General features: G+C 72.5%; 43 protein-coding genes, 2 pseudogenes and 1 riboswitch (1 of these 46 running past the window's edge). Of the genes and pseudogenes, 34 read left to right on the top strand and 11 right to left on the bottom strand.

Going from position 1 to position 57,671, the window contains the following annotated elements; translation table 11 throughout:
• The 5 genes from ACIBEC_RS05295 to gcvT all read right to left on the bottom strand — a co-directional run.
• Nucleotides 1-392: the 5' portion of a hypothetical protein gene (locus ACIBEC_RS05295; protein ID WP_360498737.1), read on the bottom strand. 1,438 nt of this gene lie to the left of the window's left edge; 392 of the gene's 1,830 nt are visible here — the first part of the coding sequence; it begins with the start codon at nucleotides 390-392; the stop codon falls past the left edge of the window.
• Nucleotides 393-577: 185 nt separating this feature from the next.
• Nucleotides 578-1,945 carry an L-serine ammonia-lyase gene (locus tag ACIBEC_RS05290; RefSeq protein ID WP_360498739.1) on the bottom strand — a complete coding sequence of 456 codons (1,368 nt, stop codon included), beginning with the start codon at nucleotides 1,943-1,945 and terminating at the stop codon, nucleotides 578-580.
• A gap of 159 nt (nucleotides 1,946-2,104) precedes the next feature.
• Complete coding sequence (glyA, locus tag ACIBEC_RS05285) at nucleotides 2,105-3,373, bottom strand: serine hydroxymethyltransferase (RefSeq protein ID WP_360498741.1); 1,269 nt, start codon at nucleotides 3,371-3,373, stop codon at nucleotides 2,105-2,107.
• A gap of 84 nt (nucleotides 3,374-3,457) precedes the next feature.
• Nucleotides 3,458-3,835 carry a glycine cleavage system protein GcvH gene (gene gcvH / locus ACIBEC_RS05280; protein WP_360498743.1) on the bottom strand — a complete coding sequence of 126 codons (378 nt, stop codon included), beginning with the start codon at nucleotides 3,833-3,835 and terminating at the stop codon, nucleotides 3,458-3,460.
• A gap of 113 nt (nucleotides 3,836-3,948) precedes the next feature.
• A complete protein-coding gene (gene gcvT, locus ACIBEC_RS05275) occupies nucleotides 3,949-5,070 on the bottom strand; it encodes a glycine cleavage system aminomethyltransferase GcvT (RefSeq protein WP_360498823.1) in 1,122 nt (373 codons plus the stop codon).
• Between the two features lie 230 nt (nucleotides 5,071-5,300).
• Nucleotides 5,301-5,421, bottom strand: a riboswitch (glycine riboswitch).
• A gap of 254 nt (nucleotides 5,422-5,675) precedes the next feature.
• Between gcvT and ACIBEC_RS05270 the strand changes: the two genes are divergently transcribed.
• The 8 genes from ACIBEC_RS05270 to ACIBEC_RS05235 all read left to right on the top strand — a co-directional run bounded on the left by ACIBEC_RS05270 (nucleotide 5,676) and on the right by ACIBEC_RS05235 (nucleotide 14,966).
• On the top strand, nucleotides 5,676-6,479 hold the full coding sequence (locus tag ACIBEC_RS05270) for an enhanced serine sensitivity protein SseB C-terminal domain-containing protein (RefSeq protein WP_360498745.1): 804 nt from the start codon (nucleotides 5,676-5,678) through the stop codon (nucleotides 6,477-6,479).
• A 142-nt stretch (nucleotides 6,480-6,621) separates the two neighbouring features.
• The gene (locus ACIBEC_RS05265) at nucleotides 6,622-7,548 is read left to right on the top strand and encodes an enhanced serine sensitivity protein SseB C-terminal domain-containing protein (RefSeq protein ID WP_360498825.1); all 927 of its coding nucleotides are present in this window, start codon (nucleotides 6,622-6,624) and stop codon (nucleotides 7,546-7,548) included.
• 503 nt (nucleotides 7,549-8,051) lie between these two features.
• Nucleotides 8,052-9,041: an ABC transporter permease gene (locus ACIBEC_RS05260; protein ID WP_360498747.1), complete on the top strand. Its 990-nt coding sequence runs from the start codon at nucleotides 8,052-8,054 to the stop codon at nucleotides 9,039-9,041.
• A gap of 54 nt (nucleotides 9,042-9,095) precedes the next feature.
• Nucleotides 9,096-10,862, top strand: coding sequence for an ABC transporter substrate-binding protein (locus ACIBEC_RS05255; protein WP_360498749.1), 1,767 nt, complete (start codon nucleotides 9,096-9,098; stop codon nucleotides 10,860-10,862).
• A gap of 98 nt (nucleotides 10,863-10,960) precedes the next feature.
• Nucleotides 10,961-11,971 carry an ABC transporter permease gene (locus ACIBEC_RS05250; RefSeq protein ID WP_360498751.1) on the top strand — a complete coding sequence of 337 codons (1,011 nt, stop codon included), beginning with the start codon at nucleotides 10,961-10,963 and terminating at the stop codon, nucleotides 11,969-11,971.
• Complete coding sequence (locus ACIBEC_RS05245; protein ID WP_360498753.1) at nucleotides 11,968-13,038, top strand: ABC transporter ATP-binding protein; 1,071 nt, start codon at nucleotides 11,968-11,970, stop codon at nucleotides 13,036-13,038. Before ACIBEC_RS05250 ends, ACIBEC_RS05245 begins: the two co-directional genes overlap by 4 nt.
• 34 nt (nucleotides 13,039-13,072) lie before the next feature.
• Nucleotides 13,073-14,116 (top strand): dipeptide ABC transporter ATP-binding protein, encoded by a 1,044-nt coding sequence (locus tag ACIBEC_RS05240; RefSeq protein WP_360498755.1) that lies wholly within the window; start codon nucleotides 13,073-13,075, stop codon nucleotides 14,114-14,116.
• Between the two features lie 190 nt (nucleotides 14,117-14,306).
• Nucleotides 14,307-14,966, top strand: a complete 660-nt coding sequence (locus ACIBEC_RS05235; protein WP_360498757.1) for a trimeric intracellular cation channel family protein — start codon at nucleotides 14,307-14,309, stop codon at nucleotides 14,964-14,966.
• Here ACIBEC_RS05235 and ACIBEC_RS05230 read toward each other — a convergent pair.
• Entirely contained in the window at nucleotides 14,872-15,639 is a 768-nt protein-coding gene (locus ACIBEC_RS05230; protein ID WP_360498759.1) for an IclR family transcriptional regulator, read from the bottom strand. The two genes, ACIBEC_RS05235 and ACIBEC_RS05230, sit on opposite strands and share 95 nt — an antisense overlap.
• 233 nt (nucleotides 15,640-15,872) lie before the next feature.
• Between ACIBEC_RS05230 and ACIBEC_RS05225 the strand changes: the two genes are divergently transcribed.
• The 4 genes from ACIBEC_RS05225 (at nucleotide 15,873) to ACIBEC_RS05210 (ending at nucleotide 20,413) form a co-directional block, all read left to right on the top strand.
• Entirely contained in the window at nucleotides 15,873-17,054 is a 1,182-nt protein-coding gene (locus ACIBEC_RS05225) for a cysteine desulfurase family protein (protein WP_360498827.1), read from the top strand.
• Nucleotides 17,055-17,145: 91 nt separating this feature from the next.
• Nucleotides 17,146-18,282 carry a tRNA 2-thiouridine(34) synthase MnmA gene (gene mnmA, locus ACIBEC_RS05220; RefSeq protein WP_360498761.1) on the top strand — a complete coding sequence of 379 codons (1,137 nt, stop codon included), beginning with the start codon at nucleotides 17,146-17,148 and terminating at the stop codon, nucleotides 18,280-18,282.
• 178 nt (nucleotides 18,283-18,460) lie between these two features.
• The gene (locus ACIBEC_RS05215; RefSeq protein ID WP_360498763.1) at nucleotides 18,461-19,678 is read left to right on the top strand and encodes an alpha/beta hydrolase; all 1,218 of its coding nucleotides are present in this window, start codon (nucleotides 18,461-18,463) and stop codon (nucleotides 19,676-19,678) included.
• 177 nt (nucleotides 19,679-19,855) lie between these two features.
• Nucleotides 19,856-20,413, top strand: coding sequence for a Uma2 family endonuclease (locus ACIBEC_RS05210; RefSeq protein ID WP_360498764.1), 558 nt, complete (start codon nucleotides 19,856-19,858; stop codon nucleotides 20,411-20,413).
• Between the two features lie 16 nt (nucleotides 20,414-20,429).
• Here the strand turns inward: ACIBEC_RS05210 and ACIBEC_RS05205 are convergent, their stop codons facing one another.
• The gene (locus ACIBEC_RS05205) at nucleotides 20,430-20,666 is read right to left on the bottom strand and encodes a hypothetical protein (RefSeq protein ID WP_360498766.1); all 237 of its coding nucleotides are present in this window, start codon (nucleotides 20,664-20,666) and stop codon (nucleotides 20,430-20,432) included.
• A 255-nt stretch (nucleotides 20,667-20,921) separates the two neighbouring features.
• Between ACIBEC_RS05205 and ACIBEC_RS05200 the strand changes: the two genes are divergently transcribed.
• The 18 genes and pseudogenes from ACIBEC_RS05200 to ACIBEC_RS05115 all read left to right on the top strand — a co-directional run bounded on the left by ACIBEC_RS05200 (nucleotide 20,922) and on the right by ACIBEC_RS05115 (nucleotide 48,316).
• Nucleotides 20,922-21,446 carry a TIGR00730 family Rossman fold protein gene (locus tag ACIBEC_RS05200; RefSeq protein WP_360498768.1) on the top strand — a complete coding sequence of 175 codons (525 nt, stop codon included), beginning with the start codon at nucleotides 20,922-20,924 and terminating at the stop codon, nucleotides 21,444-21,446.
• A 13-nt stretch (nucleotides 21,447-21,459) separates the two neighbouring features.
• Complete coding sequence (locus ACIBEC_RS05195; protein ID WP_360498769.1) at nucleotides 21,460-22,149, top strand: SDR family oxidoreductase; 690 nt, start codon at nucleotides 21,460-21,462, stop codon at nucleotides 22,147-22,149.
• A 36-nt stretch (nucleotides 22,150-22,185) separates the two neighbouring features.
• Nucleotides 22,186-23,196, top strand: coding sequence for a methionine synthase (locus ACIBEC_RS05190; RefSeq protein ID WP_360498771.1), 1,011 nt, complete (start codon nucleotides 22,186-22,188; stop codon nucleotides 23,194-23,196).
• A gap of 19 nt (nucleotides 23,197-23,215) precedes the next feature.
• Nucleotides 23,216-25,501 carry an NAD-dependent DNA ligase LigA gene (gene ligA, locus ACIBEC_RS05185; protein WP_360498773.1) on the top strand — a complete coding sequence of 762 codons (2,286 nt, stop codon included), beginning with the start codon at nucleotides 23,216-23,218 and terminating at the stop codon, nucleotides 25,499-25,501.
• Between the two features lie 385 nt (nucleotides 25,502-25,886).
• Nucleotides 25,887-27,641, top strand: a pseudogene (locus tag ACIBEC_RS05180) (putative bifunctional diguanylate cyclase/phosphodiesterase); the annotation flags it as partial.
• Between the two features lie 199 nt (nucleotides 27,642-27,840).
• Nucleotides 27,841-28,137: an Asp-tRNA(Asn)/Glu-tRNA(Gln) amidotransferase subunit GatC gene (gene gatC, locus ACIBEC_RS05175; protein WP_030057414.1), complete on the top strand. Its 297-nt coding sequence runs from the start codon at nucleotides 27,841-27,843 to the stop codon at nucleotides 28,135-28,137.
• Nucleotides 28,138-28,142: 5 nt separating this feature from the next.
• Nucleotides 28,143-29,636 (top strand): Asp-tRNA(Asn)/Glu-tRNA(Gln) amidotransferase subunit GatA, encoded by a 1,494-nt coding sequence (gene gatA, locus ACIBEC_RS05170; protein WP_360498775.1) that lies wholly within the window; start codon nucleotides 28,143-28,145, stop codon nucleotides 29,634-29,636.
• Nucleotides 29,633-29,893, top strand: a complete 261-nt coding sequence (locus ACIBEC_RS05165) for a hypothetical protein (protein ID WP_360498777.1) — start codon at nucleotides 29,633-29,635, stop codon at nucleotides 29,891-29,893. Before gatA ends, ACIBEC_RS05165 begins: the two co-directional genes overlap by 4 nt.
• Nucleotides 29,894-29,980: 87 nt before the next feature.
• Entirely contained in the window at nucleotides 29,981-31,483 is a 1,503-nt protein-coding gene (gene gatB, locus ACIBEC_RS05160; protein ID WP_360498829.1) for an Asp-tRNA(Asn)/Glu-tRNA(Gln) amidotransferase subunit GatB, read from the top strand.
• Nucleotides 31,484-31,780: 297 nt separating this feature from the next.
• Nucleotides 31,781-31,939 carry a hypothetical protein gene (locus ACIBEC_RS05155; protein WP_360498779.1) on the top strand — a complete coding sequence of 53 codons (159 nt, stop codon included), beginning with the start codon at nucleotides 31,781-31,783 and terminating at the stop codon, nucleotides 31,937-31,939.
• Between the two features lie 134 nt (nucleotides 31,940-32,073).
• Complete coding sequence (locus tag ACIBEC_RS05150; protein ID WP_360498781.1) at nucleotides 32,074-35,121, top strand: AAA family ATPase; 3,048 nt, start codon at nucleotides 32,074-32,076, stop codon at nucleotides 35,119-35,121.
• A gap of 455 nt (nucleotides 35,122-35,576) precedes the next feature.
• Nucleotides 35,577-38,534 carry an EAL domain-containing protein gene (locus ACIBEC_RS05145; protein ID WP_360498831.1) on the top strand — a complete coding sequence of 986 codons (2,958 nt, stop codon included), beginning with the start codon at nucleotides 35,577-35,579 and terminating at the stop codon, nucleotides 38,532-38,534.
• 327 nt (nucleotides 38,535-38,861) lie between these two features.
• Complete coding sequence (locus tag ACIBEC_RS05140) at nucleotides 38,862-40,706, top strand: acetolactate synthase large subunit (RefSeq protein ID WP_360498782.1); 1,845 nt, start codon at nucleotides 38,862-38,864, stop codon at nucleotides 40,704-40,706.
• A gap of 32 nt (nucleotides 40,707-40,738) precedes the next feature.
• Nucleotides 40,739-41,263 carry an acetolactate synthase small subunit gene (gene ilvN / locus ACIBEC_RS05135; protein WP_238951331.1) on the top strand — a complete coding sequence of 175 codons (525 nt, stop codon included), beginning with the start codon at nucleotides 40,739-40,741 and terminating at the stop codon, nucleotides 41,261-41,263.
• A 152-nt stretch (nucleotides 41,264-41,415) separates the two neighbouring features.
• Nucleotides 41,416-42,414, top strand: coding sequence for a ketol-acid reductoisomerase (gene ilvC / locus ACIBEC_RS05130; RefSeq protein WP_360498784.1), 999 nt, complete (start codon nucleotides 41,416-41,418; stop codon nucleotides 42,412-42,414).
• Between the two features lie 242 nt (nucleotides 42,415-42,656).
• Nucleotides 42,657-44,243 carry a phosphoglycerate dehydrogenase gene (gene serA / locus ACIBEC_RS05125; RefSeq protein WP_396287769.1) on the top strand — a complete coding sequence of 529 codons (1,587 nt, stop codon included), beginning with the start codon at nucleotides 42,657-42,659 and terminating at the stop codon, nucleotides 44,241-44,243.
• Between the two features lie 336 nt (nucleotides 44,244-44,579).
• Complete coding sequence (locus tag ACIBEC_RS05120) at nucleotides 44,580-44,741, top strand: hypothetical protein (RefSeq protein WP_360498788.1); 162 nt, start codon at nucleotides 44,580-44,582, stop codon at nucleotides 44,739-44,741.
• Nucleotides 44,742-44,959: 218 nt separating this feature from the next.
• Nucleotides 44,960-48,316 carry a S8 family serine peptidase gene (locus ACIBEC_RS05115; protein WP_360498790.1) on the top strand — a complete coding sequence of 1,119 codons (3,357 nt, stop codon included), beginning with the start codon at nucleotides 44,960-44,962 and terminating at the stop codon, nucleotides 48,314-48,316.
• Between the two features lie 51 nt (nucleotides 48,317-48,367).
• On the opposite strand, the gene ACIBEC_RS05110 is transcribed toward ACIBEC_RS05115, so the two are convergent.
• Entirely contained in the window at nucleotides 48,368-50,869 is a 2,502-nt protein-coding gene (locus ACIBEC_RS05110; protein ID WP_360498792.1) for a YfhO family protein, read from the bottom strand.
• A gap of 145 nt (nucleotides 50,870-51,014) precedes the next feature.
• Between ACIBEC_RS05110 and ACIBEC_RS05105 the strand changes: the two genes are divergently transcribed.
• The 4 genes from ACIBEC_RS05105 to cimA all read left to right on the top strand — a co-directional run bounded on the left by ACIBEC_RS05105 (nucleotide 51,015) and on the right by cimA (nucleotide 56,116).
• Nucleotides 51,015-51,593, top strand: coding sequence for a Uma2 family endonuclease (locus tag ACIBEC_RS05105; protein ID WP_360498794.1), 579 nt, complete (start codon nucleotides 51,015-51,017; stop codon nucleotides 51,591-51,593).
• A 94-nt stretch (nucleotides 51,594-51,687) separates the two neighbouring features.
• Nucleotides 51,688-52,728, top strand: coding sequence for a 3-isopropylmalate dehydrogenase (locus tag ACIBEC_RS05100; RefSeq protein WP_360498796.1), 1,041 nt, complete (start codon nucleotides 51,688-51,690; stop codon nucleotides 52,726-52,728).
• A 246-nt stretch (nucleotides 52,729-52,974) separates the two neighbouring features.
• Nucleotides 52,975-54,087: a branched-chain amino acid aminotransferase gene (locus ACIBEC_RS05095; protein ID WP_360498798.1), complete on the top strand. Its 1,113-nt coding sequence runs from the start codon at nucleotides 52,975-52,977 to the stop codon at nucleotides 54,085-54,087.
• Between the two features lie 409 nt (nucleotides 54,088-54,496).
• Nucleotides 54,497-56,116, top strand: a complete 1,620-nt coding sequence (gene cimA / locus ACIBEC_RS05090; protein WP_360498800.1) for a citramalate synthase — start codon at nucleotides 54,497-54,499, stop codon at nucleotides 56,114-56,116.
• A gap of 76 nt (nucleotides 56,117-56,192) precedes the next feature.
• On the opposite strand, the gene ACIBEC_RS05085 is transcribed toward cimA, so the two are convergent.
• The 3 genes and pseudogenes from ACIBEC_RS05085 to ACIBEC_RS05075 form a co-directional block, all read right to left on the bottom strand.
• Nucleotides 56,193-56,777: an ATP/GTP-binding protein gene (locus ACIBEC_RS05085; protein ID WP_360498802.1), complete on the bottom strand. Its 585-nt coding sequence runs from the start codon at nucleotides 56,775-56,777 to the stop codon at nucleotides 56,193-56,195.
• The gene (locus ACIBEC_RS05080) at nucleotides 56,758-57,417 is read right to left on the bottom strand and encodes a DUF742 domain-containing protein (protein ID WP_360498804.1); all 660 of its coding nucleotides are present in this window, start codon (nucleotides 57,415-57,417) and stop codon (nucleotides 56,758-56,760) included. Before ACIBEC_RS05080 ends, ACIBEC_RS05085 begins: the two co-directional genes overlap by 20 nt.
• 160 nt (nucleotides 57,418-57,577) lie before the next feature.
• Nucleotides 57,578-57,671, bottom strand: a pseudogene (locus ACIBEC_RS05075) (roadblock/LC7 domain-containing protein); the annotation flags it as partial.

The following is a 57,671-nucleotide window of genomic DNA, read 5'->3' as shown; positions in this document are numbered from 1 at the left end:
CCGTAGGACTTCCAGTCGGCGGCGGACGGTGGGTGCTGGAGCAGCGGCCAGTACTCGGTGCAGAAGAAGCCCAACCAGACCAAGGCGAGCACCGCGCCCGTGCGAGCCTCCAGTGCCCGGGCCCGGAGGGCGTGCGCCAGTACCGTGACCAGGTCGAAGCCCAGGGACGGCGGGACGGAGCGCTCGTCGTGCTCGACCAGTTCGGTGATGACGCGCCGGCGGTAGTCCGGGTCGAGGTAGACCCCGGCGCAGAGCAGCCGGGTGGCCTCGGACCTCGCGTGCGGCGATCCCGGCGATCCCGGTGTTCCCGACGATGTCGGCGGTGGCGCCGGCGGTGGCGGTGGAACGGACGGCGGCTCGGCGGGCCGCACCGGCCCGGGCTGGAAGGTCATCCGCCTCCCCCTCTGGCGTGAACCAACTCGCCGAGATTATGGACCTACTGACGGTCCGTCGGCCAGTAAAAATGCGCAAGGGGAAGTGCGCGGTGAAACGCGCAGCGGGCATGCGAAGGCCCCCGGGTGGAGGGGGCTCCACCCGGGGGCCGGGGCGTCGTGACCGGCGCGCGGTCAGTGCCCGGTCAGCACTCGATGACGTTCACGGCGAGGCCGCCGCGCGAGGTCTCCTTGTACTTGATCTTCATGTCGGCCCCGGTCTCCTTCATCGTCTTGATCGCCTTGTCCAGCGAGACGTGGTGCCGGCCGTCGCCGCGCAGCGCCATCCGGGCCGCGGTGATGGCCTTGACCGACGCCATGCCGTTGCGCTCGATGCAGGGGATCTGGACCAGGCCGCCGACCGGGTCGCAGGTGAGGCCGAGGTTGTGCTCGATGCCGATCTCGGCGGCGTTCTCGACCTGCTCGGGGGTGCCGCCGAGGACCTCGGCGAGGCCGCCCGCGGCCATCGAGCAGGCGGAGCCGACCTCACCCTGGCAGCCGACCTCGGCGCCGGAGATGGAGGCGTTCTCCTTGAACAGCATGCCGATGGCGCCGGCCGCGAGGAGGAAGCGGACGATGCCGTCGTCGTCGGCGCCCGGGATGAAGTTCAGGAAGTAGTGCAGGACGGCCGGGATGATCCCCGCCGCGCCGTTGGTCGGCGCGGTGACCACCCGGCGGCCGGAGGCGTTCTCCTCGTTGACCGCCATCGCGTAGAGGGTCACCCACTCCATCGCGTTGGCCGGCCCGATGCCCTCGGCGCGCAGCGTGCGCGCGGCAGCGGCGGCCCGGCGGCGGACCTTGAGGCCGCCCGGCAGGATGCCCTCGCGGGTCATGCCGGCCCGCACGCAGTCCTGCATCACGGACCAGATCTCCAGCAGCCCGGTGCGGATCTCCTCCTCGCTGCGCCAGGCCTTCTCGTTCTCCAGCATCAGGCCGGAGATGGAGAGCCCCGTCTCCCGGCTGAGCCGCAGCAGCTCGTCACCGGTGCGGAAGGGGTACTTCAGCACGGTGTCGTCCGGCTTGACCCGGTCGGCGCCGATCGCGTCCTCGTCGACGACGAAGCCGCCGCCGACCGAGTAGTAGGTCTTCTCCAGCAGGGTCGAGCCGTCCGCCGCGAACGCCCAGAGGGTCATCCCGTTGGCGTGGTAGGGCAGCGAGCGGCGGCGGTGCAGCACGAGCTGGCTGTCGGGGTCGAAGTCGATGGTGTGCTCGCCGAGCAGGTGGAGCTTCTTCTCGGCGGTGATCCGCTCGACGTCCTTGTCGGCCTGGTCGACGTCGACGGTGCGGGGCGAGTTGTCCTCCAGGCCCAGCAGGACGGCCTTCGGGGTGCCGTGGCCGTGGCCGGTGGCACCCAGCGAGCCGTACAGCTCGGCACGCACGCCCGTCACCTGGGCCAGCAGGTCTTCGGAGCGCAGTCGGCGGGCGAACATCCGGGCGGCGCGCATCGGACCCACGGTGTGGGAGCTCGAGGGGCCGATGCCGATGGAGAAGAGGTCGAAGACGCTGATGGCCACGGGGGACGTCCTTGTCTGGTCTCGTGGAAGTACTTGCGGGCGGGGGGCCGACACGGCTCGGGGCACCGCGCGCACTTACCAGTGTGCGCGGTGCCCCGGAGCCCCAGGTGTCGCGGCGGGGTGAGGCCGGTCACCCGGCCCGGACGATCACCGAAGTGATCAGAGGTTCGGGTACAGCGGGTACTTCTCGGCCAGCGCGGTGACGCGGGCCTTCAGGGCGTCGGCGACGGTCTCGTCGAAGGCGGGCTTGAGCGCCTCGGCGATGATGTCGGCGACCTCGCGGAAGTCCTCGGCCTGGAAGCCGCGGGTGGCCAGGGCCGGGGTGCCGATACGCAGGCCCGAGGTGACCATCGGCGGGCGCGGGTCGTTCGGGATGGCGTTGCGGTTGACGGTGATGCCGACCTCGTGCAGGCGGTCCTCGGCCTGCTGGCCGTCGAGCTCGCTGTTGCGCAGGTCGACCAGGACCAGGTGCACGTCGGTGCCGCCGGACAGGACGGACGCGCCGGCCTCGGCGACGTCGGCCTGCAGCAGGCGCTCGGCCAGGATCCGGGCACCGTCCAGGGTGCGCTGCTGGCGCTCCTTGAACTCCTCCGAGGCCGCGACCTTGAAGGCGACCGCCTTGCCGGCGATCACGTGCTCGAGCGGGCCGCCCTGCTGGCCGGGGAAGACCGCGGAGTTGATCTTCTTCGCGTACTCGGCCTTGGACAGGATGACGCCGCCGCGCGGGCCGCCCAGGGTCTTGTGGGTGGTGGTGGTGACCACGTCCGCGTAGGGCACCGGGTTCGGGTGCAGCCCGGCGGCCACCAGGCCGGCGAAGTGCGCCATGTCCACCATGAGCAGCGCGCCGACCTCGTCGGCGACCCGGCGGAACTCGGCGAAGTCCAGCTGGCGCGGGTAGGCGGACCAGCCGGCGATGATCAGCTTCGGCTGGTGCTCCTTGGCGAGGCGCTCGACCTCGGCCATGTCGACCTGGCCGGTCTTCTCGTCGACGTGGTACGCGACCACGTTGTAGAGCTTGCCGGAGAAGTTGATCTTCATGCCGTGGGTCAGGTGACCGCCGTGGGCCAGGTTCAGACCCAGGATGGTGTCGCCCGGCTGGATCAGCGCGAACATCGCGGCGGCGTTGGCCTGCGCGCCCGAGTGCGGCTGCACGTTGGCGTGCTCGGCGCCGAACAGGGCCTTGATGCGGTCGATCGCGATCTGCTCGACCACGTCGACGTGCTCGCAGCCGCCGTAGTAGCGACGGCCGGGGTAGCCCTCGGCGTACTTGTTGGTGAGCACCGAGCCCTGGGCCTCCATGACCGCCACCGGGGCGAAGTTCTCGGAGGCGATCATCTCCAGGGTGGTCTGCTGGCGGTGCAGCTCGGCGTCGACCGCGGCGGCGATCTCCGGGTCGAGGGCGTGCAGGGACTGGTTGAGAACCGTCATGGTGTGGTCTTCCCGGGGAGGAGAGCGGAGGGACGGCGGGGGAGGGCGGGCCGCCGTGCTGCGGCCCGCCCGATCACGAGCGGGTCAGCTGCTGTGGGTGAGCGCGTCGTACTCGTCCGCGCTGAGCAGCTCGTCGGTGGACTCCACGCGCACCTTGAACAGCCAGCCACCCTCGAAGGGGGCGCTGTTGACCAGGCCGTTGTCGTCCAGGACGTCCTGGTTGACCTCGACGACCTCGCCGGTCACCGGGGAGTACAGGTCGCTGACCGACTTGGTGGACTCCAGCTCGCCACAGGTCTCGCCGGCGGTCACGGCGTCGCCGACGGCCGGCAGCTGCACGTAGACGATGTCACCGAGCGCGTCGGCGGCGTGCTTGGTGATGCCGATGGTGGAGACACCGTCCTCAGCGGCGGTGAGCCACTCGTGCTCCTTGGTGTACTGCAGGTGCTGGGGGTTGCTCATGGCGTCATTCTCCAGGATGGGAAGCGGGTACGGCGAAGCGGGCCGCCGCGTGGACGGCTTCGACGTGCGGGTATGGGGAAAGGCGGGTGTCGGCGGGGCGCTCGGCGGGGCGCTCAGCGGGCGCGCTTGTAGAACGGCAGCGCCACGACCCGGACCGGCTCGTGCTTGCCGCGCACGTCCACCGCGACGGTGGTGCCGGGGGCGGCGTGGGCCGCGTCGACGTAGGCCATCGCGATCGGCTGTCCCAGCGTCGGGGACGGCGCGCCGGAGGTGATTCGGCCGATCGGGGCGCCGTCGGCGGAGACCACGGTGTACTCGGCGCGCGGGACGCGCTTGCCCTCGGAGACCAGGCCGACCAGCACCCGCGGCGGGTTGGCCTCGGCCGCGGCGGCGGCCTGCTCCAGCGCCTTGCGGCCGACGAAGGCGCCCTCGTTGGTGGTCTTGTCGAAGCGGACGACGCGGCCCAGGCCGGCGTCGAACGGGGTGAGGTCGGTGGACAGCTCGTGCCCGTACAGCGGCATGCCCGCCTCCAGACGCAGCGTGTCGCGGCAGGACAGGCCGCACGCGACCAGGCCGCGGCCCTCGCCGGCGGCGGTCAGCGCCTGCCAGATGTCCTCGGCGTCGACCGGGTGGCAGAAGATCTCGAAGCCGTCCTCGCCGGTGTAGCCGGTGCGGGCCAGCAGCACCTCGCGGCCGGCCACGTGGGCCGGGAGGATCGCGTAGTACTTGAGGCCGGGCAGGTCGGCGTCGGTGGTCTCGGCCAGGATCGCCGTGGACTCCGGGCCCTGGACGGCGATCAGCGCGTAGGTGTTGCGGTCGTCGGTGACGACGGCGTCGAAGCCCTTGGCGCGGGCGATCAGCTCGTCGAGGACCAGCTGGGCGTTGGAGGCGTTGGCGACGACCAGGAAGGCGTCCTCGCGCAGGCGGTAGACGATCAGGTCGTCCAGGATGCCGCCGTCCTCGGCGCAGATCATGGTGTAGCGGGCGCGCAGCTCACCCAGCGCGGAGACGAAGCCGACCAGCGCGTGGTCCAGCATCTCGCCGGCCTGCGGACCGGTGACGGTGATCTCGCCCATGTGGGAGAGGTCGAACAGGCCGGCCTTGGTGCGGACGGCGAGGTGCTCCTCGCGCTCGCTGCCGTAGCGCAGCGGCATGTCCCAGCCGGCGAAGTCGGTCATGGTCGCGCCGAGGGCGCGGTGCAGCGCGTCGAGCGCGGTCAGGCGGAGGGACGACATGGCCAGGAACTCCTCGGTCGGGGCACTCATGGGTGCACGCGCCGGACCGGACCCTCTCGGGGGCCGACCCTGCGCGCGGGCATGCGGCGGCGTGGGTCTCCCCATCTGTCGTCGAACCTGAGAGCTTCACCGCCCGCCGGCCCGCAGCTGTTTCCAGCATCCAGGACAGCATGGCGGCTTGCACCGTGGGTGGGCGCGCGACAGGGCCGCGCGCCGCTTTCCAGATGTGCCTAACCCGTGCGGTAGGGGGGCCTGAGAGATTCCGGGGAGGACTTGCTCCTTCGGCGCCGGCTGTGCCACACACTCACACACTCACTGGTGCGGCACTCCGGGCTCTCCCGCGCGGGTTCGAGCGGCCGGTATGGAGTTGTGGGGCCCGCGGCGCATGCCGTCGGACGCGCACATCATGGCACGTCCCGGACGAGGAAGGGAGAGGGGACCCGGTCACACGACGAGAGGGGAGCCGGTCACACGGTGAGAGGGGAGCCGGTCACACGGTGAGAGGGGAGCCGGTCACACGACACAGAGGCGAACACGAGCCCTAGACTGCTCCGCGTCGGCGCAGCAGAGGGCGGCCGACCGGCAGAGGGCGGAATCGGCGGCGCATGGGGTACCCGGTGGAGCAGCAGCAGGGGTGGGGCGGCCCGGAGGGGGCGCCGGCGGGCGGCACGTGGCCGGCCAACGAGCTGGAGCAGGTGCTGACCGCGGCCCTGGGCGACCCGGGCGCGACGCCGCGGGTGATCGAGGTGCTGGCCCGCAGCCAGGTGTGGGTGCCGCTGCCCGGCGGGGCCGACCCGCAGGGGCAGTCGCTGGACCTGCCGACCATCGAACTGGGCGGCGACCCGTACGTACCGGTGTTCTCCTCGCAGGAGGTGTTCCTGCAGCAGGCGCCGGGAATGGCCTTCGCGATCGCGCCGGTCTGGGAGTTCGCCCGCGGGCTGCCGCTGGGCGTGGGCATCGCGGTGAACCCGGACGCGGCGGTGGGCATCCCGGTGCCGCCGCAGGGCGTGGCCGAGCTGCGCCGCGGTCCGCGCCAGGACCGGTGGGAGGCCGCCGAGGACCCGGCGGCGCCGACCGGCGGCCGGGTGGCGCTGCGCGAGCCGGTGCCGGGCGAGGACCCGGAGCACTTCCTGGCCGCCTGCCGAGCCGAACTGTCGGCCCTTCCCGGGGTGTTGACCGCCCGCCGGGCGCTGGCCAGCATCGAGGGCGAGCCGACCGTGATGTTCGTGGGCGTCCAGTTGGATCCGGCGGCCCCGGCCGACCCGGCCGCGGTGAACGACGCGCTCGGCCGAGCGCTGGGAACCGCGCCGCTGCCGGGCGGCGTCCACCTCGTACTGCTCGACCTCGCCGACGACCCGGTGGTCGAGTGGCTGCTCACCCGGGTCATGCCTTTCTACACGCGGGTGTGAGCGGGGTTCGTATCCAAGGCACGTCGCCGTGGCGGTGGCCGGTGCCGCGCCATAGGGTGCGTGCAGACGGCCGACGGCCGGTGGTTCGAGGAAAGAGGCGCGGCGAGGTGGGCGCATGAGTGCGGGAACGGGAGCGGGCGGGATGCCGGGGCCCTGGGGCCAGGCACCGGCCGGGCGCCCGGGAGCGGATCCCGGCGTGTTGGAGCACGCCCTGCGCGAGGTCGCGCCGGAGCGCTACGACGCGTACGAGCGCCTGCTGCACGCGCTGGCGGACGGCCGGGTCTGGATGCTGCTCTGGCACGGCACCCCGGGCAGTCCTGACGCGCAGTACGGGAACATGGAGATCAGCGGCCACGGCTACGCGCCGGCCGTCACCTCGCCCGAGCAGCTGGCCGCCTCCGGCTGGGGGCGGGCCCACGAGGTCGTCTCCGGCCGGGAGATCGCCGGCTCGCTGTACCGCACCCGCTGGGGCCTGTGGCTGAACCCGCACGCGCCCGGCGGCGGCGTAGGCGTGCCCTGGGCCGACCTGCGGCGGGTCGCCGCGGGCCTGGACCGGCTGCCGGCCGGTCCGCTGAAGCTGAGCGAGCCACAGGTCAACGCCCAGCCGTTCTTCGCGCTGCTGGAGCGGCAGGCCGGCGAGGTACGCGCGGTCCGGGCGCTGCGCCGGGCGTGGGTGCAGCCGGCGGTGGGGGAGCCGTACCTGGCGATCGGCCTGGACCTGTACGAGAGTTCGCCGCCCGCGGTGGAGGCGGTGCGCGCGCTGATGCAGCGGGCGATCGCGGTGGCCCCGGAGGGGCTCGCGGTGTCCACGGTGGCGATGTCGGACGAGTACGATCCGGTGGCGCTGTGGATGCGCGCCAACGCGCGGCCGTTCTTCGACCGGGAGGCCGGCCGCCCGGCGACCGGTCCGTACCCGCCGGTGCCGCCGCCCGCGTACCCGGGGCAGTCGATGTCGGGGCAGCCGACGCCGGGGTGGGCCTACGGCACGCAGCCGCCCGCGCAGGGCTGGCAGCAGCAGCCCCAGCCCCAACAGCCGCAGCGGCCCTGGCCCGGCTACCCCGGGCGCTGATTGCCGAACCCGGTCCTGCCGAACCCGGTCCTTCAGGGCCCGTTCCCGCCGTAAATCCCGGGCCGTGAGGCCGAAGCCGAAGCCGACTTGATTGTCCGTCAAGTCGGCTTCGATGCTTTTCGGACGAATTTCCGAATTGCGCCGTCCGGCCATCTTGACATGCATGTTACAGACGTGTGAAGAGGGATATACCGAAGGCCCGGGAGGTGCATGCCTGCAGATCACAGTTGGGCATCTGTCGGTTGTCAGGTCTGGCGTAAGCCAGTTCGGATGGCAGAGAGTTCTGCGCAACGCACCGCGCGTACTGGAACCCCACAAAGGTGAGCGCGCACGCCGACCCGTTCGACCACGCGACGCCCATCCCGCGTGGTGGCAGTGCCTGTGCACGACGCACTGCCGCGCCCACCCGCTTCTACGCACCTCCGCACGTCCGCAGCCGCACCGCCGAAGCCGGCGCCCGGCACCCGTGGGCCGGCCACCGTCGGCGAGGGGACCAACTGACCATGACCGCATCCGTCACAACCGCCGGGAACGAGCCGGAGGCACCCGCCGCCGCGAGCCCGGCCAAGAAGATCGAGGGCCGCTCCCTCGGCCAGATCGCCTGGACCCGCTTCAAGCGGGACAAGGCCGCCGTCGCCGGCGGCGTCGTGGTGATCCTGCTGATCCTGCTCGCCGTGCTGGCCAAGCCGATCGAGTCGATGTTCGGGCTCGACCCGGACGCCCTCCACCAGGACCTGCTGGACGCCGACCTCGGCGGCCTGCCGCTCGGCGACTGGGGCGGCATGAGCGGGTCCCACCCGCTCGGCGTCGACCCGCTGCAGGGCCGCGACCTGCTGACCCGCGTGATCGAGGGCTCCTGGGTCTCCCTGCTGGTCGCCTTCGGCGCGACCGTGCTGTCCAACACCATCGGCACCGTGCTCGGCATCATGGCCGGCTACTACGGCGGCTGGGTGGACACCCTGATCAGCCGTGTGATGGACGTTTTCCTGGCGTTCCCGCTGCTGCTCTTCGCGATCGCGATCTCGACCTCGCTGCAGGGCGGTGCGTTCGGCCTGCACGGCCTGCCGCTGCACATCCTGGTGCTGATCTTCGTGATCGGCTTCTTCAACTGGCCCTACATGGGCCGGATCGTGCGCGGCCAGACCCTCTCGCTGCGCGAGCGGGAGTTCGTCCACGCGGCCCGCAGCCTGGGCGCCCGGGGCCCGTTCATCCTGTTCAAGGAGCTGCTGCCCAACCTGGTCGGTCCGATCCTGGTCTACTCGACCCTGCTGATCCCGACCAACATCCTCTTCGAGGCCGGGCTGAGCTTCCTCGGTGTCGGCATCCAGCCTCCGCAGGCCTCCTGGGGCGGGATGCTCCAGGACGCGATCCGGTACTACCAGGTGGACCCCCAGTACATGGTGGTCCCCGGTGTGGCGATCTTCCTTACCGTGCTCGCCTTCAACCTGCTCGGCGACGGGCTGCGCGACGCCCTCGATCCCAAGAGCAACTGACCCTGCGTCAGGACCCTCCACCTTTTCCACATCCTCAAGGGGTTGATCTCACCCATGCGTAGGTCCCGTACCGTCGCCCTGACCGCGGCGGCTGCCGCCGCGGTCCTGGTTGTCACCGGCTGTTCCAGCTCGTCGAAGAGCGGCGACTCGTCCTCCTCGTCCTCCGCCTCGGGCGGCGGCGGAGCCAACGCGGCCACCAAGAACATCGTCAACGCCTCGGACAAGAAGGGCGGGACGGTCACCTTCGAGATGAAGGGCACCCCGGACTCGCTCGACCCGGGCAACACGTACTACGCGTACATCTACAACTTCTCGCGCCTGTACGCCCGTCCGCTGACCACGTTCAACCCGGCCGCCGGCGAGGAGGGCAACAAGCTCGTCCCGGACCTCGCCGAGTCGATGGGCCAGCCCAGCGCGGACGGCCTGACCTGGACGTACAAGCTGCGCGCGGGCCTGAAGTACGACGACGGCACCGCGATCAGCTCGAAGGACGTCAAGTACGCCGTCGAGCGCTCCAACTTCGCGCCGGACGTGAACTCCAACGGCCCGACCTACTTCCACGACCTGCTGGTCGACAACGACACGCCGTACGCGGGTCCGTACAAGGACAAGACCGGCGACCTGAAGTCGATCGAGACGCCGGACGACAGCACGATCGTCTTCCACCTGAAGCACCCGTTCGCGGACTTCGACTACCTGGTGAGCGCCCCGCAGACCGCGCCGGTCCCGCAGGCCAAGGACACCGGTGCCGACTACGTCAAGCACATCGTGTCCTCGGGCTCCTTCAAGTTCGAGTCCTACGAGGACGGCAAGCAGGCCACCCTGGTGCCGAACACCAACTGGGACAAGAGCACGGACCCGATCCGGAAGCAGCTGCCGGACAAGATCCAGCTCAAGATGAACATCGACCAGGCCACCATCGACAAGGACCTGCTGGCCGGCAACGCCCAGGTCGACCTGGTGGGTGGCGGCGTCGACCCGCAGACCCAGGCGCAGATCCTGCAGAACCCGAAGCTCAAGGCCAGCACCGACAACGCCTACGGCGGCCGCCTGGTCTACCTGGCGATCAACTCCAAGGTCGCGCCGTTCGACAACGTCGACTGCCGCAAGGCCGTCCAGTTCGCGATCGACAAGGTCTCGGTGCAGACCGCCGAGGGCGGCCCGATCCGCGGCCAGATCGCCAACACGGTGCTCCCGCCGGACATCCCGGGCCACCAGGACTTCAACCAGTTCGAGACCAAGGACAACAAGGGTGACGAGGCCAAGGCCAAGGACGCCCTGAAGGCCTGCGGCAAGGACAGCATCAACACCGTCATCTCCGCCCGCACCGAGCGCGCCACCGAGGTCGCCGCCGCGACCTCGATCCAGGCCGCGCTGAAGAAGGTCGGCATCAACGCCGAGATCCAGCAGTACCCGCAGGGCAAGTACCTGACCGACAGCGCCGGTGCCCCGCAGTTCACCCAGGACCACAACATCGGCCTGATGATGATGCAGTGGGGTGCCGACTGGCCGACCGGCTACGGCTTCCTGCAGCAGATCGTCGACGGCCGCGCGATCAAGGCCTCCGGCAACAGCAACCTGTCCCAGCTGAACGACCCGGCGGTCAACCAGCTGATCGACGACGCCGCCGTCAACCCGGACAAGGCCGCCCGCGAGAAGATCTACGGCGACATCGACAAGAAGGTCATGGACCAGGCGGTCATCGTCCCGCTGACCTACTTCAAGGTCTTCCTGTACCGCCCGGACAACGCCACCAACATGGCCTCCAACCCGGCGTTCTCGGGTGAGTACGACTCCCTGAACATCGGCACCACCAAGTAAGAGCCTGGCTCCGCATCCCTGAAGGCAGGTGAAGGCAGCGGCGCCCGCCGTCGTCCGGAAGACCCCGGACGACGGCGGGCCGCCGGAGCCGCCCAACTGTGTTTGCCTACATCATCCGCAGGATCTTCTCGGCGGTGCTGCTGCTGCTGGTCGTCAGCGCGGTCACCTTCGCGATCTTCTTCCTGCTCCCGCGCGTCGCCGGCGAAACGGCCGACCAGCTGGCCGCCCAGTACATCGGGAAGAACCCCTCACCCGAGGCGATCGCCGCAGTCAAGCAGAACCTCGGCCTCGACAAGCCGCTGTACGCCCAGTACTGGGACTTCCTCAGGGGCCTGGTCAGCGGCGCCGAGTACAAGTTCGGGCCGGAGCCGGCCACCTGCCACGTGCCCTGCTTCGGCTACTCCTTCAAGAACCACCTGGAGGTCTGGCCCGAGCTGTCCAAGCGGATCCCGGTCACCATCTCGCTGGCCGCCGGCGCGGCCGTACTCTGGCTGGTCTCCGGCGTCGCCACCGGCGTCGTCTCCGCCCTCAAGCCGAAGTCGATCTTCGACCGGCTCTCCATGGGCATCGCCCTCGCCGGCGTCTCGCTGCCGGTCTTCTTCACCGGCGCGCTGCTGCTCACGCTGTTCAGCTACGAGTGGCCGATCCTGGACAACCTGCAGTACGTCGACTTCACCGACAACCCGCTGATGTGGGCCCGCAACCTGATCCTCCCCTGGATCTCGCTGGCCTTCCTCTACTCCGCGCTCTACGCCCGGCTCACCCGCGCCGGAATGCTGGAGACCATGAGCGAGGACTACATCCGCACCGCCCGGGCCAAGGGCCTGGTCGAGCGCAAGGTCGTCACCCGGCACGGGCTGCGCGCCGCGCTCACCCCGATCGTCACCATCTTCGGCATGGACCTCGGGCTGCTGCTCGGCGGTGCGCTGATCACCGAGCAGGTCTTCTCGCTCCAGGGCGTCGGCCAGTTCGCCGTCCAGGCGATCTCCGACAACGACCTGCCCAAGATCCTCGGCGTCACCCTGCTCGCCGCCTTCTTCATCGTCGCCTGCAACCTCGTGGTCGACCTCCTGTACGCCCTCGTCGACCCCCGGGTGAGGCTCTCGTGACCGAGCTCCAGAAGACCACGGAAGCCACTGCGCAGGCCCCGACCGGTGACCCCTTCCTCTCCGTGCGCGACCTGCGGATCCACTTCGACACCGACGACGGCCTGGTCCGCTCGGTGGACGGGGTCAGCTTCGACCTGCACAAGGGCCGCACCCTCGGTATCGTCGGCGAGTCCGGCTCCGGGAAGTCCGTCACCTCGCTCGGCATCATGGGCCTGCACCGCTCCAAGCGGGCCCGGATCAGCGGCGAGATCCGGCTCAACGGCGAGGACCTGATCGCCGCCGGCCCGGACCGGGTGCGCCAACTGCGCGGCCGCGAAATGGCGATGATCTTCCAGGACCCGCTGACCGCGATGCACCCCTACTACACGGTGGGGCAGCAGATCGTCGAGGCCTACCGGGTCCACCACCCCGAGGCGAACAAGAAGCAGGCCCGGGCCCGCGCGATCGAGATGCTCGACCGGGTCGGCATCCCGCAGCCCGACCGCCGGATCGACGACTACCCGCACCAGTTCTCCGGCGGCATGCGCCAGCGCGCGATGATCGCCATGTCCCTGGTCAACGACCCCTCGCTGCTGATCGCCGACGAGCCCACCACTGCCCTGGACGTCACCGTCCAGGCGCAGATCCTGGACCTCATCCGCGACCTCCAGGACGAGTTCGGCTCCGCCGTCATCATCATCACCCACGACCTCGGAGTGGTCGCCGAACTGGCCGACGACATCCTGGTCATGTACGGCGGCAAGTGCGTCGAGCGCGGACCGGCCGAGACCCTCTTCGACGCGCCCGAACACCCCTACACCTGGGGCCTGCTGGGCTCGATGCCGCGCCTGGACCGGGAACTGCAGGACCGGCTCGTCCCGGTCAAGGGCACCCCGCCCAGCCTGATCAACGTGCCGACGGGCTGCGCCTTCCACCCGCGCTGCCCGTACGCCGCCCTGACCGAGGGACGCTCCACCAGCGAGCTCCCGGTGCTGGCCGAGGCCGTACCCGGGCACTTCGCGGCCTGCCACCTGCCGGCCGACGAGCGGCACCGCATCTTCGCCGAAGAGATCGCGCCCCGGCTGTGAGCCCGGCCTCGTACCACCTTTCTGGAGAGAACCGATGACGGACACCCAGGCGGCCTCGATCCCCGCACCGGCACCCGCACCCGACCGCGAGCCGCTGCTGAAGGTGACCGGCCTGACCCGGCACTTCCCGATCCGCAGCGGGCTGATGCGGCGCCAGACCGGCGCGGTCCGGGCCGTCGACGGCATCGACTTCACCGTCAACGCCGGCGAGACGCTCGGTGTCGTCGGCGAGTCCGGCTGCGGCAAGTCGACCATGGGCCGACTGGTCACCCGGCTCGACGAACCGACCGGCGGGACGATCGAGTTCGAGGGCACCGACATCACCCACCTGAGCGTCGGGGCGATGCGGCCGCTGCGCCGCGACATCCAGATGATCTTCCAGGACCCGTACTCCTCGCTGAACCCCCGGCACACCGTCGGCACCATCGTCGGCGCGCCGTTCAAGCTGCAGAACGCGGTGCCCGAGGGCGGGCTCAAGAAGGCCGTCCAGGAACTGCTGGAGCTGTGCGGCCTCAGCCCCGAGCACTACAACCGCTACCCGCACGAGTTCTCCGGCGGCCAGCGCCAGCGCATCGGCATCGCCCGGGCACTCGCGCTGCGGCCGAAGATGATCATCGCGGACGAGCCGGTCTCGGCGCTGGACGTGTCGATCCAGGCCCAGGTGGTCAACCTGCTGGACGACCTCCAGAAGGAGCTCGGCCTGACCTACCTGATCATCGCGCACGACCTCTCGGTGGTCCGGCACGTCTCGGACCGGGTCGCGGTGATGTACCTCGGCAAGGTCGTCGAGATCGCCGACCGGGACTCGCTCTACCGCACCCCGATGCACCCGTACACCAACGCGCTGATGTCCGCCGTGCCCGTCCCCGACCCCCGCCGCCGCCAGCGCGGCGGCCGCGACCGGATCCTGCTCACCGGCGACGTCCCCTCCCCGATCAACCCGCCCAGCGGCTGCCGCTTCCGCACCCGCTGCTGGAAGGCCCAGGACATCTGCTCCACCCAGGAGCCGCCGCTGACGGCGCTGAAGACCGGGCACCAGGTGGCCTGTCACTTCCCCGAGAACGGCGAGGGGAGCTAAGGCGCAGCCCCGAGAACGGCGAGGGGAGCTAAGGCGCAGCCCCGAGAACACGCCGTCGGGCGCCGCGGACGCGGGCTCCGAGCAGGCCTGAGCCACCGACGACGAAGTCCGCCCGCCCCGGCCGATCGGGGCGGGCGGACTTTCGTCACCGGTGCGGGGGCATCCCGGCCCATCAGGTACAAAGGGGACGGTGACCTCGCAGATCTTCCCCTCCGACGTGCAGCAGTCGCTGGACCTCGTCGGCATCTTCGTCTTCGCCCTCTCCGGGGGCCTGCTCGCTGTCCGCAAGAACATGGACATCTTCGGGATCTGTGTGCTGGCCGAGGTCACGGCCCTCGGCGGCGGGGTGATGCGCGACCTGGTGATCGGGGCCACCCCGGTCGCCGCCTTCACCAACCTCGGCTACTTCGTGACCCCGCTCGTCGCCGCGCTCGTGGTGTTCTTCCTGCACCCCGAGGTCGAGCGGATCAACCGCGCGGTGCAGACCCTGGACGCCCTCGGGCTCGGGCTGTTCTGCGTCACCGGCACCGCCAAGGCGCACGACTACGGACTCGGCGCGGTCGCGGCGATCGCGCTCGGCATGGTCACCGCGGCCGGCGGCGGCGTGATCCGCGACGTGCTGGCCGGGGAGATTCCCTCGCTGCTGCGCTGGGACCGGGAGATCTACGCCGTACCGGCCCTGGTCGGTGCCGCGCTGGTCGCCGCGCTGATCGGCGCGGACCGGCTCACCGGCGTCACCGGCACCGCCGCCGCGCTCACCGCCTTCGGCCTGCGGATGCTCGCCCTGAGGTACGGCTGGCGCGCCCCGCGGGCCTGGCACCGCAACGGTTCTCGCACCAGCGAGGAGTAGGCGAGCCGCCGTACGCGAGCGAGATCGCCTCGGCCGTGCAGAGCAGCTCCGGCACCATCCGGGCCAGTTCGGCCGGCGGCACCTCGCCGGCCGGGGCGCTCAGCGCGCAGGCCGCGACCGTCCGCCCGCCGCTGCCCGCGACCGGCGCGGCCACGCAGGTCACCGGCTCCCGGTGCTCGGCGGACTCCGCCGCCCAGCCCCGGCGGCGCACCGCCGCCAGCTCGGCCTCCTCGCACGGCTCGTCCGCGGGCAGCCCGGCCAGCAGCACCCGGCCGACCGCCGTACCGGTCACCGGGGCGCGGCGCCCGATCCGGGACGGTCCGGCGGCCGACGGCCCGGCCACCTCGTCCAGGTACAGCACCTCGCCGTCGTGCAGCACCGCGAGCCGGACGGTGAACCCGCTGCGGGCGTTGAGCGCGGCCAGGTACGGCGCGGCGACCTGCCGGACGTCGAAGTCCTCCAGGGCCCGGTGGGCCAGCGAGAGCACCCGGCCGCCGAGCCGGTAGCGCAGGTCGGGCTGGCGCCGGGCGAAGCCGTGCTCCTCCAGGGTGCGCAGCAGCCGCAGGGCGGTGGACTTGTGTACCCCGAGGCTGTTCGCGGCCTGGTCGAGGGAGAGGGGTGCCTCACCGAGCGCGCCGAGCAGGGTCAGCGCGCGGTCGACCGACTGCGTCATGGCGCCCCCTGTGGATCCGGCTTGGAAGTGTGCGTCAGGCTAACCGCTGGGGGGCGTAGTGGTACAAACCAGTGCCGGACGCGGCCGTCCGGAATTGGTACAGACCAGTGGTGGGTGCCCGGTTGTTCGGATGCGGTCGGGTACCGGCCCGCACCCGGCCCGTACGCGCGATGGCCGGATCGATGCGCAGGCCTGGAGGGCAGCCCCGTACAGCCCTCTACAATCGGATGGTTATGCCATACCTGGACCATGCGGCGACCACGCCGATGCTGCCCGAGGCGATCGCCGCGATGACGGCGCACCTGGGGGTGGTCGGCAACGCCTCGTCCCTGCACGCGGCCGGCCGCCGAGCCCGCCGGGTGGTCGAGGAGGCCCGCGAGTCGCTGGCCGATTCGCTCGGCGCCCGCCCCAGCGAGATCGTGCTCACCGGCGGCGGCACCGAGTCCGACAACCTGGCGGTCAAGGGCCTCTACTGGGCCCGCCGGGACGCCGACCCGGCCCGCACCCGGGTGCTGTGCAGCCCGGTCGAGCACCACGCGGTGCTGGACGCGGTGCACTGGCTCTCCGAACACGAGGGCGCCTGCGTCGAGTACCTGCCGGTGGACCCCCTGGGCCGGGTGCACCCCGAGGCGCTGCGCGCCGCGATCGAACGCGACCCCTCGTCGGTTGCCCTGGTCACCGTGATGTGGGCCAACAACGAGGTCGGCACCATCCAGCCGGTGCGCGAACTCGCCGCCGTCGCCGCCGAGTACGGCATCCCGATGCACGCCGACGCGGTGCAGGCGCTCGGTCAGGTCCCGGTCTCCTTCGCCGAGTCGGGGCTCACCGCGCTCACCGTCACCGGTCACAAGATCGGCGGCCCGTTCGGCATCGGCGCGCTGCTGCTCTCCCGGGGCGCCGCACCCGTACCGCTGCTGCACGGCGGAGGCCAGGAACGCGACGTACGCTCCGGCACCCTGGACGCCCCCGGAGCCGCCGGCTTCGCGGCCGCCGCGACATGGGCCGTGGAGCACCGCGAGGAGCACGCGGTGACCCTCGGCACGCTGCGCGACGAACTGGTGGCCTCCGTCCTGGCCGCCGTGCCGGACGCCGTCCTCAACGGCGACCCGGCCGCCGAGGGCCGACTGCCCGCCAACGCGCACTTCTCCTTCCCCGGCTGCGAGGGCGACGCCCTGCTGATGCTGCTCGACGCGGCGGGGATCGAGTGCTCCACCGGCTCCGCCTGCACGGCCGGGGTGCCGCAGCCCAGCCACGTCCTGCTCGCGATGGGCGTCGACCCGCTGCTGGCCCGTGCCTCGCTGCGGTTCTCGCTCGGGCACACCTCGGTGCCGGAGGACGTCACGGCGATCGCGGAAGCCATCGGCCCGGTCGTCCAGCGGGCGCGCAACGCCGGGCTGGCATCGGTGCGGCGCTGACGCGGGGCTGATGCGGTGCCGAGGGTGCGCCGATGCGGCGCCGATATCGGCTCGGGGAACAGTCGGTTCAACCCGTACGCTTATTGGCATCATGACTGACTTCCCGGGTGCCCCGACCACTCCGTCCACTGGCCGTCTGCGCGTGCTCGCGGCGATGTCCGGCGGAGTCGACTCCGCCGTCGCCGCCGCCCGCGCCGTCGAAGCGGGGCACGAGGTGACCGGCGTCCACCTGGCGCTCTCCGCCAACCCGCAGTCCTTCCGCACCGGCGCGCGCGGCTGCTGCACCATCGAGGACTCCCGGGACGCCTGGCGAGCGGCCGACGTGATCGGCATCCCGTTCTACGTCTGGGACCTCGCCGAGCGCTTCCGCGAGGACGTCATCGACGACTTCGTCGCCGAGTACGCGGCCGGGCGCACCCCCAACCCGTGCCTGCGCTGCAACGAGAAGATCAAGTTCGCCGCGCTGCTGGACAAGGCCGTCGCCCTCGGCTTCGACGCCGTCTGCACCGGCCACTACGCCCGGATCGTCGACCTGCCGGACGGCTCGCGCGAACTCCACCGCGCGGTCGACGGCGCCAAGGACCAGTCGTACGTGCTCGGCGTCCTCGACGCCGACCAGCTCGCCCACTCCCTCTTCCCGCTCGGCGACACCACCAAGGACGTCATCCGCGAGGAGGCCGAGCGCCGCGGCCTCGCGGTCGCGAAGAAGCCGGACAGCCACGACATCTGCTTCATCGCCGACGGCGACACCCAGGGCTTCCTCGCCAAGCACCTCGGCACCGCGACCGGCGACATCCTCGACACCGACGGCACCAAGCTCGGCGAGCACGACGGTGCGTACGGCTTCACCATCGGCCAGCGCAAGGGCCTGCGCATCGGCCGCCCGGCGGCGGACGGCAAGCCGCGGTACGTCCTCGACATCTCCCCGGTGAACAACACCGTGACCGTCGGCCCGGTCGAGGGCCTCGACGTCACCGCGCTCACCGCCATCCGCCCCCGCTGGTGCGGCACCGAGCCCCTGGCCGACGGCCGCTACACCGCCCAGCTGCGTGCCCACGGCGAGGAGGTGCCGGTGAACGCCTCGGTGGTCGACGGCGAGCTCCACGTCCGCCTCGACACCCCGGCCCGCGGCATCGCCCCCGGCCAGGCCGTGGTGCTGTACGACGGCACCCGCGTCGTCGGCTCCGCCACCATCGCCACCACCGAACGCCCGGCCGTCAACGCCTGAGCACACCCGCCTGTCCCGCCCGCGCCGCCGGTTCGGGGGTGCGGGCGTGGGCATGGGGTGGGCGGGGCCGTGGTCATCCCATTGGATGACGCCGATGAATCCTCCGAATGACCACGGCCGGAGATTGCATTCGTCGGGCTGATTCGACGGTCCGGGCCACGAACCTACTCTCAGGGCCATGAACCGAACCCGCCGTATCGCGGCCATCGCGGCCCTCGCCCTCGCCCTGCCCCTCCCGCTGGCCGGGGCCGCCATGGCCTCGTCGCCGTCGCTGTCGTCGCCGCCGTCCGCCACCGCGCCCGCCGCTGTCGCCGACGCCTCGACCCCGGCGGCCTCGACCCCGGCCGCCTTCCACGGCGAACTGCCCCGCCCGACCGGGCCGTACGCGGCCGGCGAGGAGGTCCTGCACCTGACCGACCGGGCCCGCACCGACCCCTGGGTACCCTCCGCCGGGCCCCGGCAGCTGACGGTGTCGATGTTCTACCCGGCCCGGCAGGACACCGGCGCGCCCGCCCCGTACATGAGCCTCGGCGAGGCGCAGGGCTTCGTGGCGACCCGGGTTCCGCCGGGGACCGGACTCCAGCCGCAGGACCTCGCGGATCTGAAGACCTACGCCTACACCGACGCGAAGGCCGCAGGCGGGAGGTTCCCGCTGGTGGTCCTCTCCCCGGGCTTCGAGAACCCCCGCGCCACACTGACCGGCCTGGCGACCGACCTGGCCGCCCACGGCTACGTCGTGGCCCTGGTCGGCCACCCCTACGAGGACTCCGGCGAGACGCTCGCCGACGGCAGCACCCCCGGATGCGCCCTGTGCGAGACCGGGGCACCGGACACGCTCCCCGACAGCCGCGCGAAGGACGTGTCGTTCGTCCTGGACCAGCTGACCGGGCACCACCCGGCCTGGCGCCTGGCCCACCTGATCGACCGCAGCCGCATCGGCATGGCCGGACACTCGATCGGCGGCGCGTCAACGCTGACGGCGATGGCCGAGGACCAGCGGATCCTCGCCGGAGTGAACATGGACGGAACGTTCTTCCCGCCGACTCCGACCGACAGCCTCAAGGGACGCTCCTTCCTCCTGCTCGGGAAGCAGAGCGACCACTCCGCCGGCAGCGGAGACCCGTCCTGGGGACAGACCTGGGCGGGCTGGGACGGCTACAAGCCCTGGCTGGCCGTCGCCGGCACGGCGCACGCCGGCTTCACGGACGTCCCCATCCTGGCCGCCGAGGCCGGCCTTCCCCTCCCCCCGGACCTGACCACCTCCCCGGAGCGCGGGATGCAGCTCACCCGGGAGTACGTCGGAGCCTTCTTCGACCGGACCCTGAAGGGAATCCACCAGCCCCTCCTCGACGGCCCCTCGGCAGCGAACCCCGAGGTGCTCTTCCAGCACCCGTGATCAGCCGCCACCCAGGGCGAGTGGACAGGTGCCTCCCGCGCGCTTCGCCGCGAGAGGTGGTCGTGAGCATGAGTGACAGCGCCGGGGAGTCCCGTCCTGCTCCTACCGCCGGGCCTTCGCCCGCGTGACGGATCCGGCGGCTACGATGCCCGAGGCGTACCCCCCGGAGAGGACGGCATGACCTTCTACGAGCAGCACCGGGACTTCATCGAGGAGTTGGAGCGGATTGCCCCGGAAGGCGTCCGGATCGAATGGTCCGGAGACACGCTGATCATGCAGGCGTCGCCGTCCAACATCCATCAGCTCAACATGGCCCAGGTGCGCAGGCAGTTCGAGCAGCACGCTCCTGACGGCTACCTCCCCAGCGAGCGGAGCGAAATCGTCAGCCCGGACGTCTCCAAGGGGCGCGAGCCGGACCTGACGTACCTGCCGGTGGAGGTCCTCTCCGGGGCGGGCAACAAGGCTCCGGCTGCGGAAGCGCTGATCGCCGTGGAGATCGTCTCACCGTCCAATCCGGGGAACGACTGGATGGACAAGCTGTACGACTACGCGGCGATGCACATCCCGCTCTACCTCATCGTGGACCCGCGCCAGCAGACGGTGACGCTCTTCTCCGATCCGAACCACGACCGCTACCACACCCGCAGCGACCGGAAGTTCGGCGACGCGATCGGCATTCCGGAGCCGTTCGGCTTCACGCTGAGCCTGTCGGAGCTCGTTCCGTACCAGGACTGAGCTCCGGAGCCGGGCTCTACTGCACCTCGCGGTACCAGCGCCGGTGCACCAACGGCTCGACGCACAGCACCGCCGCGCCCGCGACCACGCCGACCAGCAGGGCCGCCGCGCCGCCGCCGTTCAGCAGGGCACCGGCGCAGGCGGTGGCGACGGCGGCCGGCCGCAGCAGCGTCAGCGGGCCGAGGCCGATGACCATCGCCAGGGTGCCGGCGCGGAACGGCAGGGTGAAGTAGGCGGCGAGCGAGAGCAGCACCGCCGCCGCGTAGACGGCGAGGGGGAGCAGGTAGCCGCGTCCGGTCGGAGGCTGTCAGCAGCACGAGGGCGGCGGCCAGCGCCGGGGCGAGCAGCAGCACGGCCCCGACCACGGCCGGCGGCCGTCGCACGGATCCACGGCCGTGATCAGGTCGGATATCTCAAGGTGGCGCACGCGCAGCACCATGGGGGTTGCCCGTGGTCGCCGTAATGCCGGTGAGCGGGGGCGCCGGGGCGTGATAGACCAATCAGCACTATGAATATCTGCGTTTTCTGCTCCGCGTACTCGCTCGATGACCGCTACACCGCCCCCGCCGCCGAGTTCGCCCGGCTCCTGGGGGAGGGCGGGCACACCCTGGTGTGGGGCGGCTCGAACGCCGGCCTGATGGGCCTGCTGGCCGACGAGGTGAAGGCGGCCGGCGGAAAGCTCGTCGGGGTCATGGTCGAGATGCTGAAGCACAAGGGCTACGTCGGCGCGGACGAGCTCGTCATGACCGGCGACCTGGCCGAGCGGAAGGCCGAACTGGCGGCCCGGGCGGACGCGATCGTCGTCCTGGTGGGCGGGCTGGGCACGCTGGACGAGGTGACCGAGGTGCTGGAGCTCAAGAAGCACGGGATGTTCGAGAAGCCGGTGGTCGTCCTGGACACCGAGGGCTTCTACGCGGGCCTGCGGACGCAGCTGGAGCGGATGGACGCCGAGGGCTTCCTGCCCCGGCCGCTCGCCGAGCTGATCACCTTCGCCGCCACGCCCTCCGAGGTTTTTGCGCAGCTCAAGGCCTGAGAGGATCGGAGCCATGGCTGCACATCTGATCACCGGCGCCGGCTCCGGCATCGGCGCCGTCCTGGCCGGGAAGCTCGCCGAGCGCGGGGACGACCTCTGGCTGCTGGCCCGCGACGCCCGCCGCGCCGCCGAGCTGCGGGAGCGCTTCCCCGGCGCCCGCACACTGGTCGGCGACCTCGGCGACCCGGCCAAGCTCTCCTGGGCCTTCGGCCACCAGGCGCTGCCCGTCACGCTGGACTCCCTGCTGCACGTCGCGGGCGTCGTCGAGCTGGGCCAGGTCGGCGAACTGCCGGTCAAGGCCTGGCAACAGACCCTGAACGTCAACCTGGTCGCCCCCGCCGAGCTGACCCGCCTCCTGCTGCCCTCCCTCCGCCTCGTCAAGGGCCACGTGGTCTTCGTCAACTCCGGCGCGGGCCTGAACGCCCACGCCGAGTGGTCGGCGTACGCGGCCAGCAAGCACGGCCTGAAGGCGCTGGCCGACTCGCTGCGCGCCGAGGAGCACGCGGGCGGCGTCCGGGTCACCTCGGTCTACCCCGGCCGCACCGCCACCGCGATGCAGGTCAAGGTGCACCAGCAGGAGGGCAAGGAGTACGACGCCGACCGCTGGATCGAGCCCGAGTCCGTGGCCAAGGCGGTCCTGGCTGCCCTGGACACCTCCCGGGACGCGGAGATCACGGACATCACCGTCCGCCCCGGGTACTGACCGACCCGGCAGGCGCCGCGCACTAGGCTCGGACGGGTGAGCACTCCCCACCCCTTCCCCGACCTGCGCGGCGCCGCCACCGGTGTCGGCTCGCTGCCCGGTGTCGACGCCCGTGAGGCGGCCAAGACGGCCACCGGCGCGTTGGAGCACCTGCCGTTCCTGCCCGAGCTGCCCGCGCGCGGCCCCGGCGCCGACATGATCGGGCGCGGCGCCGGTTTCCTCGTCGAGCTGTTCGCGCAGACCGAGCCCAGCGGCTGGCGGTTCACCGACCGGCCCGGCCGGGACACCAAGCGCGCCCACTCCTGGCTCGGCGAGGACCTGGACGCCCTGGAGGAGTTCACCCAGGGCTACCAGGGCGCGCTGAAGGTCCAGGCCGTCGGCCCGTGGACGCTGGCGGCGAGCATCGAGCTGAAGTACGGCGAGAAGGCGCTCTCCGACCACGGCGCGTGCCGGGACATCGCCGGCTCGCTCACCGAGGGCCTGCGCCGCCACCTCGCGGACGTCCGCAAGCGCGTACCCGGTGCCCAGGTGGTCCTCCAGCTCGACGAGCCCTCGCTGCCCGCCGTCCTGACCGGCTCGGTGAAGACCGCCAGCGGCTTCCAGCGGCTGCGCGCCGTGGACCGGCAGGTGGCCGAGGAGGTGCTGCGGGAGGTGATCACCAACCTCGACGCGCCGGTCGTGGTGCACTCCTGCGCCCCCGAGGTCCCGATCCCGCTGCTGCGCCGCGCCGGAGTGGCCGGCGTCTCCCTCGACTTCGCGCTCCTCACCGAGCGGTCCGACGACGACCTCGGCGAGGCCGTGGAGGCGGGCACGATGATCCTCGCCGGTGTCGTCCCCTCCACTGACCAGGCGGTGTCCGACCCGGCCGGTAGTGTCCAGGGTGTCAGGACCTTGTGGCGCAGGCTCGGGTTCGCCCCGGAGCTGCTGGGCCGTCGCGTGCTGGTGACGCCGACCTGCGGGCTGGCCGGGGCCTCCCCGGCGTACGCGCGCAAGGCGCTGTCCCAGAGCGTGCGGGCGGCGCAGAGCCTGGTGGACAACCCGGAATGAGAACGTAGGAGGGCTTGCGGTGACGGCTGTCGAGGGCAAGGACGTCCCGGCGGAGGTACGGCGGCGGCACGCCGAGCTGGCGCAGGAGGTCACCGACCACCGCGTCCGGTACTACGAGCAGGACGCGCCGGTCGTCACCGACTCCGAGTTCGACGCCCTGATGCGCGAGCTGGAGGCGCTGGAGGCCGAGCACCCGGCCCTGGCCACCCCGGATTCGCCCACCCAGAAGGTCGGCGGCGCCCCCACCGAGCTGTTCGCCGAGGTGGAGCACCGCGAGCGCCTCCTCAGCCTCGACAACGCGATGGACGACGAGGAGCTCGCCGCCTGGGCCGAGCGCGTCGCGAGCGAGCTGCACGGCATCGACTACCACTACCTGTGCGAGCTCAAGGTGGACGGCCTGGCCGTCAACCTCACCTACGAGAACGGCCAGTTGGTGCAGGCGGCGACGCGCGGCGACGGCCGGGTGGGCGAGGACATCACCGCCAACGTCCGCACCATCAAGGAGATCCCGCACCAGCTCAAGGGCGACGACATCCCCGAGCTGGTGGAGATCCGCGGCGAGGTCTACTTCCCGACCGAGGCCTTCGAGGCGCTCAACGCCTCGTTCGTGGCGGAGAACGAGCGCCGCCGCCTGGAGAACGAGGAGCGCGCCAAGGAGGGCAAGCGGCCCCGGGCGATGATCCGGCTGTTCATGAACCCCCGCAACGCCGCCGCCGGTTCGCTGCGCCAGAAGGACCCGCTGGTCACCGCTTCCCGCCCGCTGCACATGGTGGTGCACGGCATCGGCGCCCGGATCGGCTTCGACATCGACAACCAGTCGCACGCCTACCGACTGCTGCACGACTGGGGCCTGCCGACCGCCCGGCACAACAAGGTGGTGAAGACCCTCGACGAGGTGCGGGCCTTCATCGGGCACTTCGGCGAGCAGCGGCACTCGGTCGAGCACGAGATCGACGGCGTCGTGGTCAAGGTGGACGAGATCGCCCTGCAGGGCCGGCTCGGCGCCACCTCCAAGTCCCCGCGCTGGGCGATCGCCTGGAAGTACCCGCCGGAGGAGGTCACCGGCAGGCTCGCCCAGATCCGCGTCGGCATCGGCCGCACCGGCCGGGCGACGCCGTTCGCGGTGCTGGCAGAGCCGGTGAAGGTGGCCGGTTCGATGGTGCAGTACGCGACGCTGCACAACCAGCAGGTCGTCAAGGCCAAGGGCGTGCTGCTGGGCGACACGATCGTGCTGCGCAAGGCCGGTGACGTGATCCCGGAGATCCTCGGCCCGGTGGAGAACCTGCGGGACGGCACCGAGCAGGAGTTCGTGATGCCCTCGCACTGCCACGAGTGCGGGGCGGAGCTGCGCCCGATGGCCGAGGGGGACATCGATCTGCGCTGCCCCAACGCCCAGTTCTGCCCGGCGCAGATCCGGGAGCGGATCGCCTTCCTGGGCGGCCGTTCCTCGCTGGACGTCGAGGGCCTCGGCTACGTCGCGGCCACCGCGCTGACGCAGCCGCTGGAGCCGACGGAGGCGCCGGTGCGGGACGAGGGCGACATCTTCGGGCTGACGATGGAGCAGCTGCTGCCGATCCAGGTGCTGGTGCGCGACCAGAAGACCGGCATGCCCAAGCTGGACGACCGGACCGGCAAGGAGAAGAAGGCCACCTTCTTCGCCAACCAGAAGGGCGAGCCCAAGAAGACCGCCGCAATCCTGCTGGAGAACCTGGAGAAGGTGAAGGAACGTCCGCTCTGGCGGTTCCTCAACGGTCTCTCGATCCGGCATGTGGGGCCGGTCGCGGCCCAGGAGCTGGCCCGGGAGTTCCGCGACCTGGACCGGATCTTCTCGGCCACCGAGGAGGAGCTGGCCGCGGTCGAGGGGGTCGGGCCGATCATCGCCCGGTCGGTGGTCGAGTGGTACCAGGAGGACTGGCACCGGCAGATCCTGGAGAAGTGGCGTGCCGCGGGTGTCCGCTTCGTCGAGGAGTTCGCGGACGAGGAGGAGGCGGAGCGCCCGCTGGAGGGTCTGACCGTCGTGGTGACGGGCACCCTGGCCGGCCACACCCGGGACGGCGCCAAGGAGGCGCTGACCTCGCGCGGAGCGAAGGTGACCGGTTCGGTTTCGAAGAAGACCGATTTTGTGGTCGCTGGTGACAACCCAGGGTCCAAGTACGACAAGGCTGTTCAGCTTGGACTGCCGGTCCTGGACGACGCGGGCTTCGCCGCACTGCTGGCCGGCGGACCGGCCGCCGCCCGCGCCCACCTGGGACTTCCGGAGCCGGAGGAGGCCGCCGAGCCGTCGGAGGCGCCCGCCGAGGGCTGACCCGGGGCCGACCCGAGCGGCGGGTGGCCGAATCCGTGTTGTTATCGTCCTGATGCAACGTCACCGGGTGCCGTGCAGTGAAAGCGGGCATTGTGTCACTGTGTGACACTCGGGCGGGTCAGCGCGTTTCCGGTTGTCCGAAAGTCTGCCCACCGGGTGGACCCCGGCATACCCTGGAACGCAACAGAATGTCAGCAGGGGTGGGGGCACCGGCTGTGCCGGTGCTCCTCGGGGTCGCTCCATGCCCGGCAGCTGTCGGTACCGGCACGGTGCCTCACCGTAAGGCGGCCTGACGGGGCGGGCCCGACGGAGGACAGGGCTTATGGATCGTACGACCGGCGGTGCGCCCACACGCCCGCCGCAGGGGGTGGCAGGTGCGGTCCTGCTGCTCGGCGTGCTGCTGGCCGGAGCTGCGCCGCTCATCCCGCTGGCCGTCCTGGTCTACCGGTACGAACCCGAGCTGCTGCCGCTGTTCGCGGTGCCCCTGGCCGTGCTGATCGCGGCCTGGCGGATCGCCCGGGACCGCGCCCGCGACCAACTGACCGACCCGCTGACGGACCTGCCCAACCGTCAGGCCCTCCTACTGGCCGCCCAGGAGGCGATCGCCGAATGCGACCCGGGCTTCAGCGTCGGTCTCATCCTGCTTGACCTCGACCGCTTCCGATCACTCAATGACACACTTGGTCATACGGCCGGTGACCGCCTGCTGGTTCACATCTCCCGCCGACTGCACCGCGCGCTGCGCTCCGGCGGACCGGCCGGCAGCGCCACCCGGGAGTCCATCGACGACGTCTTCGCCGGGCTGCCCCGGCACTACCGGCGCGGCCGCCCGATGGTGGCCCGGATGGGCGGCGACGAGTTCGCCGTCCTGCTGCCCGGCATCAACTGCCCGGACAGCCTGGAACGGGTCGCCAAGGCACTGATCGCCGAACTGGCCGCCCCGATCCGGCTGGACGGGCTGCTGCTCGTCCTGGAGGCCAGCGCCGGCGTCTGCGTCTACCCGCAGCACGCCCAGGACGCCGAGTCGCTGCTGCGCCGCGCCGACGTCGCGATGGGCCACGCCCAGCGCGGCTGCAGCGGCGTCGCCCAGTACGACGAGACCCAGGACGCCGACACCCCCTACCGGATCGGACTGCTCGGGGACCTGCGCCGGGCCCTGGAGACCGGCGAGGTACAGCTGCACTACCAGCCGAAAGTGGCCTTCGACGGCCGGGTGGTCGGCCTGGAGGCCCTGCTGCGCTGGGACCGCCCCGGCCAGGGCCGGGTCTCGCCGGACGAGTTCGTCGGGCTCGCCGAGTCCAGCGGCCTGATGCCCCGGCTCACCGACTACGTGCTGGAGGCCGCGGTCGGCCAGCTCGCCTACTGGCGCGACCAGGGGCTGCAGGTGCAGGTCGCGGTCAACGTCTCGCCGCGGGACGTGCTCAACCCCGGCTTCGCCCAGCGCGTCGCCGGCCACCTCGTGCGCCACCAGGTGCCGGCCCACGCGCTCCAGCTGGAGATCACCGAGCGGCTGCTGCTGGACGACTCCCGGCGGGCCGCCGACACCCTCGCCGAACTGCGCGGCTACGGCGTCGGGATGTCCCTGGACGACTTCGGCACCGGGCACTCCTCGCTGGTGCGGCTGCGCAGCCTGCCCGTCGGCGAGCTGAAGATCGACCGCTCCTTCGTCTCCCGCATGGTCATCGACGACCACGACGCGGCGGTGGTGCGCTGCTCGGTGGAGCTCGCCCACTCGCTGGGCCTGACCGTGGTCGCCGAGGGCGTCGAGGACGACGAGACCTGGGAGCGGCTGCACTGCATGGGCGTGGACGCCGTCCAGGGCTGGCTGGTGTCGGCCGCGATGCCGGCCGAGCAGGCCACCGCCTGGCTGCTGGTGCACCGCACCGGCGCCCCGCCGGTGGAGCGACTGGGCGCGCCGCCCCAGCTGCGCGCCGGCTTCCAGTCGGTCCAGGGCATGCCGGTCCAGGGCAAACCGGTCGTCCAGCCGGCCATGCCGCCCGTGCTGCCGCCGACGCTCCCGCCCGTGCTGCCGCCGGTGATGCCCCCCGTGCTGCCGCCGGTGGTCCAGGCGGCGCAGGCCGCGCAGATGGAGATCAAGGCGCCGAGCGCGCAGAGTTGGGCCCGCTTCCGGTCGCAGTGACGGACGCGGCGGTGGGGGCGCCGGCTCGGCGGTGACGGGCGCCGCGGCTCACTCGTTGGCCGGTGGCCGGGCCGGGCCCCATAGGATGGGTCCAAAGACCATGAGGACGGAGCGCCGAACCCGGCTGCTCCTGCCCGGGCCCGGCACCGCCCGCAAGGCACCGCCGGGTCTCACCAGAACTCACCCTGAGGATCGCTGCATGCCTGGCATCACGCGCGAGGAGGTCGCCCACCTCGCCCGGCTGTCGCGTCTTGAGCTGAAGCCCGAAGAGCTGGACCACTTCGCCGAGCAGCTCGACGTGATCATCGGCGCGGTCGCCCGCGTTTCCGAGGTCGCCGGACAGGACGTCCCGCCGACCTCCCACCCGCTGCCGCTGACCAACGTCATGCGCGCGGACGAGGTGCGGCCCTCGCTCACCCCGGAGCAGGCGCTGTCCGGCGCCCCCGCCGCCGAAGAGCAGCGTTTCCGTGTGCCGCAGATCCTCGGGGAGGACTGACCGAGATGACCGAGCTGATTCGCTACACCGCCGCCGAGACCGCGGGCGCCATCGCCAAGGGCGAGGTGTCCGCCGTCGAGGTCGCGCAGGCGCACCTGGACCGCATCGAGGCCGTCGACAAGAAGGTCAACGCCTTCCTGCACGTCGACACCGAGGGCGCGCTGGCCGCCGCCAAGGCCGTCGACGAGAAGCGCGCCAAGGGCGAGGAGCTGGGCCCGCTGGCCGGCGTCCCGCTCGCGCTGAAGGACGTCTTCACCACCAAGGGCGTCCCCACCACCTGCGGCTCCAAGATGCTCGAGGGCTGGATCCCGCCGTACGACGCCACGCTGACCTCCCGTCTCAAGGACGCCGGCGTCGTCATCCTCGGCAAGACCAACATGGACGAGTTCGCGATGGGCTCCTCCACCGAGAACTCCGCCTACGGCCCGACCGGCAACCCGTGGGACCTCACCCGCATCCCCGGCGGCTCCGGCGGCGGTTCGGCCGCCGCGCTGGCCGCCTTCGAGGCCCCGCTGGCGATCGGCACCGACACCGGCGGCTCGATCCGCCAGCCCGGCGCCGTCACCGGCACCGTCGGCGTCAAGCCGACCTACGGCTCGGTATCCCGCTACGGCCTGGTCGCCTTCTCCAGCAGCCTGGACCAGGGCGGCCCGTGCGCCCGCACCGTGCTGGACGCGGCGCTGCTGCACGAGGCCATCGCCGGGCACGACCCGCTGGACTCCACCTCGATCGACGCGCCGGTCCCGGCCGTGGTCGAGGCCGCGAAGATGCGCGACGTCCGCGGCATGCGGATCGGCGTCGTCAAGGAGTTCGCCGGCGAGGGCTACCAGGCCGGCGTGATGGAGCGCTTCAACGAGTCGGTGGAGCTGCTGCGCGAGCTGGGCGCCGAGGTCGTCGAGGTCTCCTGCCCGTCGTTCACCCTGGCGCTGCCGGCGTACTACCTGATCGCGCCGAGCGAGTGCTCCTCCAACCTGGCCCGCTTCGACGCGATGCGCTACGGCCTGCGGGTCGGCGACGACGGCACCCGCTCGGCCGAGGAGGTCACCGCGCTGACCCGTGAGGCCGGCTTCGGCGACGAGGTCAAGCGCCGCATCATCCTGGGCACCTACGCCCTCTCCTCGGGCTACTACGACGCCTACTACGGCTCGGCCCAGAAGGTCCGCACGCTCATCTCGCGGGACTTCGACGCGGCCTTCGCCGGCGTGGACGTGCTGGTCTCGCCGACCACGCCGACCACCGCCTTCCCGATCGGCGAGCGCGCCGACGACCCGATGGCGATGTACCTGGCCGACCTGTGCACGATTCCGTCGAACCTGGCGGGCAACGCGGCCATGTCGCTGCCGGTCGGCCTGGCGCCGGAGGACAATCTCCCGGTCGGCCTGCAGATCATCGCACCCGCGATGGCGGACGACCGCCTGTACCGCGTGGGCGGCGCCGTCGAGGCCGCACTCAACGACAAGTGGGGGCACACCCTGCTGGAGGAGGCACCGGCACTGTGAGCAAGATCGAGAAGGCGAAGGCCCAGTCGACTTCTTTGAAGGGCTTCAAGCACTCGAAGCCCGGCCTGTGGCTGTCCATCGGCACCAGCGCCTTCGGCGCGGTCTCCATCGCCAAGGACGTCCGCAAGGCCCGCGAGGAGAGCGACACCCTCAAGCTGGTCAACGCCCTGGTCGGTGCCGCCGCGCTGATCACCGGCACCGCCCTGCTGGTGCGCGAGCTGCGCCGGCTGGGCTCCGACGACGTGCTGCTGGGCTGAGCCGAGCGCCCAGGCCCGGCCCCGCGCGAGCGGCGGCCGGGCCCGTACCTCCCGAGTCTTTAGTTGAGAAGGGACGCTGTGAGCGTCATGACCCTGGTCTCCTACGAGGACGCTCTGGCGTCGTACGACCCGGTGATGGGCCTTGAGGTCCACGTCGAGCTCGGTACCAAGACCAAGATGTTCTGCGGCTGCTCGACCGAGCTGGGCGCCGAGCCGAACAGCCAGACCTGCCCGACCTGCCTGGGCCTGCCGGGCTCGCTGCCGGTGGTCAACGCGGTCGGCGTGGAGTCGGCCGTCAAGATCGGCCTGGCGCTGAACTGCGACATCGCCGAGTGGTGCCGGTTCGCCCGGAAGAACTACTTCTACCCGGACATGCCCAAGAACTTCCAGACCTCGCAGTACGACGAGCCGATCGCCTTCAACGGCTACCTCGACGTGCAGCTCGAGGACGGCTCGACCTTCCGCGTGGAGATCGAGCGCGCCCACATGGAGGAGGACACCGGCAAGTCCAGCCACGTCGGTGGCGCGACCGGCCGCATCCACGGCGCCACCCACTCGCTGCTCGACTACAACCGGGCCGGCATCCCGCTGATCGAGATCGTCACCAAGCCGATCGAGGGGGCCGGCGAGCGCGCCCCCGAGGTCGCCAAGGCGTACGTCGCCGAGCTGCGCGAGGTCATCCGCTCCCTCGGCGTCTCCGAGGCCCGGATGGACAAGGGCCAGATGCGCTGCGACGTCAACCTGTCGCTGCGCCCGAACGGCACCGAGAAGTTCGGCACCCGCTCGGAGACCAAGAACGTCAACTCGCTGCGCAGCGTGGAGCGGGCCGCCCGGTACGAGATCCGGCGGCACGCCACCGTGCTGAGCGACGGCGGCACCATCGTCCAGGAGACCCGTCACTTCCACGAGGACGACGGCAGCACCACCTCGGGCCGGATCAAGGACAACGCCGAGGACTACCGCTACTTCCCCGAGCCGGACCTGGTGCCGGTGGCCCCCGCCCGCGCGTGGGTCGAGGAGCTGCGCGCCGCCCTGCCCGAGCTGCCGCGGGTGCGCCGCGCCCGGCTGCAGGCCGAGTGGGGGCTGTCCGACAAGGACATGCAGTCCGTCCTCAACGCCGGTGCGGTGGGGCCGATCCAGGAGACCATCGCGGCCGGTGCCCCGGCCGACCAGGCCCGCAAGTGGTGGATGGGCGAGCTGGCCCGCCGCGCCAACGAGACCGGCACCGAGCTGAGCGAGCAGCCGATCACCCCGGTGCAGGTCGCCCGGGTCGCCGCGCTGGTCGCCGAGGGCAAGCTGAACGACAAGCTGGCCCGCCAGGTCATCGAGGGCGTGCTGGCCGGCGAGGGCGAGCCGGACGAGATCGTCGAGAAGCGCGGCCTGGCCGTGGTCTCGGACGACTCCGCGCTGGGCGCCGCCGTCGACCAGGCGATCGCCGAGAACGAGGGGATTGCCGCCAAGATCCGCGACGGCAAGATCCAGGCCGTGGGCGCGCTGGTCGGCGCGGTCATGAAGGCCACCCGCGGCCAGGCCGACGCCGCCCGCGTGAAGGACCTGATCCTCGAGAAGCTGGGCGTGGAAGGACAGTAAGCACAGCCTGGAGAAGCCGGGCGGCTCCGCCTGAGCGGCTTCTTCCCAGGGCACCTAGGCTGTCGACCCTTCCTTCCTAAGGCGCCTAAGGCATCTAAGGCCCTCTAAGTAAGGTCTAAGGCCCGGTCTCACCCCCGTAATGGGGTGAGACCGGGCCTTAAACCTTTCCTGGCGCCCGATCTAAGGCCTCCGGGCCCCCGAAGATCGGGCACGCTCCCGATGCCGCACCCCCCACTGGGAGAGGAAGCTCTTACCTGTCAGCAAGACAGCAGTGAGAACCCACAAAGGGGACCCGAAGTGATCGAGTACCAGACCTTCCAGCAACACGCCCACGAGCTCGTGGCCCGCGCCGAGCACGAGCGCCTGGTGCGCGAGGCCAAGGAGGCACGCCGCCTGCGGCAGCGTCCGGTGGCCACCCGCTTCCAGCGGCGCCCCGTGCGTCAGCCCGAATGCTGACGGTGCGGCACCAGGGCGGTGCCGACGGAGTTACGGAGGGGGAGACGCTGCGAGTGAGCGTCTCCCCCTCCGGGCGTTCGCCAGGGGAGATAACCCCTCGGCCGGTCCCCACCGGCTATGGCATGCTCGCCTCCATGCAGCAGATATCGGTCAGCCCCGTCTTCGTCGGCCGTGGCAGCGAGATCACCGAACTGACCGACGCGCTGCGCCGGGCGGGCACCGGCAGCCCGCAGGCCGTGCTGATCGGCGGCGAGGCCGGCGTCGGCAAGACCCGGCTGCTGGAGGAGTTCCTGCAGCGTGCCGCCGACCGGGGCGCGGTCACCTCGCTCGGCAGCTGTCTGGAGGTCGGCGCCGAGGGCCTGCCCTACGCGCCGCTGGCCGCCGCACTACGCCGGCTGCACCGCTCACTGGGCGCCGAGTTCGAGGCCGCGGCGGCCGGCAGCGAGGGCCATCTCGCCCGCCTGATCTCCGAGTTCGGCGAGGCCGACGGCGAACCCAACGACGAGTACGGCCGGGCCCGGCTGTTCGAGCACACCGCGAGGCTGTTCGAACGGCTCGGCGCGGAGCGTACCCTCGTCCTCGCCGTCGAGGACCTGCACTGGTCCGACCGCTCCACCCGCGAGCTGCTCGCCTTCCTGGTGCGCACCCTGCACCGCTCCCGGGTGCTGCTGGTCGCCACCTACCGCAGCGACGACCTGCACCGCCGGCACCCGCTGCGCCCCTTCCTCGCCGAGCTCGATCGGCTGCGCACCGTCCAGCGGCTGGAGTTGGCGCGGTTCGTCCGCCGCGAGGTGGCCGCCCAGCTGGCCGGGATCCTCGGCACCGCCACCCCCGACCGCCAGCTGGTGGACCGGATCCACCGCCGCTCGGAGGGCAACCCCTTCTTCGTCGAGGAGCTGGCCACCGCCTTCGAGGACGGCTGCGGCGCCGGGCTGACCGACTCGCTGCGGGACATCCTGCTGGTGCGGGTCGAGGGCCTGGACGAGGAGGCCCAACGGGTGGTGCGGATCGCCGCCGAGGGCGGCTCGCACGTCGAACACGCCCTGCTGGCCGCCGTCCTGGACGACGACGAGGAGGCGCTGATCGAGGCGCTGCGGTCGGCCGTCGGCGCCAACATCCTGCGTCCGGACAGCGAGGGCGAGGGCTACCGGTTCCGGCACGCGCTAGTCCGCGAGGCGGTTTCGGACGACCTGCTGCCCGGCGAACGCCACCGGATCAACCGCAAGTTCGCGCTCGCCGTGGAGGCCCAGCCGCAACTGGTCTCCTGCGACGCGCTGCCCGCCCGGCTGGCCAACTACTGGTACCACGCGCACGACCCGGCCCGCGCCCTGCCGACCGCCCTGGAGGCCGCCCGCGCGGCCCGCCGCCGCAACGCCTTCGCCGAGCAGCTGGGCATGCTGGAACGGGCCCTGGAGCTGTGGGACATGGTCTCCGAGGAGGTGCTGGCGCACACCCTGCGCCCGTACGACTGGGCCGAGACCTACCCGCCGGGCTCCTGCGACCACAGCGCCGCCGACGAGGAGTGCGACCGGATCCAGCTGGAGGACGTGCTGGCCGAGGCGGTGGTCGCGGCCCGGCGCTGCGGCGACCGCGAGCGCGGCCTGAGCCTGGCCAAGCGCGGGGTGCGGCTGGTCGACGAGACGGTGCACCCGGTGCGCGCGGCCTGGTTCCGGATCAACCGGGCCCGGATGCTGGGCAGCCTGCGCCGCTCCGGCGACGAGGCGGAGATCGGCCACGCGCTGCGGCTGGTGGAACCGCTGCCGCCGTCCGCCGTGCAGGCCGAGGTGCTCGCGCTCGGTGCCGGCTCGGCGATGCTCAAGCAGCCCGGGCCCGAGCACCTCGAACTCGCCGAGCGGGCGATCCGGATCGCCGAGCAGGTCGGCGCGCACGCGGTCGAGGTGCACGCCCGGATGACCCTCGGCGGCCTGCGCTACGACGTGCACGGCGACGCCGAGGGCGGGCTGGCCGAGCTCGCCGGGGCGGTCGAGCGGGCCCGCCGGCTGGGCGTGCCCGACCTGCTGCTGCGCGGCATCAACAACCTGGCCAGCATGCAGCGCGGGCTGGGCCGGGCCGAGGACGCCGTCCGGCTGGCCCGCGAGGGCCTGGAGTTCGCGGACGGCAACGGCCTGCTGCGCAACGTCGGCACCATCCTGACCGGCAACCTGGTCGAGGCGCTGACCGACCTCGGGCGGGTCGGGGAGGCCGCCGAGGTGCTCGCCGCCTGCGAGCTGACCAGTCTGAGCGGTACCCACGCCGAGTTCCTGGACCGGATGCGCGGCGAACTCGCCCTGCTGCAGGGCGACCTGCCCACCGCGGCGACCATGCTGGCGCAGGCCCGGTCGGCCAACCGGGTCGGCCAGGTCCAGCACAGCGTGCCGATCAGCCGCCTGGCGGTGCGGCTCGCCGCGCTCGGCGGCCGACCGCTGGAGGCCCGGGCCGAACTGCTCGCCGCGCTGGCGGAGGGCGGACGGCTGGGCCACGAGTCCGACGTCTACCCGCTGCTGGCCGAGGCCGCCGGGGTGGAGGCGGACATCCGGGGCCTGCCGCAGGCCGCGGCGGGCCGGGCCGAGGCGCTGGCCGCGATCCGGGAGGCGGCCGCCGTGCTGCGGCCCAGGGCGCCGCTGCACCATGGCTGGGCCCGGCTGCTGGAGGCCGAACTGGCCCGCGCCGAGGGCGCCGACACCCCCGCGCTGTGGGGCGCCGCGCTCGAGGCGCTGCGGCCGACCGGCCTGCCGTTCCCGCTGGCGCTCGCCCTGCTGCGGGCCGCCGAGGCCGAGGTGCTGGCCGGGCGGCGCGAGGCCGGGGCCGAACTGCTGCGCGAGGCGGCCGAACTGGCGGCCGTACGGGACGACCGGACGCTGGGGGCGCAGATCGCGGGCCTCGCCGAGCGGGCCGGGCTGAGCCTGGCCCCCGCCGAGCGGGCGGCGGCGGAGCCGGCTCCGGCCGCGTCCGTCGGGGACTCCTTCAACCTCACCCCCCGTGAGCGGGACGTGCTCCGATTGCTCGCGCGTGGCTGGACCAACCGGCAGATCGCCGAGGAGCTGTACATCTCTCCGAAGACCGCAAGCGTGCACGTCTCCAACATCCTGGGCAAGCTCGCGGTCGGCGGCCGGGGCGAGGCGGCCGCGCTGGCGCACCGGTTGCGGCTGTTCCCGGACGATCCGGCACCGTCCGGCCGTTGAGACCCGGCCCCGCCGCCGGGGCCGGACCGCTCGAGGTCCGGTCCCGGCCGCGGGGCGCTGCCGTGTGCTCCCGTGTGATCCCGTGCGCGCCGCGTGAGCCCCCGCCCGCGCGCCGCCGCCAACCGGGCCGATCCGTCGGAATCGAGGGCATTTCCCCACCCTTGCGCCATTACTCTAAGTTGAGTGTGTGTGTCATTGAGTGACGGATTTGGTGTAGGGTCCATTTTGGGAGCATCGGTGCGGTGCGGCGACCGGCAGGCCGCCCACCCCCTGGGCCACCGTCCTGACGGGGCGCCAGGTCACCGCGTACGGCCGAGAGGTGCGCGTCCGGTGGCCCGTGGCCGGGGCGCGAGGCCCCGGGCCGGAGGGGGAGAGGCCGAGTGAGCTCCACCGATACGGTGTTGCCCGGAGCCGGACGCCCGGGCGCGCCGCCCGCCGACACGTCCGCCGTCGACATGCCCGCGCCCGCCCGGCGCGGCCCGCTGCGCCGGCTCCTGGAGAGCCGCACGCTGCCCGGGCTCGTCCTGGGCGCACTCTGCCTGGCCTACGCCATGGGCGCCGCCGCCGGCTGGGGATCCCGCCGACTGTCCATCTTCATGGGCGACTTCGGCCTGGCCGCGGCGGCCCTGGCGGCTGCGCTGTCCTGCCTGGTGTACGGCTGCACGGTCGGCGGGCACGCCCGCCCGGCCTGGCTGCTGTTCGGCCTCTCCTCGCTCATGGTCGCCTTCGGCAACGGCACCTGGGGCTGGTACGAGCTGGTCGTGCGCACCCCGCTGCCGCAGGACTCGCTCGCCGAGTACGCCTTCCTGCTGTTCGCCCCGCTCGCCATCACCGGCGTCCTGGTGCTCGCCCAGCGCCCGCGCTCCGCGGCCGGCTGGCTCTGCCTGCTGCTCGACGGCTGGCTGATCGCCGGCTCGCTGTTCACCCTCAGCTGGAGCCTGGCGCTCGGCCGGATCGCGGCCGGCGAGGACGGCTCCCCGCTGCGGCTGGCCCTCAACCTGGCCTACCCGGTGCTGGACATCCTGCTGGTCAGCCTGGTGGTCGGGCTGCGCTTCGGCGGCCGGGACGGCAACCGGGCGGCGGTGCACACCGCGATGCTGGCGCTCGCCGTCACCGTGCTGTGCGACGCCCTGTTCACCTCCCCGGAGCTGCGCAGCAGCTACCACTCCGGCGAACTGCTGGACGCCGGCTGGTTCTCCGGCAGCCTGCTGCTGGCCTGGGCGCCGTGGTCCCAGCGCTGGCGCCGCCCACTGCGCGAGCACCCTTCGGCCGGCGGCCTGCCGCGCCGCCGGGTGGCCACCACCTTCAGCGTGCTCACCCCGTACGCGGCCGCCGCGGTCTGCACCGCCGGCATCCTCTACAACGCCCTCGGCGGGCGTGCGTTGGACCGCGTGGTGGCCGCGGCCGCGTGCACCGTCGGGCTGGCGCTGATCCTCAGGCAAGGCGTGATGCTGCTCGACAACCTGTCGCTGGCCCAGGAACTCGCCCACAAGGAGGCGCACTTCCGCTCCCTGGTGCAGGGCTCCAGCGACGTCATCATGATCGCCGGGGCCAACGGCGTGCTCTCCTACGTCTCCCCGGCCGCGCTCGGCGTGTACGGGCGGGACCCGGAGGAGCTGGTCGGCGGCAACCTGTTGGACCTCGTCCACCCCGAGGACGTGGACCGGGTGCTCTCCGAGGTCCGCCGCTACCTCGCGCGGGTCCGGCTCACCGCCCACCGCGTCCCCGGCACCGCCGAACCCTCCGCCCGGGTGGAGTGCCGGATCAGCTCCGGCGGCGGCGAGTGGCTGCACGTCGAGTCCACGGTCAGCCGGCACCGCGACGGGCTGCTGCTCAACAGCCGGGACGTCACCGAACGCGTCATGCTCCAGGCCCAGTTGCAGCACAACGCCTTCCACGACCCGCTCACCGACCTGCCCAACCGGGCCCTGTTCACCCAGCGCCTGCGGGCCGCCCTCGGCGCCCGCGGCCAGCAGGGCGAGGCGGGCGCCGGGATCGCCGTGCTCTTCCTCGACCTGGACGGCTTCAAGGCGGTCAACGACTCCGCCGGGCACCAGGTCGGCGACGAGCTGCTGGTGCAGGCCGCCCGCCGGCTGCAGGGCGCCGTCCGCTGCGGGGACACCGTGGCCCGGTTCGGCGGCGACGAGTTCGCCGCGCTGGTCTGCGGCCCGCTCGGCCGCCTCCAGGTCCAGGAGCTGGCCGAACGGCTGCGCGTCGCGCTCTCCGAGCCGTACTGGATCGGCGGTGCCGAACTCGGCGTCGCCGCGAGCATCGGCATCTCCTTCGGCACCCCCGAGCGCGGCCCGGCCGGCGACCCCAGAGCCGCCGCCGACGAACTGATGCGCAACGCCGACCTCGCGATGTACCGGGCCAAGTCCGAGGGCAAGGGCCGCGTGGTGCTCTACACCCCCGCGATGCGGGCCGACCTGGAGCGCCGCACCGAGCTGGAGGAACGGCTGAGACTGGCCGTCCGGGAAGGCGGCTTCACCCTGCTCCACCAGCCCGTGGTGGACCTCGCCGACGGCACCGTGGCCGGTGTCGAGGCGCAGGCCCGCTGGCGCTCGGCGGGCGGCCTGCTGCTCACCCCGGCCGAGTTCCTGCGCTCCACCGAGCACGGCGACGCGTCCACCCGGTTCTCCCGCTGGCTGGTCCACGAGGCGGTCACCGCGGCCGCCGCCCGGCGCGGCCTCGGCCGCGGCCGAGGCGTACCGGAGCCCGTCCCGGTGGCCGTCCGGCTCTCCGCCGAGCGGCTCTGCTCGCCCGGGCTGTACGAGACGGTGGCCGCCGCGCTGCGCGACAGCGGCCTGCCGGCCGGCGAGCTGGTGATCGAGGTGGCCCGGATGGGACCGGACTCGCTCGCCGACGAACTCGGCCGCCGGCTGGCCGCGCTGCGCCGGCTCGGCGTCTCCACCTGGCTGGCCGGCTACGGCGCCGGCAGCGGCTCGCTCGGCGCCCTCGCCCGGCTGCCCCTGGACGGCCTCAAGCTGGACCGCACCCTGGTCCAGGACCTGGGCGAGTCCTCGCTCGCCCGCACGCTCGCCGGGCACGCCCTGCGGCTCGGCCGCGACCTCGGGATGGCCACCGCCGCCGAGGGGGTGGACCTGCCCCGCCAGGTCGCCGTGCTGCAGGAGCTGGCCTGCGGGCAGGCCCAGGGCTCGGCCTTCGCACCGACGCTGGACGAACCCCGGCTGCGCCGCGCGCTGGCCCGCCGCGGCTACCCGCTGCCGAAGCCGCTCGGCCCGCTGTCCGCCCGGCGCGGATACCCGGCCGCCGACACCCGGACGAGTGGCCGCCCGGACTCCGCGCCGGGACGTGTCGTACGTCACCACGGGGGCGCTGACCTGCCCGAACACCGGGCCGCTACTGGTCCGGCAGGTGGTCCGCATGGCGAGACGGTCATCCCACCTGCTTGACACGCCACCCTGGACGGGAGGATGGTCGTTGCCATGCGCACCCGAATTCTCGTACTTGGCGGGCGCGTCGGCTGACAGGGCTCGCTCGCCCTGCTCGTGACAGACCGACGCGCCACCCCTCGCATGCCCTTGGGCACGAGGGGTTTTTTGTTGCACTGACGCTGTTCCACCCCGCAAGACCCCTGGCCTCGACCCCCCGAGAACCTCCGACTCGTCGGAATGAGCGGGACGATTGAGGCAGAGCCGGCGATCGACCCGGACCGGGACCCCACCTCGCAGCACCGGGGCCCGCAGCCGGGTCGGCAAAACCCGAGAAGAGACAGGCAGATGACCGAGCACGCCGCATCCCCCCGCCGCGGGGACAACCCGGCCGCCAACGCTCCCCAGCACGTCGTCGAGACCATGACCGGCGCCCAGTCGCTCATCCGCTCGCTGGAGGCCGTAGGCGCGGACACCGTCTTCGGCATTCCGGGCGGGGCCATCCTTCCCGCGTACGACCCGCTGATGGACTCCGCCAAGGTGCGCCACATCCTGGTCCGCCACGAGCAGGGCGCCGGCCACGCCGCCACCGGATACGCCCAGGCCACCGGCCGGGTCGGGGTCTGCATGGCCACCTCCGGCCCGGGCGCGACCAACCTGGTCACCCCGATCGCCGACGCCTACATGGACTCCGTGCCGATCGTCGCCATCACCGGCCAGGTCTCCTCCAAGGCGATCGGCACCGACGCCTTCCAGGAGGCGGACATCTGCGGCATCACGATGCCGATCACCAAGCACAACTACCTGGTCACCGACCCCGCCGAGATCCCTCGGGTGATCGCCGAGGCGTTCCACATCGCCGCCACCGGCCGCCCCGGCCCGGTCCTGGTCGACATCGCCAAGGACGCGCTGCAGGCGACCACCACGTTCCGCTGGCCGGTCGAGACCGCCCTGCCCGGCTACCGCCCGGTCACCAAGCCGCACGCCAAGCAGATCCGCGAGGCCGCGAAGCTGCTGGTCGGCGCGAAGCGCCCGGTGCTCTACGTCGGCGGCGGCGTCATCAAGGCGCAGGCCACCGCCGAGCTGCGGATCCTCGCCGAGCTGACCGGCGCCCCGGTGGTCACCACCCTGATGGCGCTCGGCGCCTTCCCGGACAGCCACCCGCAGCACCTGGGCATGCCCGGCATGCACGGCTCCGTCCCGGCCGTCACCGCCCTGCAGAAGTCCGACCTGCTGTTCACCCTCGGCGCCCGCTTCGACGACCGCGTCACCGGCAAGCTGGACGGCTTCGCCCCGTACGCCAAGGTCGTCCACGCCGACATCGACCCGGCCGAGATCGGCAAGAACCGCCCGGCCGACGTGCCGATCGTCGGCGACGCCCGCGAGGTGCTCGCCGACCTGATCGTCGCCGTCCAGGCCGAGTTCGACGCCGGCCACAAGGGCGACTACGCCGAGTGGTGGGAGAAGCTCGACGAGTGGAAGACGACCTACCCGATCGGCTACGAGCCGGCCCCGAGCGGCGAGCTCTCGCCGCAGCAGGTCATCGAGCGGATCGGGAAGCTGGTCGGCCCCGAGGCGATCTACGCGGCGGGCGTGGGCCAGCACCAGATGTGGAGCTCGCAGTTCATCCGCTTCGAGAAGCCCGGCACCTGGCTCAACTCCGGCGGCGCCGGGACCATGGGCTACGCCGTCCCCGCGGCGATGGGCGCCAAGGCCGGCCGCCCGCAGACCCCGGTCTGGGCCATCGACGGCGACGGCTGCTTCCAGATGACCAACCAGGAACTGGTCACGTGCGCCCTGAACGACATCCCGATCAAGGTCGCGGTCATCAACAACGGCTCGCTGGGCATGGTCCGGCAGTGGCAGACGCTGTTCTACAACCAGCGCTACTCCAACACCGTGCTGCACGCCGGCCCGGGCCACGACGGCATCGAGCCGCCGGCCCAGGGCACCCGGATCCCCGACTTCGTCCTGCTGTCCGAGGCGATGGGCTGCGTGGGCCTGCGCTGCGAGCGCCCCGAGGACCTCGACGCCGTCATCAAGCAGGCGATGGAGATCAACGACCGCCCGGTCGTCATCGACTTCATCGTCCACCAGGACGCCATGGTCTGGCCGATGGTCGCGGCCGGGACCAGCAACGACGAGATCCAGTTCGCCAAGGGCGTCCGTCCCGACTTCGGCGACGACGACTGAACCGCCCCCATCCAGAGCGACTGAGGAACCACATGTCCAAGCACACCCTCTCCGTCCTGGTCGAGAACAAGCCCGGCGTGCTCGCCCGCATCGCCTCGCTGTTCTCCCGTCGGGGCTTCAACATCGACTCCCTCGCCGTCGGCCCGACCGAGCACCCGGACGTGTCCCGGATGACGATCGTGGTCAACGTCGAGGACCTCCCGCTGGAACAGGTCACCAAGCAGCTCAACAAGCTCGTGAACGTGATAAAGATCGTCGAACTCGACCAGGCCGCTGCGATCCAGCGGGAACTGGTCCTGGTGAAGGTCCGCGCCGACAACGAGACCCGGTCGCAGATCGTCGAGATCGTCCAGCTGTTCCGTGCCAAGACCGTCGACGTGTCGCCCGACGCGGTGACCATCGAGGCCACCGGCAGCTCGGACAAGCTGGAGGCCATGCTCCGGATGCTGGAGCCTTACGGCATCAAGGAGTTGGTCCAGTCCGGCCTGGTCGCGATCGGCCGCGGCGCCCGTTCGATCACGGACCGGTCGCTGCGCGCCCTGGACCGCAGCGCGTAACCCGCGCGTCCCGCCCGCCCGTCGCCCGCCACCGTCCTTCCGACGGCGCGCCGACGCGCGGCACCCATCGAGCAAAGACTCATACCCCCGCCGGGTGCGAATACGGTAGGCACCGCGTACCCGGCACCCATCACGCAAGGAGATGTGCCCCCGTGGCCGAGCTGTTCTACGAAGACGACGCCGACCTGTCCATCATCCAGGGCCGCAAGGTCGCGGTCATCGGCTACGGCAGCCAGGGCCACGCCCACGCGCTGTCCCTGCGCGACTCCGGCGCGGACGTCCGGGTCGGCCTGAAGCCGGAGTCCAAGTCCCGCGCCAAGGCGGAGGAGGCCGGCCTGCGCGTCGTCACCCCGGCCGAGGCGGCGGCCGAGGCCGACGTCATCATGATCCTGGTCCCGGACCCGATCCAGGCCGACGTCTACGCGGCGGACATCGCCCCGCACCTGAAGGCCGGCGACGCCCTGTTCTTCGGCCACGGCCTGAACATCCGCTACGGCTTCATCAAGCCCCCGGCGGACGTCGACGTCTGCATGGTCGCCCCGAAGGGCCCGGGCCACCTGGTCCGCCGCCAGTACGAGGAGGGCCGCGGCGTCCCGGCGATCGTCGCCGTCGAGCAGGACGCCTCGGGCAAGGCCTTCGCCCTGGCGCTGTCGTACGCCAAGGGCCTGGGTGCCACCAAGGCCGGCGTCATCAAGACGACCTTCACCGAGGAGACCGAGACCGACCTGTTCGGTGAGCAGGCCGTCCTCTGCGGTGGCACCGCCGCCCTGGTGAAGGCCGGGTTCGAGACCCTGGTCGAGGCCGGCTACCAGCCGGAGATCGCCTACTTCGAGTGCATGCACGAGCTGAAGCTCATCGTCGACCTGATGTACGAGGGCGGCCTGGAGAAGATGCGCTGGTCGGTCTCCGAGACCGCCGAGTGGGGCGACTACGTCACCGGCCCGCGGATCATCACCGACGCCACCAAGGCCGAGATGAAGAAGGTCCTCGCCGAGATCCAGGACGGCACCTTCGCCAACACCTGGATCGCCGAGTACAAGGCGGGCCTGCCCAAGTACCACGAGTACAAGAAGGCCGACGAGGGCCACCTGCTGGAGACCACCGGCAAGAAGCTGCGCTCGCTGATGAGCTGGGTCGACGACAAGGCCTGAGCATTTCCGGGTCGTTCCGGCGGCCCGATCTCGTAACTTCCTTGTACAAGTAGGCTGCTCTCGTCCGAGTGATTTCGCCGGACGGGAGCAGCCTGGCACCCAGCCCGTCGATACACTCCGAGTGCGCGTCAGGCCCACAGCGTCGTGCGTCTACCTACGCGGCATGCCACCTTCCCCCGCCCTTCCACGCCACCTTCGTGCCGGGGGAACCGCAGAGTTAAGGACACACTGTCGTGAGCACTGTGACATCCAAGACCGCCGTCGTTCTGATCGCCGAAGAGCTGTCGCCCGCCACCGTCGACGCCCTCGGTCCCGACTTCGAGATCCGCCACTGCAACGGCGCCGACCGTACCGAGCTGCTCACCGCGATCGCCGACGTCGACGCGATCCTGATCCGCTCCGCCACCAAGGTCGACGCCGAGGCGCTGGCCGTCGCCCGCAAGCTCAAGGTGGTCGCCCGCGCCGGCGTCGGCCTGGACAACGTGGACGTCGCCGCCGCCACCAAGGCCGGTGTGATGGTCGTCAACGCGCCGACCTCCAACATCGTCACCGCCGCCGAACTCGCCTGCGGCCTGCTGATCTCCGTTGCCCGCAACATCGCGCCGGCCAACGCCGCGCTCAAGCAGGGCGAGTGGAAGCGCAACAAGTACACCGGCGTCGAGCTCAGCGAGAAGACCCTCGGTGTCGTCGGCCTCGGCCGGATCGGCGTCCTGGTCGCCCAGCGGATGTCCGCGTTCGGGATGAAGATCGTCGCGTACGACCCCTACATCCAGGCCGCCCGCGCCGCGCAGATGGGCGTCAAGCTGGTCACCCTCGAGGAGCTGCTCGAGGCCTCGGACTTCATCACCGTCCACCTCCCCAAGACCCCCGAGACCATCGGCCTGATCGGCGACGAGGCGCTGCACAAGGTCAAGCCGACCGTGCGCATCGTGAACGCCGCCCGCGGCGGCATCGTGGACGAGGAGGCGCTCGCGAGCGCCCTGCGCGACGGCCGGGTGGCCGGCGCGGGCCTGGACGTGTACGCCAAGGAGCCGTGCACCGACTCCCCGCTGTTCGGCTTCGACAACGTGGTCGCCACCCCGCACCTGGGCGCCTCCACCGACGAGGCGCAGGAGAAGGCCGGCATCGCGGTCGCCCGGTCGGTGCGCCTCGCGCTGGCCGGCGAGCTCGTACCGGACGCGGTGAACGTCCAGGGCGGCGTGATCGCCGAGGACGTCCGCCCGGGCCTGCCGCTGGCCGAGAAGCTCGGCCGGATCTTCACCGCGCTGGCCGGCGAGGTGGCCGTCCGGCTCGACGTCGAGGTCCGCGGCGAGATCACCCAGCACGACGTGAAGGTGCTCGAACTGTCCGCGCTGAAGGGTGTGTTCGAGGACGTGGTGGCGGAGACGGTGTCCTACGTCAACGCCCCGCTGTTCGCCCAGGAGCGCGGTGTCGAGGTCCGCCTGACCACCTCCAGCGAGAGCCCCGAGCACCGCAACGTGATCACCGTGCGCGGCACGCTCGGGAACGGTGAGGAGATCGCCATCTCCGGCACGCTGGCCGGCCCCAAGCAGACCCAGAAGATCGTCGGCGTGGACGCCTTCGACGTGGACGTGGCGCTCACCGACCACATGGCCTTCTTCAAGTACGAGGACCGTCCCGGCGTGGTCGGCGTGCTCGGCCGCCACCTCGGCGACGCCGGCATCAACATCGCCGGCATGCAGGTCGCCCGCGACGGCGGCGGCGCGCTGGCCTCCATCACCGTGGACAGCGAGATCCCGCAGGAGGTGCTGTCGGTGATCGCCGCCGAGATCGGCGCCCGCTTCGCGCGCTCGGTCGACCTGGGCTGATCCTTCCGGCCCGAGCAGGGCCCGGACCGCCGTTCGTACGGTGGTCCGGGCCCTGCTGCGTTCTCCCGGGTGGGTCCCGTCTCAGATACTAGGAAATCCAAGTATTCGTGCAGACACGGCCGGGGCGGGGCCTTACCGTGGAAGAGCCATACGGTGTGCCGCCCCTGTAGCCAGGGCCTGCGGCCCGTGTGCGCGTGCGCCCTCACGGGCAGGCGATCCCTGCTCCCGCGCGTTCCCTCCCGCCACCTGCCGCCACCCCTCTTGGGACGCCGTGCGGCACCTCCGTCTCCACCCTCTTGTCACGTTCTCCAGCGCGCCGCTTCCAAGGAGCCCGGTATGCCCTCCACTGCCGACCGCCACGCCACTCCCGCCCCCGCCGCCACCTCCGTCCGCGCCCCGCGTCGCCGCCGGTCCGCCGAGCGGAACACCTTCGCGGCCGCCGCCCTGCAGCGCTCGCTGGACCGCCGTGACAACGGCGGTGTGACCGGCCACCTCTGAGCGGCACCGCGGGCGGCGTTCATCGGCCTACTGGGCCGAACGGATTGACGGTATGTCACCCCGTAGGGTGCAACCCCGGTCCGTTCGAGGGACGTTGCTCGCCCGGGCTGGCGCGATCATCCTAATTTGGGGCCCCCGGAAGGGTGATCGACGTCCGCGCGGGCGGGCGTCAGCGGCACGCGGTGCGGATCAGTCCCCCGGCCGGGGGAGAGGGCCCAGTGCGTCTGCCACCCGTCCGCCGACCCGTCGCCCGGATCGGCCTCACCCTGGCCCTGCTGGCCGGGAGCGCCGTCCTCGCCGCCACCCCGGCGGCCGGCGGCCCACCGACCGCGGGACCGCCACCCGCCGGACCGCCGGGGGCCGGCCGAACGGCCTCCGTCCTGCTCGAACTCACCACCGAGGCGGCCGGCCCCGCCTGGCGGCGCGCCGCCGACGGGGCCCGGCGGGAGCGGCGCTCCCCGGAGGCCGTCCGCCGGGAAGCCGCGCAGGCCGGTGCCGCTCAGCGGGGCCGTGCCGGGGACGCGCTCGACCGGCTCGCCGGGGCCGTCCACCGGGCGGCGCCCGCCGCCCGCGAGCTCTACCGCACCCGCACCCTGCTCACCGGCCTCGCCGTCAGTGCTCCCGCCGACCGGCTGCCCGTGCTGCGGGCGCTGCCCGGCGTCCGGGCCGTCCACCCGATCGTCAACAAGCGGCGCGACAACGCCTACTCCGTCCCGCTGACCGGTGCCCCGCAGGTCTGGGCCGGTGACTCCGCGCCCGCCGGCAACACCGGGCAGGGCGTGCGGATCGGCATCATCGACAGCGGCATCGACTACACCCACGCGGACTTCGGCGGCCCCGGCAGCGAGGAGGCGTTCCGCTCGGTCGAGCGCGGCAAGCCCGCGCCGCCCGCGCTGTTCCCCAACGCCAAGGTGGTCGGCGGCAAGGACCTGGTCGGCGACGACTACGACCCCGACCCGGCCTCCCCGCACCACCAGCCCGTGCCGCACCCCAGCGACAACCCGATCGACTGCGTGCGCAACGGGCACGGCACCCACGTCGCCGGCACCGCGGCCGGGTACGGCGTCACCGCCGACGGCCGGCCCTACGCCGGTCCGTACGGGCCCGGGCTCGCCCCGGCCTCGTTCAAGGTCGGCCCCGGCGCCGCCCCCGGCGCCCAGCTGTACGCGATCCGGGTGTTCGGCTGCGACGGCTCCACCGACCGCCTCGCCCAAGCCCTCGACCTGGCCGCCGACCCGGACGGCGACGGCGACCTGGGCGACCGGCTGGACGTCGTCAACCTCTCGCTCGGCAGCCGCTTCGGCAGCACCGACGACACCGACGCACTGGCCGTCGACCGGCTCGCCGCGCTGGGCACCGCCGTGGTCGCGGCCGCGGGCAACGAGGGCGACGTGTACGGCATCGGCGGCAGCCCCGGCACCGCCGCCCGGGCGATCACCGTCGCCGCCTCCGTCCACGGGCACGCCGACGTGGACGGCATCACCGTGCTCGACCCCGCCGCCACGGCCGGAGTCGTCCCGGCGCACTGGAGCGAGCGCTACCGGGGCTGGGCCACCGCCGACGTCAGCGGCGAACTCGCCCTGCCCGCCGACCAGTCGGACGGCTGCACCGCCTTCAGCGAAGCCGACCGGCAGCGACTGGCCGGGAAGATCGCCCTGCTCGCCTGGAAGACCAGCGAGGCCGACCGGCCGTGCAACTCCGGCCCGCGCGCCGACCACGCCGCCGACGCCGGAGCGATCGGCGCGCTGTACGCCGCCGACACCGACCACCTCGCCGAGATCGCGGGCAACGACCGCATCCCGGCCGTCCTGCTGGCCCACGCCGACGGCGAGCGGCTGCGGCAGGCCGCGGCCGCCGGGCCGGTCCGGGTCCGGCTCGCCGCCCCCGGCAACCCGCTGCACGGCTCCGTCGCGCAGAACCAGCCCGCCCGGGCCGACACCCTCACCGACTTCACCTCTCGCGGCATCGGCGTGCCCGGCGTGGTCAAGCCCGACCTGGCGGCCCCCGGCGAGACCATCTGGTCCGCCCTGGTCGGCAGCGGCACCGGCGGCCAGCGCGAGAACGGCACCTCCATGGCCGCCCCGCACGTCGCCGGGCTCGCCGCGCTGGTCCGCGCCGCGCACCCGGACTGGCCGGTCGAGCAGCTCAAAGCCGCGCTGATGAACACCGCCACGGACACCTACCTCGGCGACGACCACAGCGGGCCGGTCTACGGGCCCGAGCGCACCGGGGCCGGCCGGGTCCGGGCCGACCGGGCGGTCCGCACGCCCGTCGTCGCCTACGCGGCGGGCGAGGGCACCGAGGAGGGCGGCGTCGGAATCTCCTTCGGGCCGGTCGAGGTAGGCGGGCCGACGGCGCTCGTACGGGACATCGAGGTCCGCAACCACGCGGACTCGCCGCTGAGTTACCGCACCGGCTACGCGGCGGCCACCGAACTGCCCGGCGCCTCCTTCGAGGTGGCCCCGGCCCGGGTCGACGTCCCCGCGGGCGGCACCGCGCGGGTACGGGTGACGCTCTCCGTCCCCGGGGAGCTGGGCCGCGCGCCCGACCCCACCATCGACACCGTGCAGGGCGGCAGGGCCCGCAGCTACCGGGGCGAGCTCTCGGGACGGGTGCTGCTGACGCCGCTCGCGAACGACACCCTGCCCCAGCTGCGCATCCCGGTGCTCGCCGCCCCACGGCCCGCGAGCGACCTCGCGGCGACGGCCACCGTCCGGACCGCCCGGGACGGCACCCTCGTCACGCTCGGCGGCAGCGCCGCGCCCGGCGCCACGCCCGGACTGGTCACCGCCCTCGCCCTCGGCGGCGAAGGAGCGCGCTGGGCCGACTGCCCGCCCGGCAGCGGCGCCGCCGTCGGGCCGGGCGCGGGCATCCGGCCCGAGGACGCGGGGGAGGAGACCGGCCCCGCGCAGGACGTCTGCGTCGAGCACCCCGGTGAACGGTCCGCGAACCTGCGGGCGGTCGGCGCCGCCGTCGACCCCGAACTGCTGTACGTGGGAGCGCAGTTGTGGGCTCCTGCGGCCACCCCGGTCGGGCTGTACGGCGTGCGGGTCGGGCTGGACACCGACGGGGACGGCAGCACCGACGTCATCCTCAAGGCCGACCGGCTGCGCGGCAGCGATGTCCTGGTCTCCCGCGCCCTCGACGCCCACACCGGAGCCGAGCTCGACGTCCAGCCGCTCAACGCCCGCTGGGGCGACACCGACACCGCGCTGCTGGACAGCGACGTGCTCGTCCTGCCCGTCCGACTGGGCGCCCTGCCCGGCGTCGGCCCCGGCCACAGCACCGTCCACTACGGCGTCTGGACCGGCGTCGCCGCCTCCGGCACACCGGACCCGGCCGAGGCCTACGCCGCCATCGGCCTGCGCGGCACCCGACCGGTCGTCCCGCTGGACGTCCTGCACCCGGCCCTCGCCGCCCGGGCCGGCCTCACCGGCCCCCCGGCGGTGCTCGCCCCCGTGGGGCCGGGCACCGTCCTCGACGTGCACCGCACTCCGGGCGACAGCTCCCGGCTCCTGCTGCTGCACCACCTCAACCCGGGCGAGCGGCGGGCCCAGGTGCTGTCCCTGCCCTGACCCCCCGGCGCCCGGCCGACGGGGCGGCCCGCCGACCACGGCGGGCCGCCCCTACGCGTTCGGGGCCTCCTCGGGGTTCGGGGCCGCCTGGGCGGCGCGGCGGTCCCGGCGGGGGGTGCGGGTGGGGCGGCGGGTGAGGCGGGCGAAGACGGCGACCAGGGCGAGGGCGGCGGCGGTGGCGGAGGTGACGGTGAGGCCGTCGGTGAGGCCGGGCGGGCGGAAGGAGCAGGCGATCCGGGAGGCGCCGGGGCCGAGGGGGACGCCGATCATGCCCAGGACCGGGGTGGGGGCGGCGTAGCGGCCGCCGTCGACGGCGCAGGTCCAGCCCTCGGTGGCGGGGACGGAGAGCAGCGCGGTGCCGGTGGAGCCCGCCGGGAGGGCGGCCGAGAGGGTGTGCCCGTCGGCGTCGACGCGGGTGGCGCCGGTGGCGGTGAGGCGGGCGACGGCGGCGTCCAGGGCGCCGGTGCGCAGGCAGCCGATCGGGCGGGCGGGGACCTGGCTGACGGTGTCGGACCGCAGCGTCACCCGGACCACCCCGTCCGTCGGGACGGTCCCCAGCCGGTGGATCGCCACGGCCGTGGTGGGCTGCTCGCCGTCGCTGCGGTAGCTGGTGCCGAGGCCGCTGACCGTGCCCCGGTACCAGACGCCCTGGAAGAACGCCGTCGAGCCGGGCGTGCAGGCGGCGGTGAGGACGGTGCCCTCGTCACCGGGCGGCACCGACCAGCCGCTGGTGCCGTGCAGGGTGGGCGCCGGGCCGCCGGCCGGGACGGGCAGCGGGGCGTCGTACACCTGGCTGCCGAGCAGCGACTCCTGCCGGGACCAGACCGAGGAGGTGTCCGGCCGGGCGGTCGGCGCCAAAACGGTGACCAGCGGCGGTGCGGCGGCCCGGCCGGGGGCGAAGCCGTACGGCGGCGGACCGTCGTCCAGGTGGGCGTGGACGGCGAACAGCGCCTGCCCGACCGGGTCGGTGACGCTCGAGGTCTGCCGCCCGCCGGCCGTCCAGCCCGCGCCGAGGTCGTGCAGCAGCAGGGCGGTGACGGTCGGCAGGTAGCCGCTGAAGTAGCCGCCGCCCTGGCCGCCCAGCAGCAGCGGGTCGTTGGTGGTGAAGGTGTGCGGGCCGGGGTCGCTGCGGCCGTGCGGCCAGTCGTCGGCGGTGCGGACCGCCGCGTGCCCGGCCCGCACCGCCGCCGGGGGAACGCTGTCGGAGGGGGCCGCGCCGAGCGCCGCGTACCCGGACCAGACGGCGTTGCCGAGCACCGCTCCGCCGATCACCCAGGTGGCGAGGGTGTTCGCCCGGCGGTCGGGGTGCCGGCGGTCCAGGATCCACAGCGCGGCGAGCAGGACGGTGCCGCCGACGGTCAGCAGCACCCAGGTGGCCGGGCGGACCGAGTGTCGGGTCGCCGCCAGCGCGGCGATCACCGTGACCACGGCGGCGCCGCCCAGCAGGGTGAGCGGGTCCGGCCGGTGTGCCAGCGACACCCAGCCGGCCAGCACCAGCAGCCCGCTGAGGACGAAGGCGACCCGGTACGGGCCGCCGGCCGGGATCGCCAGACCGTGCCAGACCAGGATGGTCGGGGTCCAGAAGAAGCCGAGCACCACCAGCACCAGCGCCGCGCACCAGGCCGCCCGCTCGCGCGGCCGCACCCGCCGGTTGAACGGCAGCCCGCACACCAGCAGCAGCCCGAACAGGCCGATCGCCACGTCCGGCAGTGCCCGTCCGCCGTGGGTGGCGGGCAGCAACTGGGCGAGGTGGCCGCCGAGGCCGGACGGGCCGAGCGGCTGGACCGGGGACTCGGGCTGGGCGCCCCGCGCGGCCAGGACCGCGACGAACAGCACCGGGGAGGCGAGCAGCACCCCGGCCGTGGCCATGGTGACGGCCCGGCCGGTCGCCCGGACCCGCTGCCGGAACGGCCTCGAGGTGGCGGCCAGCCGGACGGCGAAGAGGAGTCCGGCCGCCAGGGTGGCCAGCGCGGCGGTGTACAGGTTGCCGGCCCAGGCCAGGGCGACGCAGAGGGTGCCGGCCACCCAGCGCCGCTCGTGCAGGCACCAGTCGGCGGCGAGGCCGAGCAGCGGCAGCGAGACCAGGCCCCAGAGCCACATCGGCGCGGCCCCGCCGACGTCCAGCACCCAGGCGCACAGCCCGTACCCGACGGCGGCGAGCACCCGCAGCCGGTGCGGGCCGGGGTGGAGGCGGCCGAGCAGGTGGGCCATCAGGGCGGTGCCGAGGCCGATGGTGGCGAGGGTGACCAGGAGGACGGCGAGTTGGCCCCGGTCGCGGGGGAGGAGCGCGGTGAGCCAGGAGAACGGGTTCATCAGGTAGGCGAAGAAGTCGGCCAGGAACGGGACGCCGTACCCGCTGTTCCAGTTGAACAGCAGGTCCCCGGGGGTCTCCCCGTGCAGCAGGTCCCACAGGTGGGCGTGGTACGGCACCGCGACCGCCTCCGCCCCGGCGGGCCACCGCCCGCGAAGTCCGGCCGCCAGCGCGTACCCGGCCATCGCCAGCCCGGCCGCGCCCCCGCAGACCAGCACCTCCCGCCGCCGCTCGCCCCTCACCCACGCGCCCCGTTCTGCCAGTGACCCCGGACTTCGCCACCCTAAGCGCGCCCCCGGCGCGGGATCCGACGTACGCGCTCCTTCAAAGGAGTGGAGTCCGGGAAGGCTTTGCCGAGTAGCCTGAGAGGGCCGTCAGGATGCCCGTATGGGAGGAACCGTGAGCGTCGCGCCGTACCCCGACTGGATCCGGCCTCCTGTCAGCGGCTACGTCGCCGAGGACCTGGACCGGCTGCCTGATCTCCCGCCGCACACCGAGCTGCTCGACGGGAGCCTGATCTTCATGAGCGCACAGACGAAGTTCCACATGCGGACGTTGCGCAGGTTGGAACGGGCGCTGGAGGGCGCTGTCCCGGCGGGGTGGGAGGTGTGGCGGGAGATGACGGTCAAGCTGAACCGACGCGACCGGCCCGAGCCCGACCTCATCGTGGTCGACGAGCGGGGCGACACCGGGCCGAGGCAGACGATGTGCGAAGCGGAGGACGTGCTGCTGGCCGTGGAGGTGGTGTCCCAGGAGTCGCAGGAGCGGGATCGTGACACCAAACCCCGGAAGTACGCTGCGGCTGGCATCCTGCACTTCTGGCGGGTGGAGGGTGACGACGAGGGCCGCCCGATCGTCTACGTGTACGAGCTGGACCCGGCCACCAGGGCCTATGGTCTGACCGGCATCCACCACAAGCAGCTGAAGGTCGATCAGCCGTTCCCGGTCGAGATCGACCTGACCTGAGCCGACCCGCCCCGACCTGACCCGTGCCGACCTGACCCGTCCGGATGGTGGACGCCAGGTGTCAGCTCCTGGGACGCCGGAGTAGGGTCCGAGCATGTCTCGCACCATTCGTCTCGCAGTTGTCCCGGGTGACGGCATCGGCCAGGAAGTGGTGGCCGAAGGCCTCAAGGTCCTGGGTGCCGTGCTTCCCGCCGATGTGAAGCTGGAGACCACCGAGTACGACCTCGGGGCCCGGCGCTACCACCGGACGGGGGAGACGATGCCGGACGACGTGCTGGCGGAGCTGAAGTCGCACGATGCGATCCTGCTGGGTGCCATCGGCGACCCGAGTGTGCCGTCGGGGGTGCTGGAGCGCGGGCTGCTGCTCAAGCTGCGCTTCGCCTTCGACCACCACATCAACCTGCGTCCGGGTCGCCTCTTCCCCGGGGTGACGTCCCCGCTGGCCGGCGCGCCCGACATCGACTTCGTGGTCGTCCGCGAGGGCACCGAGGGCCCGTACGTCGGCAATGGCGGCTCGCTGCGCACCGGGACGCCGCAGGAGGTTGCCACCGAGGTCAGCCTGAACACCGCGTACGGCATCGAGCGCGTGGTGCGCGACGCCTACCGCCGGGCCCAGGCGCGGCCGCGCAAGAAGCTCACCCTGGTGCACAAGAACAACGTGCTGGTGCACGCCGGGCACCTGTGGACGCGGATCTTCGCCGAGGTCGGCAAGGAGTTCCCCGAGGTCACCACCGACTACCTGCACGTCGACGCGGCGACGATCTTCTTCGTCACCCAGCCCGAGCGCTTCGACGTGATCGTCACCGACAACCTGTTCGGCGACATCCTGACCGACCTGGCCGCCGCCGTCACCGGCGGGATCGGCCTGGCCGCGAGCGGCAACATCAACCCGAGCGGCGAGTTCCCGTCGATGTTCGAGCCGGTGCACGGCTCGGCGCCGGACATCGCCGGCCAGGGCAAGGCCGACCCGACCGCCACCGTGCTGTCGGTCGCCATGCTGCTGGAGCACCTCGGCTTCGCCGCCGAGGCCGCCAAGGTCGAGGCCGTCGTCGCGGCGGACCTGGCCGAGCGCTCCGGCACCCGCAGCACCTCCGAGGTCGGCGACGCGCTCGCCGGCCGAGTATCCGCCGGCTGACGGGCCGGATCCAGGAGCGGACTTCCGGCCGACGGGCCGGATCCGACAAGGTTTCCGGCCAGGTGGGCCGGACCGCATAACCGCAGCTTGCAGCTCTCAAAGGAGCGGGCAGCTGTTCGGCACGGCCCTCTGGATGCGAGTATCGACAGTGGGCCGTGTCGCTGTGCGTCCGTTCCGGCGTTCGATCGCTGAAACGTCCCTGCGGCGGTGGCGGCCCGGACCAACCCCACGGTGAAGGAAACAGCCATGAGCACGCCCACCCAGGCGCCCATCACGTTCGACCTCAAGCCCTCCGCCCACCCGCTGCCCGCAGCGGAGCGCGAGGCCCGGCTGGCCAACCCCGGCTTCGGCCGGGTCTTCACCGACCACATGGTCACCATCCGCTGGACCGAGGGCCTGGGCTGGCACGACGCCCAGCTGACGCCGTACGCGCCGCTGGAGATCGACCCGGCGAACATGACCCTGCACTACGGCCAGGCGATCTTCGAGGGCCTGAAGGCCTACCGCCAGGCCGACGGCTCCATCGCCACCTTCCGTCCGGAGGCCAACGCCGCCCGCTTCCAGGCCTCGGCCCGCCGTCTGGCGATGCCCGAGCTGCCGGTCGAGACCTTCGTCGAGGCCGTGGAGCTGCTGGTCCAGCAGGAGCAGGAGTGGGTCCCGAACGAGCCGGAGCAGAGCCTCTACCTGCGTCCGTTCATGTTCGCCACCGAGGTCGGCCTGGGTGTCCGCCCGGCCAACTCCTACCTCTTCATGATCATCGCCTCGCCGGCCGGCGCCTACTTCCAGGGCGGCATCAAGCCGGTCTCGGTCTGGCTGTCCAAGGAGTACGTCCGGGCCGCGCCCGGTGGCACCGGCGCCGCCAAGTGCGCGGGCAACTACGCCGCTTCGCTGGTCGCCCAGGCGCAGGCCGCCGAGAAGGGCTGCGACCAGGTGGTCTGGCTCGACGCCGCCGAGCACCGGTGGGTCGAGGAGATGGGCGGCATGAACCTGTACTTCGTCTTCGGCGAGGGCAAGGACGCGAAGATCGTCACCCCGGAGCTGTCCGGCGCCCTGCTGCCCGGCATCACCCGTGACTCGCTGCTCCGGCTCGCCGGCGACCTCGGCTACGCCGTCGAGGAGCGGAAGATCTCCACCGACGAGTGGCAGCAGAGCAACGCCGACGGCACCCTCACCGAGGTCTTCGCCTGCGGCACCGCCGCCGTCATCACCCCGGTCGGCTCGGTGAAGTCCGCCGCCGCCGACTGGACCGTCGGCACCGGCGAGCCCGGCCCCGTCACCATGGAGCTGCGCAAGGCGCTGCTGTCGATCCAGGGCGGCCAGACCCCCGACACCCACGGCTGGCTGCACAAGATCGTCTGATTCCGGAACGCGCACACCGGCTCCGGCCTGCCACGTTCCGCATCGCGAGACGGGTGGGCCGGATCCCGGGCGCTGTGCCAGACTGCCGATGTGTCCTCGCTTTCGCTGATTATCGGCAGCAGGCGCGCCGGTCCGCAGTGACCGCTTCCGCAGGACCCGATGCGGAGCGACCACGAGCGTCCAGACCCGCGCGCAGACCTCTCGCACCCGCGAGGGGTCTTTTGCTTTGCGGCGCGGCCCGCCCCACACCCTGGGCGCCGCCCCACCGAGCGAAGCCACCCGGACCGGCCGAGAGCCCCCACGAAGGGCTCGGGGACACCGGGCCGCGCGCGAGATCCTGGACAGTGGAGCCGGGACCAGAAATCCGGCCAGAGCAGTACGAGCCTCCCCGAACGGAGAACCAGGGGTCATGACCGAGGTCAGCCGTACCGACGACAGTTTCCACGTGTTCGACACCACGCTGCGCGACGGCGCCCAGCGCGAGGGCATCAACCTGACGGTGGCGGACAAGCTGGCCATCGCCCGGCACCTGGACGAGTTCGGGGTCGGCTTCATCGAGGGGGGCTGGCCCGGGGCCAACCCGCGCGACACCGAGTTCTTCGCCCGCGCCGCCGCCGAGCTGGAGCTGGAGCACGCGCAGTTGGTCGCCTTCGGCGCCACCCGCCGGGCCGGCGGCCGGGCCGCGGACGACCCGCAGCTGGCCGCGCTGGTCGGCTCCGGCGCCCCCGTGGTCACCCTGGTCGCCAAGTCCCACGACCGGCACGTGGAGCTGGCGCTGCGCACCACCCTGGACGAGAACCTGGAGATGGTCCGGGACAGCGTCGAGTTCCTGCGCTCCCAGGGCCGCCGGGTGTTCATCGACTGCGAGCACTTCTTCGACGGCTACCGGGCGAACCGCGGGTACGCCCTCGCCGTGGTCCGGGCCGCGCACGAGGCCGGGGCGGACGTGGTGGTGCTGTGCGACACCAACGGCGGGATGCTGCCGGCCGACGTCCGGGAGATCGTCGCCGACGTCCGCGCGTACTGCGACACCTACCGGCCCGGCGCCCGGCTCGGCATCCACGCCCAGGACGACACCGGCTGCGCGGTCGCCAACACCCTGGCCGCGGTGGACGCCGGCGCGACCCACGTCCAGTGCACCGCCAACGGCTACGGCGAGCGGGTCGGCAACGCCAACCTGTTCCCGGTGGTCGGCGCGCTGGAGATCAAGCACGACCGCCGGGTGCTGCCCGAAGGCCGGCTGGCCGAGATGACGCGCATCTCGCACGCGATCGCCGAGCTGGTCAACCTGGCCCCCTCCACCCACCAGCCGTACGTCGGCTACTCGGCCTTCGCCCACAAGGCGGGCCTGCACGCCTCCGCGATCAAGATCGACCCGGACCTGTACCAGCACATCGACCCCGAGCGGGTCGGCAACTCCATGCGGATGCTGGTCTCCGACATGGCCGGCCGGGCCTCCGTCGAGCTCAAGGGCAAGGAGCTCGGCTACGACCTGTCCACCGACCGGGACCTGGCCGGCCGGGTGGTGGCCAAGGTGAAGGAGCAGGAGAACCTCGGCTACACCTACGAGTCCGCCGACGCCTCCTTCGAGCTGCTGCTGCGCGACGAGGTGCGCGGCAGCCGGGACCGCTTCTACACCCTCGAGTCCTGGCGGACCATCAGCGAGCAGGGCCCGAACGGGGTCTCCGGCAACGAGGCGACCGTCAAGCTCTGGGCCAAGGGCGAGCGCCGGATCGCCGTCGGCGAGGGCAACGGCCCGGTGAACGCGCTGGACCAGGCGCTGCGCACCGCGCTGGAGGGGATCTACCCGCCGCTGGCCACCTTCGAGCTGGTGGACTACAAGGTCCGCATCCTGGAGGGCCAGCACGGCACCGGGTCCAAGACCCGGGTGCTGATCGAGTCCACCGACGGCACGTCCACCTGGTCCACCGTCGGCGTCGCCGACAACGTGGTCGCCGCCTCCTGGCTGGCGCTGGAGGACGCGTACACCTACGGCCTGATCCGCGTCGGGCTGGAGCCCACCGAGTAGTCGGCCTGCGACCCGCCGGTGGCCCGCCGGACTTCGTACGGAGTCCGGCGGGCCACCCGGGCCCGGTCCCGCTCGCTCAGCGGAGGCGGGCGAGCAGGGCGTGTTCGACGAGGGTGATGAGGGCACTCTTGGCGCTGTCGCGGCGGCGGGCGTCGAGCGTGATGACGGGGGTGTCGGGGCCCAGCTGGAGGGCTTCGCGGACCTCGTCGGCCGTGTGGGGCTGGTGTCCGTCGAAGCCGTTGAGGGCGACGACGAACGGCAGGCCGCTGTTCTCGAAGTAGTCGAGGGCGGGGAAGCAGTCGGCGAGGCGGCGGGTGTCGACGAGGACGACGGCGCCGATGGCTCCGCGGACGAGGTCGTCCCACATGAACCAGAAGCGGTCCTGTCCGGGGGTGCCGAACAGGTAGAGGATGAGGTCCTCGTCGAGGGTGATGCGGCCGAAGTCCATGGCGACGGTGGTGGTCGTCTTGCCGGAGACGTGGCTGAGGTCGTCGATGCCGGCGGAGGCCGAGGTCATGACGGCTTCGGTGCGCAGGGGGTTGATCTCGGAGACGGCGCCGACGAGCGTGGTCTTGCCGACACCGAAGCCGCCCGCGACGACGATCTTCGCGGAGGTGGTGGCGCGGGTGGGGGCGGCCGCGTTAGAGCTTGCGAAGTCCACTGAGGACCCTTTCGAGCAGCGTGACGTCGGGCTGGTTTCCGGATTCGCCGCCGGAAGCGGGCTGGTGGATGGCGACCAGGCCGGCCTCGGCCAGGTCGGCCACGAGGATGCGGGCCACTCCCAGGGGAAGGGAGAGCAGCGCCGACACCTCAGCGACGGATTTGACCTCGGTGCACAGCGTGCAGATCCGCTGGTGCTCGGGGAGCAGGGTGGCCAGGCGCTGCGGATCGACGTCGGCGGAGACCAGGGCCTCCAGCGCGAGTTCGTAGCGGGGCCGGGTACGGCCGCCGGTCATAGCGAACGGACGGATCAGCGGGCCGGAGTCGGGCTCGTCCTCGAACTCCTCGGTGTACCCAGGGTCCTGGGCCGGCCGGAAACCGGGCGTCGGCTCGGGCGCCGGTGCCGGAGTCGGGTAGCCGGGCGCCGGGGCGCCGTAGGAGGGCTGCTGCTGGGCGTACTGGTCGTACTGCTCGTACTGGCCGTACTGCTCCTCGGGCCTGGCATACGGGTGCTGGGGCTGCCCGTACTGGTGCCGGCCGTACTGCTGACCGTGGCCGACGCCGGGTGCTCCGAAAGCGTCATGGCCTGTGCCAGGGTACGGAAGACCGTATTGGCCGCTGCGGTCGTCGGGCGGTGTCACGGTTCCTCTCCTCACAAGGTGCGGCGGTGCGGTTCAGCTTCGGCGCAGGTCCGGAGCCGGTGGTGCGAAGGCCGTACAACGTCCGAACCCGAGCCCGCCGAAGCGGGCCCGGGAAGGACGCGGAGGTACTTCGAATACCTGGACGGTATCCGACGAACCGTCAGTGCAGGAGACTGCCCTGGAGTTCCGCGCGAAGTGCGGGGGTGAGGACGGCGCCGGCGCGGTCGACGAGCAGGGCCATCTCGTAGCCGACG

Origin of the sequence: Kitasatospora sp. NPDC051164 (assembly GCF_044455625.1) — a bacterium.
Classification (GTDB): Bacteria; Actinomycetota; Actinomycetes; order Streptomycetales; family Streptomycetaceae; genus Kitasatospora.
The sequence above is the reverse complement of the archived record's forward strand: the minus strand, read 5'-3'. Positions and strand labels throughout refer to the sequence as shown.

Coding starts and splice junctions, on each gene's coding strand:
- glyA (WP_360498741.1), bottom strand. CDS start 3,373: ATGACGGTTCTCAACCAGTCCCTGCACGCCCTCGACCCGGAGATCGCC.
- gcvH (WP_360498743.1), bottom strand. CDS start 3,835: ATGAGCAACCCCCAGCACCTGCAGTACACCAAGGAGCACGAGTGGCTC.
- gcvT (WP_360498823.1), bottom strand. CDS start 5,070: ATGTCGTCCCTCCGCCTGACCGCGCTCGACGCGCTGCACCGCGCCCTC.
- ACIBEC_RS05270 (WP_360498745.1), top strand. CDS start 5,676: ATGGGGTACCCGGTGGAGCAGCAGCAGGGGTGGGGCGGCCCGGAGGGG.
- ACIBEC_RS05265 (WP_360498825.1), top strand. CDS start 6,622: ATGCCGGGGCCCTGGGGCCAGGCACCGGCCGGGCGCCCGGGAGCGGAT.
- ACIBEC_RS05260 (WP_360498747.1), top strand. CDS start 8,052: ATGACCGCATCCGTCACAACCGCCGGGAACGAGCCGGAGGCACCCGCC.
- ACIBEC_RS05255 (WP_360498749.1), top strand. CDS start 9,096: ATGCGTAGGTCCCGTACCGTCGCCCTGACCGCGGCGGCTGCCGCCGCG.
- ACIBEC_RS05240 (WP_360498755.1), top strand. CDS start 13,073: ATGACGGACACCCAGGCGGCCTCGATCCCCGCACCGGCACCCGCACCC.
- ACIBEC_RS05230 (WP_360498759.1), bottom strand. CDS start 15,639: ATGACGCAGTCGGTCGACCGCGCGCTGACCCTGCTCGGCGCGCTCGGT.
- ACIBEC_RS05225 (WP_360498827.1), top strand. CDS start 15,873: ATGCCATACCTGGACCATGCGGCGACCACGCCGATGCTGCCCGAGGCG.
- mnmA (WP_360498761.1), top strand. CDS start 17,146: ATGACTGACTTCCCGGGTGCCCCGACCACTCCGTCCACTGGCCGTCTG.
- ACIBEC_RS05215 (WP_360498763.1), top strand. CDS start 18,461: ATGAACCGAACCCGCCGTATCGCGGCCATCGCGGCCCTCGCCCTCGCC.
- ACIBEC_RS05210 (WP_360498764.1), top strand. CDS start 19,856: ATGACCTTCTACGAGCAGCACCGGGACTTCATCGAGGAGTTGGAGCGG.
- ACIBEC_RS05200 (WP_360498768.1), top strand. CDS start 20,922: ATGAATATCTGCGTTTTCTGCTCCGCGTACTCGCTCGATGACCGCTAC.
- ACIBEC_RS05195 (WP_360498769.1), top strand. CDS start 21,460: ATGGCTGCACATCTGATCACCGGCGCCGGCTCCGGCATCGGCGCCGTC.
- gatC (WP_030057414.1), top strand. CDS start 27,841: ATGCCTGGCATCACGCGCGAGGAGGTCGCCCACCTCGCCCGGCTGTCG.
- gatA (WP_360498775.1), top strand. CDS start 28,143: ATGACCGAGCTGATTCGCTACACCGCCGCCGAGACCGCGGGCGCCATC.
- gatB (WP_360498829.1), top strand. CDS start 29,981: ATGACCCTGGTCTCCTACGAGGACGCTCTGGCGTCGTACGACCCGGTG.
- ACIBEC_RS05150 (WP_360498781.1), top strand. CDS start 32,074: ATGCAGCAGATATCGGTCAGCCCCGTCTTCGTCGGCCGTGGCAGCGAG.
- ACIBEC_RS05145 (WP_360498831.1), top strand. CDS start 35,577: ATGCCCGCGCCCGCCCGGCGCGGCCCGCTGCGCCGGCTCCTGGAGAGC.
- ACIBEC_RS05140 (WP_360498782.1), top strand. CDS start 38,862: ATGACCGAGCACGCCGCATCCCCCCGCCGCGGGGACAACCCGGCCGCC.
- ilvN (WP_238951331.1), top strand. CDS start 40,739: ATGTCCAAGCACACCCTCTCCGTCCTGGTCGAGAACAAGCCCGGCGTG.
- ACIBEC_RS05120 (WP_360498788.1), top strand. CDS start 44,580: ATGCCCTCCACTGCCGACCGCCACGCCACTCCCGCCCCCGCCGCCACC.
- ACIBEC_RS05105 (WP_360498794.1), top strand. CDS start 51,015: ATGGGAGGAACCGTGAGCGTCGCGCCGTACCCCGACTGGATCCGGCCT.
- ACIBEC_RS05100 (WP_360498796.1), top strand. CDS start 51,688: ATGTCTCGCACCATTCGTCTCGCAGTTGTCCCGGGTGACGGCATCGGC.
- ACIBEC_RS05095 (WP_360498798.1), top strand. CDS start 52,975: ATGAGCACGCCCACCCAGGCGCCCATCACGTTCGACCTCAAGCCCTCC.
- cimA (WP_360498800.1), top strand. CDS start 54,497: ATGACCGAGGTCAGCCGTACCGACGACAGTTTCCACGTGTTCGACACC.